General features: G+C 39.4%; 53 protein-coding genes and 1 riboswitch (1 of these 54 running past the window's edge). Of the genes, 42 read left to right on the top strand and 11 right to left on the bottom strand.

Annotation, left to right across the window (positions count from 1 at the left end; genetic code table 11):
- The 6 genes from IW492_RS13265 to IW492_RS13240 form a co-directional block, all read left to right on the top strand.
- Positions 1 to 268, top strand: partial view of an ABC transporter substrate-binding protein gene (locus IW492_RS13265; RefSeq protein WP_202068118.1) — the final stretch only. Its footprint begins 1076 nt before the window's first position; only the last 268 of its 1344 coding nucleotides appear in the window; the start codon falls outside the window, past its left edge; the stop codon is at positions 266 to 268.
- A gap of 112 nt (positions 269 to 380) precedes the next feature.
- Positions 381 to 551, top strand: coding sequence for a hypothetical protein (locus IW492_RS13260; protein ID WP_202068117.1), 171 nt, complete (start codon positions 381 to 383; stop codon positions 549 to 551).
- 172 nt (positions 552 to 723) lie between these two features.
- Positions 724 to 1605, top strand: coding sequence for a carbohydrate ABC transporter permease (locus tag IW492_RS13255; RefSeq protein WP_202068116.1), 882 nt, complete (start codon positions 724 to 726; stop codon positions 1603 to 1605).
- A 15-nt stretch (positions 1606 to 1620) separates the two neighbouring features.
- On the top strand, positions 1621 to 2478 hold the full coding sequence (locus tag IW492_RS13250; RefSeq protein ID WP_202068115.1) for a carbohydrate ABC transporter permease: 858 nt from the start codon (positions 1621 to 1623) through the stop codon (positions 2476 to 2478).
- Between the two features lie 23 nt (positions 2479 to 2501).
- Positions 2502 to 2936, top strand: coding sequence for an RDD family protein (locus tag IW492_RS13245; protein ID WP_202068114.1), 435 nt, complete (start codon positions 2502 to 2504; stop codon positions 2934 to 2936).
- Positions 2937 to 2955: 19 nt separating this feature from the next.
- Positions 2956 to 4116, top strand: a complete 1161-nt coding sequence (locus IW492_RS13240) for a glycoside hydrolase family 88/105 protein (RefSeq protein ID WP_202068113.1) — start codon at positions 2956 to 2958, stop codon at positions 4114 to 4116.
- 178 nt (positions 4117 to 4294) lie between these two features.
- Here the strand turns inward: IW492_RS13240 and IW492_RS13235 are convergent, their stop codons facing one another.
- The 3 genes from IW492_RS13235 to IW492_RS13225 form a co-directional block, all read right to left on the bottom strand.
- A complete protein-coding gene (locus IW492_RS13235; protein ID WP_202068112.1) occupies positions 4295 to 4606 on the bottom strand; it encodes a hypothetical protein in 312 nt (103 codons plus the stop codon).
- Between the two features lie 121 nt (positions 4607 to 4727).
- Complete coding sequence (locus IW492_RS13230; protein WP_202068111.1) at positions 4728 to 5219, bottom strand: hypothetical protein; 492 nt, start codon at positions 5217 to 5219, stop codon at positions 4728 to 4730.
- Complete coding sequence (locus IW492_RS13225; RefSeq protein WP_202068110.1) at positions 5219 to 5581, bottom strand: hypothetical protein; 363 nt, start codon at positions 5579 to 5581, stop codon at positions 5219 to 5221. Before IW492_RS13225 ends, IW492_RS13230 begins: the two co-directional genes overlap by 1 nt.
- A gap of 300 nt (positions 5582 to 5881) precedes the next feature.
- Here IW492_RS13225 and IW492_RS13220 point away from each other — a divergent pair, with 300 nt between their 5' ends.
- From IW492_RS13220 to IW492_RS13210, 3 genes are all read left to right on the top strand, one after another.
- Positions 5882 to 6886 (top strand): amidase domain-containing protein, encoded by a 1005-nt coding sequence (locus IW492_RS13220; protein ID WP_202068109.1) that lies wholly within the window; start codon positions 5882 to 5884, stop codon positions 6884 to 6886.
- 46 nt (positions 6887 to 6932) lie between these two features.
- A complete protein-coding gene (locus IW492_RS13215) occupies positions 6933 to 7244 on the top strand; it encodes a hypothetical protein (RefSeq protein ID WP_202068108.1) in 312 nt (103 codons plus the stop codon).
- A gap of 623 nt (positions 7245 to 7867) precedes the next feature.
- On the top strand, positions 7868 to 8746 hold the full coding sequence (locus IW492_RS13210) for an AraC family transcriptional regulator (RefSeq protein WP_202068107.1): 879 nt from the start codon (positions 7868 to 7870) through the stop codon (positions 8744 to 8746).
- A 474-nt stretch (positions 8747 to 9220) separates the two neighbouring features.
- Here the strand turns inward: IW492_RS13210 and IW492_RS13205 are convergent, their stop codons facing one another.
- The gene (locus IW492_RS13205; RefSeq protein WP_202068106.1) at positions 9221 to 9712 is read right to left on the bottom strand and encodes a cysteine hydrolase family protein; all 492 of its coding nucleotides are present in this window, start codon (positions 9710 to 9712) and stop codon (positions 9221 to 9223) included.
- 167 nt (positions 9713 to 9879) lie between these two features.
- Here IW492_RS13205 and IW492_RS13200 point away from each other — a divergent pair, with 167 nt between their 5' ends.
- The 6 genes from IW492_RS13200 to IW492_RS13175 all read left to right on the top strand — a co-directional run bounded on the left by IW492_RS13200 (position 9880) and on the right by IW492_RS13175 (position 16074).
- Complete coding sequence (locus IW492_RS13200; RefSeq protein ID WP_202068105.1) at positions 9880 to 10812, top strand: helix-turn-helix transcriptional regulator; 933 nt, start codon at positions 9880 to 9882, stop codon at positions 10810 to 10812.
- A 445-nt stretch (positions 10813 to 11257) separates the two neighbouring features.
- The gene (locus IW492_RS13195; RefSeq protein ID WP_202068104.1) at positions 11258 to 12190 is read left to right on the top strand and encodes a PLP-dependent cysteine synthase family protein; all 933 of its coding nucleotides are present in this window, start codon (positions 11258 to 11260) and stop codon (positions 12188 to 12190) included.
- A gap of 1 nt (position 12191) precedes the next feature.
- On the top strand, positions 12192 to 13337 hold the full coding sequence (locus tag IW492_RS13190) for a cystathionine gamma-synthase (protein WP_202068103.1): 1146 nt from the start codon (positions 12192 to 12194) through the stop codon (positions 13335 to 13337).
- 113 nt (positions 13338 to 13450) lie between these two features.
- Positions 13451 to 13897 (top strand): class I SAM-dependent methyltransferase, encoded by a 447-nt coding sequence (locus IW492_RS13185; protein WP_236671916.1) that lies wholly within the window; start codon positions 13451 to 13453, stop codon positions 13895 to 13897.
- Positions 13898 to 13996: 99 nt separating this feature from the next.
- Complete coding sequence (locus tag IW492_RS13180; protein WP_202068102.1) at positions 13997 to 14455, top strand: S-ribosylhomocysteine lyase; 459 nt, start codon at positions 13997 to 13999, stop codon at positions 14453 to 14455.
- 434 nt (positions 14456 to 14889) lie between these two features.
- Positions 14890 to 16074, top strand: coding sequence for an IS110 family transposase (locus IW492_RS13175; protein ID WP_202068101.1), 1185 nt, complete (start codon positions 14890 to 14892; stop codon positions 16072 to 16074).
- A 376-nt stretch (positions 16075 to 16450) separates the two neighbouring features.
- On the opposite strand, the gene IW492_RS13170 is transcribed toward IW492_RS13175, so the two are convergent.
- From IW492_RS13170 to IW492_RS13160, 3 genes are all read right to left on the bottom strand, one after another.
- Positions 16451 to 19081: an HAD-IC family P-type ATPase gene (locus tag IW492_RS13170; protein WP_202068100.1), complete on the bottom strand. Its 2631-nt coding sequence runs from the start codon at positions 19079 to 19081 to the stop codon at positions 16451 to 16453.
- A 729-nt stretch (positions 19082 to 19810) separates the two neighbouring features.
- Entirely contained in the window at positions 19811 to 20479 is a 669-nt protein-coding gene (locus IW492_RS13165; RefSeq protein ID WP_202068099.1) for a response regulator, read from the bottom strand.
- Entirely contained in the window at positions 20476 to 22005 is a 1530-nt protein-coding gene (locus IW492_RS13160) for a Spo0B domain-containing protein (RefSeq protein ID WP_202068098.1), read from the bottom strand. Before IW492_RS13160 ends, IW492_RS13165 begins: the two co-directional genes overlap by 4 nt.
- Before the next feature lie 248 nt (positions 22006 to 22253).
- Between IW492_RS13160 and IW492_RS13155 the strand changes: the two genes are divergently transcribed.
- The 8 genes from IW492_RS13155 to ribH all read left to right on the top strand — a co-directional run bounded on the left by IW492_RS13155 (position 22254) and on the right by ribH (position 31977).
- Complete coding sequence (locus IW492_RS13155; RefSeq protein WP_202068134.1) at positions 22254 to 23522, top strand: 2-hydroxycarboxylate transporter family protein; 1269 nt, start codon at positions 22254 to 22256, stop codon at positions 23520 to 23522.
- A gap of 49 nt (positions 23523 to 23571) precedes the next feature.
- Positions 23572 to 24732, top strand: a complete 1161-nt coding sequence (locus IW492_RS13150; RefSeq protein ID WP_202068097.1) for an NAD(P)-dependent malic enzyme — start codon at positions 23572 to 23574, stop codon at positions 24730 to 24732.
- A gap of 899 nt (positions 24733 to 25631) precedes the next feature.
- On the top strand, positions 25632 to 27164 hold the full coding sequence (cls, locus tag IW492_RS13145) for a cardiolipin synthase (RefSeq protein WP_202068096.1): 1533 nt from the start codon (positions 25632 to 25634) through the stop codon (positions 27162 to 27164).
- A gap of 72 nt (positions 27165 to 27236) precedes the next feature.
- Complete coding sequence (locus IW492_RS13140) at positions 27237 to 28184, top strand: L-lactate dehydrogenase (RefSeq protein WP_202068095.1); 948 nt, start codon at positions 27237 to 27239, stop codon at positions 28182 to 28184.
- Between the two features lie 195 nt (positions 28185 to 28379).
- Positions 28380 to 28514, top strand: a riboswitch (FMN riboswitch).
- A 117-nt stretch (positions 28515 to 28631) separates the two neighbouring features.
- Complete coding sequence (gene ribD, locus IW492_RS13135; RefSeq protein WP_420705960.1) at positions 28632 to 29690, top strand: bifunctional diaminohydroxyphosphoribosylaminopyrimidine deaminase/5-amino-6-(5-phosphoribosylamino)uracil reductase RibD; 1059 nt, start codon at positions 28632 to 28634, stop codon at positions 29688 to 29690.
- 1 nt (position 29691) lies between these two features.
- Positions 29692 to 30312 (top strand): riboflavin synthase, encoded by a 621-nt coding sequence (locus tag IW492_RS13130; RefSeq protein ID WP_202068094.1) that lies wholly within the window; start codon positions 29692 to 29694, stop codon positions 30310 to 30312.
- Positions 30313 to 31494, top strand: a complete 1182-nt coding sequence (ribA, locus tag IW492_RS13125; protein WP_202068093.1) for a GTP cyclohydrolase II — start codon at positions 30313 to 30315, stop codon at positions 31492 to 31494.
- A 15-nt stretch (positions 31495 to 31509) separates the two neighbouring features.
- Positions 31510 to 31977, top strand: coding sequence for a 6,7-dimethyl-8-ribityllumazine synthase (ribH, locus tag IW492_RS13120; protein ID WP_202068092.1), 468 nt, complete (start codon positions 31510 to 31512; stop codon positions 31975 to 31977).
- 345 nt (positions 31978 to 32322) lie between these two features.
- On the opposite strand, the gene IW492_RS13115 is transcribed toward ribH, so the two are convergent.
- Genes IW492_RS13115 through IW492_RS13105 form a run of 3 tightly spaced genes read right to left on the bottom strand, consistent with a single transcriptional unit; the run spans position 32323 to position 36156 of the window.
- Positions 32323 to 33777: a response regulator transcription factor gene (locus IW492_RS13115; protein ID WP_202068091.1), complete on the bottom strand. Its 1455-nt coding sequence runs from the start codon at positions 33775 to 33777 to the stop codon at positions 32323 to 32325.
- Positions 33749 to 35533, bottom strand: coding sequence for a sensor histidine kinase (locus tag IW492_RS13110; protein ID WP_202068090.1), 1785 nt, complete (start codon positions 35531 to 35533; stop codon positions 33749 to 33751). The genes IW492_RS13115 and IW492_RS13110 overlap by 29 nt, the downstream gene beginning before the upstream one ends.
- On the bottom strand, positions 35518 to 36156 hold the full coding sequence (locus tag IW492_RS13105; RefSeq protein ID WP_202068089.1) for a DUF624 domain-containing protein: 639 nt from the start codon (positions 36154 to 36156) through the stop codon (positions 35518 to 35520). The genes IW492_RS13110 and IW492_RS13105 overlap by 16 nt, the downstream gene beginning before the upstream one ends.
- Positions 36157 to 36883: 727 nt before the next feature.
- On the opposite strand from IW492_RS13105, the gene IW492_RS13100 reads away from it, so the two are divergent.
- The 9 genes from IW492_RS13100 to IW492_RS13060 all read left to right on the top strand — a co-directional run bounded on the left by IW492_RS13100 (position 36884) and on the right by IW492_RS13060 (position 47106).
- On the top strand, positions 36884 to 38200 hold the full coding sequence (locus IW492_RS13100; RefSeq protein ID WP_202068088.1) for an ABC transporter substrate-binding protein: 1317 nt from the start codon (positions 36884 to 36886) through the stop codon (positions 38198 to 38200).
- 70 nt (positions 38201 to 38270) lie between these two features.
- Positions 38271 to 39128, top strand: coding sequence for a carbohydrate ABC transporter permease (locus IW492_RS13095; protein WP_236671915.1), 858 nt, complete (start codon positions 38271 to 38273; stop codon positions 39126 to 39128).
- Positions 39129 to 39134: 6 nt separating this feature from the next.
- Positions 39135 to 39971 (top strand): carbohydrate ABC transporter permease, encoded by an 837-nt coding sequence (locus tag IW492_RS13090; protein WP_202068086.1) that lies wholly within the window; start codon positions 39135 to 39137, stop codon positions 39969 to 39971.
- A 14-nt stretch (positions 39972 to 39985) separates the two neighbouring features.
- Complete coding sequence (gene bglB / locus IW492_RS13085) at positions 39986 to 41098, top strand: beta-galactosidase BglB (RefSeq protein ID WP_202068085.1); 1113 nt, start codon at positions 39986 to 39988, stop codon at positions 41096 to 41098.
- Positions 41099 to 41368: 270 nt separating this feature from the next.
- Positions 41369 to 44017 carry a beta-galactosidase gene (locus tag IW492_RS13080; protein WP_202068084.1) on the top strand — a complete coding sequence of 883 codons (2649 nt, stop codon included), beginning with the start codon at positions 41369 to 41371 and terminating at the stop codon, positions 44015 to 44017.
- Between the two features lie 11 nt (positions 44018 to 44028).
- Positions 44029 to 44871: a sugar phosphate isomerase/epimerase family protein gene (locus IW492_RS13075; RefSeq protein ID WP_202068083.1), complete on the top strand. Its 843-nt coding sequence runs from the start codon at positions 44029 to 44031 to the stop codon at positions 44869 to 44871.
- A 94-nt stretch (positions 44872 to 44965) separates the two neighbouring features.
- Entirely contained in the window at positions 44966 to 45274 is a 309-nt protein-coding gene (gene rhaM / locus IW492_RS13070; RefSeq protein ID WP_330928067.1) for an L-rhamnose mutarotase, read from the top strand.
- A 354-nt stretch (positions 45275 to 45628) separates the two neighbouring features.
- Positions 45629 to 45811: a hypothetical protein gene (locus tag IW492_RS18725; protein ID WP_324254794.1), complete on the top strand. Its 183-nt coding sequence runs from the start codon at positions 45629 to 45631 to the stop codon at positions 45809 to 45811.
- A 413-nt stretch (positions 45812 to 46224) separates the two neighbouring features.
- The gene (locus IW492_RS13060; RefSeq protein WP_202068082.1) at positions 46225 to 47106 is read left to right on the top strand and encodes an alpha/beta fold hydrolase; all 882 of its coding nucleotides are present in this window, start codon (positions 46225 to 46227) and stop codon (positions 47104 to 47106) included.
- A gap of 312 nt (positions 47107 to 47418) precedes the next feature.
- On the opposite strand, the gene IW492_RS13055 is transcribed toward IW492_RS13060, so the two are convergent.
- A complete protein-coding gene (locus IW492_RS13055; RefSeq protein ID WP_202068081.1) occupies positions 47419 to 48225 on the bottom strand; it encodes a hypothetical protein in 807 nt (268 codons plus the stop codon).
- A gap of 511 nt (positions 48226 to 48736) precedes the next feature.
- Between IW492_RS13055 and IW492_RS13050 the strand changes: the two genes are divergently transcribed.
- The 10 genes from IW492_RS13050 to IW492_RS13010 all read left to right on the top strand — a co-directional run bounded on the left by IW492_RS13050 (position 48737) and on the right by IW492_RS13010 (position 57351).
- The gene (locus IW492_RS13050; RefSeq protein WP_202068080.1) at positions 48737 to 49861 is read left to right on the top strand and encodes a M20/M25/M40 family metallo-hydrolase; all 1125 of its coding nucleotides are present in this window, start codon (positions 48737 to 48739) and stop codon (positions 49859 to 49861) included.
- Positions 49862 to 49863: 2 nt separating this feature from the next.
- Positions 49864 to 50703, top strand: coding sequence for a YitT family protein (locus IW492_RS13045; protein WP_202068131.1), 840 nt, complete (start codon positions 49864 to 49866; stop codon positions 50701 to 50703).
- Positions 50704 to 50724: 21 nt separating this feature from the next.
- Positions 50725 to 51930 (top strand): hypothetical protein, encoded by a 1206-nt coding sequence (locus tag IW492_RS13040; protein WP_202068079.1) that lies wholly within the window; start codon positions 50725 to 50727, stop codon positions 51928 to 51930.
- Between the two features lie 101 nt (positions 51931 to 52031).
- Positions 52032 to 52670, top strand: coding sequence for a GTP pyrophosphokinase (locus IW492_RS13035; protein WP_202068078.1), 639 nt, complete (start codon positions 52032 to 52034; stop codon positions 52668 to 52670).
- A 10-nt stretch (positions 52671 to 52680) separates the two neighbouring features.
- Positions 52681 to 53679 carry a S16 family serine protease gene (locus IW492_RS13030; RefSeq protein ID WP_202068077.1) on the top strand — a complete coding sequence of 333 codons (999 nt, stop codon included), beginning with the start codon at positions 52681 to 52683 and terminating at the stop codon, positions 53677 to 53679.
- Positions 53680 to 53982: 303 nt separating this feature from the next.
- Positions 53983 to 54114, top strand: a complete 132-nt coding sequence (locus tag IW492_RS18120; protein WP_229442317.1) for a hypothetical protein — start codon at positions 53983 to 53985, stop codon at positions 54112 to 54114.
- Between the two features lie 880 nt (positions 54115 to 54994).
- Entirely contained in the window at positions 54995 to 55687 is a 693-nt protein-coding gene (locus tag IW492_RS13020; protein ID WP_202068075.1) for an ABC transporter ATP-binding protein, read from the top strand.
- Between the two features lies 1 nt (position 55688).
- A complete protein-coding gene (locus IW492_RS13015) occupies positions 55689 to 56789 on the top strand; it encodes an ABC transporter permease (protein ID WP_202068074.1) in 1101 nt (366 codons plus the stop codon).
- Between the two features lie 256 nt (positions 56790 to 57045).
- The gene (locus IW492_RS18425) at positions 57046 to 57180 is read left to right on the top strand and encodes a hypothetical protein (RefSeq protein ID WP_269160940.1); all 135 of its coding nucleotides are present in this window, start codon (positions 57046 to 57048) and stop codon (positions 57178 to 57180) included.
- Positions 57181 to 57201: 21 nt separating this feature from the next.
- Positions 57202 to 57351, top strand: a complete 150-nt coding sequence (locus tag IW492_RS13010) for a hypothetical protein (protein WP_202068073.1) — start codon at positions 57202 to 57204, stop codon at positions 57349 to 57351.
- Positions 57352 to 57671: the final 320 nt, after the last annotated feature.

Genomic DNA, 57671 nt, shown 5'->3' with positions numbered 1-57671 from the left:
CGATACGTTGGGCATCTCCAGTAATAAGATTACGAATGAGCTTCAAGTGAAGAACAATTTGTTGGAAGGTGTTGTAAAGGACGGTTATGAAAAACTGGATCAATACGAACAAACAGTAATGGATCCATATTTTGAAGATGAAAATGTACGTAATGAACGCTACACAGTAATCGAAGCATTCCGTACAGGTAAGCTGACCGCTGGTGAAGCAGCGAAACAGTATATCAGCAAACAACAAGATGCATTAGATAAGCATTACCAGAAATAATTTGCTGGAAAGAAGAGGTTGTGACAGCCCTCATGAGTGTTTGTCACAGTCCCTTCTTTCTGCTTAAAAGAACATGGGGGCGTGTAGATACTTTAGTTTATTGAGAGGATTTATGAACGATTTTTTTCAACTGATGCATTTCGGTAATTTTCAGCTGGTATTTGCTGCAAAACTTGAAGAGGTTTTACATAATCGTTTAAAAAAAGAAAACCTAAAGGCGAGCAGTCATTCTTTTAAAGTTCCCCGACAGCTGCATCTATCCTATGTGAATCCAAAGGTTTGAGGCTATCCGAATCCCGCTGGTTCATGTGCGTGGTTGACAGGTTTTCTGTTCCACTGAAACAGAAACTATTTCATTATACACATAAGCCTGCTTAATCAATCCGAGTTGTCTGCAGGAGATATAATTATAAAAAATACGATTACGTGATATTGATAAGGAGTTGACACAAAATATGAAAACAAAGAAAAATTATCTGATGTATGTGATGCTTCTTCCATGGCTGATTGGGTTTGTCATTTTTAAAGTTTATCCAATCTGTGCATCTTTCGTATACAGTTTGCAGGAATACCCTATCCTGGGAGATCCGGAGTTTGTCGGACTGCAAAATTATATTGAAATTTTTACTAAAGATGAAACCTTCATGGCGGCGTTGGGTGCTACTTTAAAGTATGTATTGATCGGGACACCTGCTGTGGTGATTGTTTCCTTCATTGTTGCTGCAATTTTGAATTTTAAGTTAAAAGGAGTAAATTTCTTCCGTACAGCATACTACATCCCCTCTATTCTTGGCGGGAACGTAGCAGTTTCCATTTTATGGACAATGCTGTTTGACGTAAACGGGCCGGTCAACACGGTCCTAAGTATTTTTAATTTGGGTGGAGACGTGGCAATCAACTGGACGAAAGATCCAACCTTTGCTATTTTCACTCTAGTTATTTTGAAGACCTGGCAGTTTGGTTCAACGATGCTGATTTTCCTGTCAGCACTTCAAGGCGTTCCACAATCCGTCTATGAAGCAGCTTCCATTGATGGGGCAAGTCGTATCCGCCAGTTATTCAGTATTACGATTCCGATTATTACTCCGGTGATTTTGTTCAATGCAGTCAATGTACTGGTCAAAGCTTTCCAGGAATTTAACTCAGCTTATTTGATCACTAAGGGCGGACCGAATAAATCAACCTATTTTTTAAACTTATATATTTATGACCAGGCTTTTCAAAATGGAAACTACGGCTATGCCAGTGCGTTGACATGGATATTACTGGCAATTATTGGTGTCTTCACGATTGTCATTTTCCGCAGTTCCAATCACTGGGTTTACTACAACGATTAAGGAGGAAACAATAAGATGGAAATGAGCAAGTCAAGAAGACGCATTAATGAAGCTATCCGTTATGTATTGCTGATTATTGTCGGGATTATTCTGATTTATCCGCTGTTGTGGATGATCGGCTCTGCCTTCAAGGAAAACCGAGACATCTTCGGTACGTTAACCCTTTTTCCTCCTGCAGGAAAAGCTGTTATGACAAACTTTCAGGAGGCATGGCAGATTACAAAGGAGAATAATATTTGGTTTTATTTTACCAATACATTGAAATTTTTGATTCCTAAAACAATTTTCACTGTTATCTCTTGTACACTGACTGCCTATGTTATTGCACGTAAGTCATTTAAAGGGAAAAAATTTGTTTTTGGCGCAGTTATTGTTACGTTGCTGATGCCGGAATTGGCATTTCGGATTCCATTATATCTATTGTATCGACAAGTAGGTTTGCTGGATAGTTTTGCTAGTTTGTATGTCAGTGATATTTTCGCCTCCTCTTCCTTCTTCATCTTTATGATTGTTCAGTTTATGCGGACGATTCCAAAAGAATTGGATGAAGCAGCTGTTATGGATGGCTGTAATGATTTTCAGATTTTATGGAGAGTGATTGTTCCGGTAATTAAACCAATTTTGATCACTGTTGCATTGCTTAGCTTTATGTGGGGAATGAATGATTTCCAGGGTCCATTGATTTATTTAAACAGTGCAGATAAGACAGTCCTGTCTGTTGTGCTGAAACAGCAGTTGGATGGAGAAGCGATGGTCAATTACGGTCGAGTCTTTGCGGCTTCTTGTTTGGGACTGCTGCCGATGATTGCACTGTTCTTTGCAGGTTCGCGATATTTTGTTGATGGCGTTGCAAGTACAGGTGGTAAAGAATAATAGGTCAGGAAAGGAATAGAAAGATGACATTCTTAATAAAACGAATAATGGCACAGGCCATTGATTTCTTTTTAGGTATTCTGCTGCTTTTTGTATGTTTCGGTCTGTTGCTGCCTCAAGTAAAGCTGATTATTTCAAATGATGTGGTTCGATCAATTTTAGGGATGCTTCTTTTCGTCCTTGCCTATTTTTTGATTCAATATCCATTTATGATAAATGGACAGACAGTTGGCAAAGGCTTTTATCGCCTGCAAATTATTTCCACAGATGAAGAACGGACGGATGTTCCTGCAGCTGTCGTATTTCAACGGGAAATCCTGTGTAAGCTGATGAGCTGCTTCTTTATCTGCGTACCGATGCTGACTGGCAAATTAGGCGGGCATGAGGAAGCAACGCATACGAAACTTATTGAACTGAAAAAAGTTCGGGTAAAGAGAGAAATAGAAGAAGTGCAATGAAAGAATAAGGAGCAATGTGATGGAAATGATTAAGCAGTATTTTGATGAACTTCTCGCTGATTCTTCTCCGGAGAAATCCGTTTGGAATCAGGAAGCGATTTTGGAAAAGAAAAAGCCTCACTGGAGTTACATCGATGGCTGTGTATTAATTGCTGTTCAACGAATGTACAATGTAACAGGAGAGAAACAATATATTGACTTTCTAAAGAAGTTCATTGATTATTTCATTAATGAAGAGGGTGAAATTCTAGGTTATTCGCTGGAGAGTATGAATTCAGATTCCATCAATGAAGGGAAGGTTCTCTTCGACTTATACGATCAGACGGGGGAAGAGAAGTATCGGAAAGCACTTGACCGATTATACGGTCAGTTGGAAAAACAGCCGCGTACTGAGAGCGGCAGCTTTTGGCATAAACTGATTTATCCCAACCAAATATGGTTGGATGGGTTGAACATGGTTCAGCCCTTCTATCTGGCCTATGGTCTGCGGTGGCTGGCTGGAAACAATCTGTCAGACGTATTAATTCAATTTAGAAATGTACAGAAATACATGAAAGACCAGCAAACCGGATTACTTTATCATGGCTATGATGAAAGTAAAAAGATGTTTTGGTCTGATCAGAAAACGGGCTGCAGCAAGAGCTTCTGGAGCCGTTCAATCGGTTGGTACGCAATGGGATTGATTGACACAATTGAACTCCTTCAGACCACCTGTTCGGAAGCTGCCGAAGAGCTGTCTGTTTACCTGGTTGAATTAATCAATTCTATAATGGTGTATCAGGATCAGGAAAGCAAGCTCTTTTATCAGGTGACGGATCAGGCAGATCGACTAGGAAATTATCTTGAGACCAGCGCCTCGTGTGCAATTGCGTATATTTTGATAAAGGGTGTAAGACTTGGAATTATTGATCAATCATATGTGGAAAAGGGTGGGGAAATTCTTAGAGAGGTTATGAATCAAAAGATGGTTCAAGAGAATGGACGGATCAAACTAAAGGACATTTGTCTGGTTGCCGGCTTAGGCGGAATGCCTGGAAAGGGAGAGTATCATGAACGGGACGGCACTTATGAATACTATATTTCTGAGCCTGTAGTAAGTGATGACGGCAAAGGAATTGGTCCCTTAATCTATGCTTATTCTGAATATATGGAGGCAACGGTTGATTCGCTGTTTGAATGACTGGATAAGTGATACATGCTGACTATCTAATTCCAGTATAACAGGAATGGATAGCCTCTTCCGGTATTGGAATATTTTTTTGAAAAAGTATAGGGAACCAAGTCAAATAATCCAGTTTTCCCTAAAGTTTGCTTGGAGAATATCTTAGTAAATGATCGAGCTGTTCCCCCTGTCTTCATTAGTTTGGCAGGAAAGAGGGAATAGATCGATCATTTTCACCGTGTTTGGATAGGAGCAGGAGTGTTTTTTCTGCTGTACATTTCTCGTCATTAATGAGAACATATTTCCCCTCTGTTAGGGAATAATACACTTGGTCTCTTGATTCATCTGAATAAATGATTACTATTGAATTTGATATTTTATCAGTAATTGCTTGTATACATAATGTTGTGCAGCTCTCAAATGCTAATTTTATTTCCTTAATACTAGAAAATTTTACATTTTCAAAATAAGAAAACAATTTTCTTATTTTTTCTTTATTTATCTTCATAAGATTTCCTCTTACTGATCATTTTTGAAAAGCCGAACTATTTTCAGATTTAGGAATTTTGACTGTTCGCCTTTTGGAAAATTGACCCGGACGATCTGCAGCTGCTGCCGAAAAATTTTCTCTAAGAATCCGAACGATCCTTTTTGCAAATATCGTCTAAATCAAAATATTTAAATGTTTCTTCAAATGAATTATAGGTTCTGAATCTAAAATATCTCTCATTTAAGTCTTCTGTAGACAATTGCTTTTTATAAACAGCTGCACAATCAAATATTACTGATATAACAAAAGGAATTTGCATATCTGCTATATTATCTGCAATCGAGAACTGAGGCCTATTTAGATTAAGCAGGTGTGAATGGATTATACAAACCAGTGAAGCATACGTCTCATTTACTAATAGTTTATCCTCTAGTAAGAATTGTACATCTTCCAAGTTTCCTTTTTGTTCTGGTTCTGCCCAATGAAATTTATAATCCTGATCCTGATAAATCGCAATAAGCAGTTCCTTGTCTTCATGTTCAGCTACTTGCTTCAGTCTATTCGTAATTTCAAGAAATTTTTTACTAGGAATTTTTTCATAATGTAACAGTTGCTCCGCTGTAATTTCCATTACTTAACACCTTTCTGATCCTTTTTAAGGAATTGCATCCTAGCATCTGGTAAATCTCTATAGAAACTGACAGAACTGTCTTCGTTTACAAGTACACAGTCTTCTTCATTATATACATGATCATAAAAATACTTTCTCATGTAATCTTTATTTTCAATAGTTTCACTATTGATTCCTTTTCTGAAATACCTAACCAGGTTGTATACAAGCTTAAAGAATGAATGGACCATATCTCTTCTGCTTCTTCTAAGGACACATTGCTTGCCAATTTTTTCAATACTATCTTTTATAAATTTCACTTCTACTTCAGTTTCTGAAAGATCAGGAAATTCTTGAATATAATCATATAGACATTTTTCCATTATGGTTTACACTTTTCTTATTGATGATTTTGAATCAAGCCAAAGTGATCCTTAGTTGGAATTGTATGAAACGGATCAACAAGAGATTGACCCGTATCGTTTCCATAATGTTTTATTAGAAAGGCTACATGTTATGAGAAAAAGACTCATTAATTTTACTTCGTAGCAAAGAAAACGCTTTCTTCTTTCGGTATTAAATGTTACAATTAAAACGAATTAAACACCACAGAAAGGAGAATATATATAAATTAGTTACACTAATTATATTTCAAAGTAAAAAAAGAATAAGGAGAGTACTTTATGAAAATTAGTAAATTGAAAGTCGCGCTAGTTATGATTACCATCCCGTTTGTATTGTCTGTTAAAGCAAGTGCTGAAGAAAGCACTATAGCTGGAAATGAAGGTAGCAGTCTAGGACAAGTCATTATGCAAAATGAGCGAAAAAGATCAGTTTCTGATTTCGACTTAAGTTCTAAATTGATAGATTCCGAAACAAAATTACTAGTTGCCGCTAAAGAACAATTAGGGAAAACATTCGAAGACAAATTTAGTTCTGAATACTTCAATTTCCTAAATGAAGTTGCCAATACTGACAAAATTAAAATTGGATCATCCGAAAGTGAAAACATTGAATTTAATGAGTTTGCTTCCATTTATACAAACCGAATTGGTTCGATTACGCCTATTACCGAAATTGAAACATCTACATTAGATATGTTTAACGCGCGCACGTCACTTTTGAACAAAACTTACAATGAGATAAAAGAAGAAAATAGAGCTTCAATTTTAGCAGCTGAAAATGCCGGTAGTAGCCGAATACAATCTAGAACGGGATTTGGTGTTTATAGCGCAACAACATATGCTAAAAAGCATGCTAAAAGCTACAACACTAATTATCGTGCGTTCCCTTCAGACTGTACTAATTTTGTTTCACAAATTGCTAACGCTGGTGGAAAAAGCCAAAGTTACTATCAAAATGCTAGTGGAATGACTTGGTATTATGTAAACGCTTTGTCCTACTCACCAACATGGACTTTAGCACACCAGTTTTTTGTATATTGGACAGCCAGTGGAGCATCGACTTCTCAGTACACAACTAAAACCTCTGCTCAACAAGGAATGACTGAAGGTACTTTCGTAGCTTATTGGAAGAAAAACACCTATGAAATTACTCACGCTTCATATGTTAGCCAAAAATCTGGCACTAAAGCATATATCACACAGCACACAACTGATCGCTTAAATGAAGCATGGGACGGTCTTGACGTTTCTGCTTACAGTTCATTTATTCTATTAAAATTCTAAATTTGATATAATTACAGATAAATGATAGCGTTTATGGAGGAAAATCATGAAGAAAGCAAGCCTAAATACAAAACTTAAAATAATATTTTTCACAGTTATTGCTCTATTTTGTTTCACACATTTAACGCCTGAAATCGCTCTTAGATCCAATATTTTTTTCTCTGGTCATTTTAAAGAAGCTTTTTCAAGCAAAGTAGAGAAGTCAGAATCTACAGAAAAAGAAAAGTTTAGGTATTCAATTTTTTTCAAAGTTTCTCCTCCTCCTTTGGATGATAATACACATTCCTATTTAGAAACATATGAAGTAAAATCAGTATTTGGAATTTTTTATTGGGCCAAATATTTTGGTGAAGCATAAATACTGACTACATCAGCTCTGGTCAACTTCTAATGATCGGAGTCTTTTTTTCTTTATTTCTACATAATCTCCAAATTGTTGCACGTACTCTCGGCTATAATGATCACAAGTAAAATAATACTTGCCATATACCTTTTTTGCCAACTCTCCGCAGTCACATTGCACATATACTATCATAGAATCATTACATGGTGTTTTCGGTATCTTCCATTGATCAAATATTTGTCTTCCCATTAAACACTCCTCTAGTCATTTCTTTTTACTGATCATTGATTCAACACAGGTATTTTCCTGTGAAGCCCGATCAGCAGTATTTGATTTTTATTTTAATGATCTGGTTGCGTTTTAATCATCTTTTTTTGTATTATTTAGTTACAGACATCGCTTTAAGCGCAGTTTCTGATTTACTGGATAATTGAACATTTCTTTTAGAGAGGAGAACCGCAGTATCTTAGTGATTTTATTCATTTAGAAATAGTGCTCCTACGGTTCTCTCTCCGTTGAGATCCTCGTCGCAAACGCATCAACTTAGAATAGCGTTGGCTATCGGACCTCTGGGATGCAAGCAATTGATTCTTTAAGAACAGAAATCAATTGGTATCAAAGTAAGAAAGGAGAACCGTATGAGACATATTATTTATAGTGGTATGATGGATGGCTTGGTAATAGAACGCTGCACGCGGCATGAAGAATATAAAATGGTAAAGCATTGGCATCCAGAAGTTGAATTTCAATATTTTCTTTCGGGAAAACGTCTGTTTTTTATTGAAAACAAGGATTATGTGTGTAAGCCCGGCAGCTTAGTGATCGTTGATTCCAATCAGGTTCATAATACTGCTTCTGATAAAGAATTGTTTCATGACCGGGTACTTCTCTCTTTTGAAAAGGAAAAGTTTCAAAAGATTTTAGCAGACACGGATTTTGATATGGATGAATTTTTCAGCTTATATAACGGATTGATTCAGATTCCTGAAACAGATCGTTCCTATTTAGAATGGCTATTGATGGATCTGGCTAATGAAGTGAAAAAGAAGCAGTCTATGTATCAACTGTCAGTACAAGTACGCTTAACGGAGTTGTTTGTCTATCTGACGAGATTAAAGACCAGCGGGCCGCGTGAAAAGAAAGTGGCGAATACAAATGAAGTAGATGAATTGGTTAATCGAGTTGCCCTATATATTCGGGACTCGTATAAAACAGCCGGTTCTTTACAAAATATAGCAAAATATTTCTATTTAGATAAGAGCTATTTATCCAGAATATTTAAACGTTCGACGGGCTATACCGTTTCTGAATTTACGAATATTCGAAGAATCCAACAATCACAGAAGCTGTTGGAAGACACAGATTGGACAATTGCTAAAGTAGCAGAAGAAGTAGGCTATCAAAATATGACCTATTATAATCGGGTCTTCAAAAAATACATTGAAACTTCTCCGCTCCAATACCGTAAAAAGAAAATTGCTTACAGGAAGAGTCTGCGTGAAAAAAATAATAATTAATTGGACTTGGAGGATATACTTTCACTTTGATCTAATCCTTGCAGCACAGTAGATTAAACGTGACGAGTTGCCAATTAGACATGTTTGTGCCGAGACTCGAACAAAGTCCTTCAATTCTTAATAGCTTTGCCATTTAGAAATTGATGAGATCGAAACGAAGTCCTTCAATTCTTAATGGCTCTGCCGTTTAGAAATTGATGAGATCGAAACGAAGTGTAGTGTAGTGAGACTTGTAGATACAAGAATTTTCTTTAGTATAAAAACTTTTAGTGATGGTATGTGCAGCTCTAATAGAAATGAACTTGTCGACAGTTATTACTGCAGTAAGAGATAGGGGGATGCGAAGCCATTCTGATAAATGTGTAAGTAGTCAAACGTTAATAGGGACTGTACATAAAGACCTTTGAACACCATTTAAGAGGATGTGACAGAAGTATGTTACATCCTCTTAAATGTGTTAGGCAGGAAATTTTCTTAAATGAATAAGCTATCCAAGCAGCTAATCTTGCTTCCTTTACTTTCATAGTAACGCAGCATGTCATCAATTTTTCGCTTATCATAACTGGTAATGCAATCTGATAACACCGTAACGTCATAATCTGCCTTACGCAAGTTATAGCAGGTTGATTTCACACAAGCAACAGCGTCTGCTCCTGTGATATAGAAATCGCTTATTTCATTAGCTGTAATAAACGCTGTAAATTCTTCACTGGTTAATGCGTTGCCCTTATACTTTGTGAAGATATTTTTTGAGACTATTTTTAAATCAGGAGCTAATTCAGCGCCGGAAGTACCAGTTTTAAATGTCCGCGTGCCGGCTGATAAATTTTCATGTCGAATATAAGCAACATGAATCTCCTGTTTGACTGCCCAATCAATAGCGGTATTGATATTTCCGATAATTTCCTTGTAATTTTTTGTGATGTCGTTTTGAATGTCGATGATGACTAAAGCTTTTTGCTTCATGGCTTTTCCTCCTGATTAAGATCTATCTGAAAAATTTGTTTCTGTAATAATTGTCAGACAGATATTAGTAATTGATTTGTTTAATCTTTATTATACCTGGCAATTGTTGACATCAGTATGGCAACAATCTATAATGGAAAAAATAAATTTTGAAAGGCGGCTGTTAGATGAAGGTGGAAAGACTTGTCAGTATTATTATGATTCTTCTTGATAAAGAACGTGTGGGTGCACAGGAGCTGGCTGAAAAATTTGAAGTTTCACCCCGAACAATCTATCGGGATATAGATTCTATCAATCTGGCAGGAATTCCTGTTCGTTCAGTATCAGGAGTGGGCGGCGGCTTTGAAATCATGCAGAATTACAAGGTAGACAGAAAAGTATTTTCGCCAACTGATCTTTCCACGATACTGATGGGGCTTTCCAGTCTTTCCGATATGGTGCATGGGGATGAACTGGTTAATGCTCTTGCGAAAGTCAGGAGCTTTATCCCTGCTGACAGAGCGAAAGACATTGAATTAAAAACAAATCAATTACTTATAGATTTGAGTCCTTGGATGAGCAACAGGAATATACAACCCTATCTGGAAAGAATCAAAACAGCTTTACAGGAAAACAGACAGCTTTCGTTTGACTATACAGACCGTCACGGAAATAAAACCGCACGAACAGTTGAACCCTGTCAGCTTGTGTTGAAAAGCAATCACTGGTATATGTATGGGTATTGCTGTGAAAGAAATGATTTTCGCTTATTCAAACTATCTCGCCTGTCAAACCTGCAAATTCAAGAAGTGGTTTTTTCACCGCGCGACTATCAAAAACCGCAGCTGGATGTTAGTGATGTTTTAGCAGAAATGGGAACACATATTACCCTTCGTTTTCATCAATCTGCTATAGAAAGGGTGCTTGATTATTGTACAGTTGAAGACTTGTTGGACGATGGTGATGAGCATTATATCGTTCGCTTTCCCTTTATAGAAAATGACTATTATTACAATATTCTTTTCAGCTTTGGCGATAAATGTGAATGTTTAGAGCCAGCACATGTCCGCATAGAAATAAAGCGCAGAATACAGGATATAGCAGCCATATATAAAAGTTAATACAGGAAATACGATGGAAAAGCAGCCTTAAAAATAGAGCAATATTCCACAAAGTTCGGATGGATTTCTTGCATCAATTACTGAATAATGCATAAGGCAGGATGGATTTTCCCGTCAAGAAGGAGCATATATCCAGCAGAGTTTTTCTGTTGACAGAAATTTTTTCCTATGCTAACCTTTACAACATCGTAAGAACCAAAAAAATTGGAGGAACCGGACATGACATTCAGCAAAACTGTTGCAGTTAAATCTTGCTGTTGTTGTATGGTGCTAAAAAGCAGCATACCATTTTGTCATGCCTGTTAACTGCCCAATTTTTCGATTATTTTTGATACCATGAATAGGAGCTTTTCTATTCTTTAGTGACGACCTAATGGAAATTCAAGGTGCTGATTAATAGTCAGTACCTTTTTTGTTGTTTAAAAAAATGTTAAAGGAGTTTACTATGATTATTGATTCTATCCAAGCAGCTGTCGGTCATACCCCGCTGCTGCGTTTCACCCATCGTGAGTTTGCTGAAATTCCTAAAGGCTCCTCAGTTTATGCCAAGCTGGAATACTTGAATCCCGGTGGTAGCATCAAAGATCGTTTAGGTGTCTATCTGATTGAGGTCGGGTTGGCAAGCGGCAAGATAACCAGAGAGACGACGATTATTGAATCTACTGCCGGTAATACGGGTATCGGTATTGCTATTGCAGCACTTGCTTTCGGTTTGCGGACGATCTTTGTGGTTCCGGAAAAGTTTAGTTTGGAAAAGCAGGCATTGATGCGGGCTCTAGGGGCGGAAATTGTTCATACACCTACCGAAGAAGGAATTATCGGGGCGATTGCCAAAGCTGAAAAGCTTCAAGAAGAATTTGCAGACAGCTATCTGCCTTCGCAATTTGAAAATCCTGCCAATCCCCAAGCCTATTATCAATCGCTTGCTCCTGAACTGGTCGCCGATCTTGGTGAGTCAATCACCAGCTTTGTGGCGGGGGTTGGCAGCGGCGGAACATTTAGCGGAGTTGCACGTTACCTGTTGGAAAGAAATACGGCGATTCGTTTAATCGGTGTAGAACCGGAGGGTTCAATTTTAAACGGCGGAGCAAGTCACAGTCATGAAATCGAAGGAATTGGGGTCGAGTTCATGCCGACCTTTCTGGAGGGGCTGCCTATCACTGGTTATGCCGCTATCACTGATTCGGATGGATTCGCCATGACCAGAAAGCTGGCTCGGGAACATGGGCTTTTAGTGGGCAGTTCGTCAGGAGCTGTAATGGTCGCAGCATTGGCAGAAGCGGCACAATTACCTGCCGGCAGTCAGGTGGTCACGATTTTCCCTGATGCCGGAGATCGTTATTTATCCAAAAATATTTATTCGCGGGAGGACTATTAATATGCATATCAATACGAAACTAATTCACGGCGGGATTTCAGAAGATAAAACGACTGGAGCAGTTAGTGTACCAATCTATCAAACCTCTACGTACAAACAAAATGGAGTTGGGCAGCCAAAGGAATACGAGTATTCCCGTTCAGGTAACCCAACGCGTCATGCATTGGAGGAATTAATCGCAGACTTGGAAGGCGGTGTACAGGGATTTGCATTTGGCTCAGGATTAGCGGGTATTCATGCGATCTTGTCCTTATTTGTACCGGGAGATCATCTGCTTATGGGTGACGATGTTTATGGCGGAACTTTTCGTATATTTGAGCAGGTTTTTGTTAAAAATGGTTTGGAGTATACGATTGTTGATACAAGTGATCTGGCAGATATTGAGAAAAATATACAGCCAAATACCAAGGGGCTTTATCTGGAATCTCCCAGCAATCCATTATTGAAGATTACAGATATCAAGTCTGCAGCTGATATTGCTAAAAAGCATAATTTAGTTGTGATGGTGGATAACACTTTTGCTACTCCTTATTTCCAGCAGCCGTTAGCCTTGGGGGCAGATATTGTGATTCACAGTGGAACAAAATACCTCGGCGGACACAGCGATGTGGTCTCTGGCTTAGTGACGACGAATGATCCTAAGCTTGCTCAAGAGCTGTCCTTTTTACAAAATGCGATAGGGGCTGTATTAGGTCCGCAAGACAGTTGGCTGATGCAGCGGGGGATTAAAACATTAGGCGTAAGAATGGAGGAACATCAGCGAAATGCATTAGCGGCAGCAGAATTTTTAACAAGCCATCCGGCAGTCGCCAACGTTTATTATCCTGGGCTGTCCAGCCATAACGGTTATGAGGTGGCGAAAAAACAAATGAGCGGCTTCAGTGGTATGATTTCTTTCGAATTAAAGAATGAAGCTGCTGCAACTGCTTTTGTTGAAGCACTGCAGCTGTTCACTTTAGCAGAGAGCCTGGGCGGGGTGGAAAGTTTGGTGGAAGTTCCGGCAGTCATGACGCATGCATCAATCCCGAAAGAGAAAAGAGAAGCTGCAGGAATTAGAGATGGGCTGATTCGTTTGTCGGTGGGACTTGAATATGCAGGGGATCTCTTAGCGGATCTTGAACAGGCATTTGAAAAGGCTGGTGCCTAACTATAGGTCTGGAATTTATGCTGATTTTTAAAGAATGGACAGCAGATTACGATGAGGAGGTCAATGGTGGTAATCCGGAGTATTAGAAAGTATTTGCCAGCTATTGAAAAATATTGGATGAGATCATCAAGGCTTCCAGTGAAATAGTGCTGGAGTTTGAGAGTGATATCGGCAACTTGATAGAAAAACCGATCACTGCGGGAAAGACTGTTTATCTGGTAGAGCCTTCTCCGGAAATGCGAAAGATTGCCAAAGGAAAAACAAGCCTTCAAAATCCAACTTTTTATGCTGGTGGTATGGAAAACTTCCCTGAATTACCGGCAGTGGTTGATGTGATCGTTTCAAACAGGGTGTTTCATCAGTTGAGAGCGGCTGAAAAAAAGAGGGCCGTTGAGAATTGTGGTCAATTGTTGTCAGAGGGCGGAAAAATCATATTTGGTGATACAATGTTTCTATCTCAGGCGACTTATGCTAAAATCGTAACAGAGAAAAAGCTTTGGGAGAATTCAATCTTGCAGCAGATTTGGAGCGGGTGTATTATCCGCTCATGGTCGACCTGAAGGAAGGTTTTACCAAGAACGGTTTTCAGACCATCTACCGCCAAATGAATTGTTTTGTCTGGCTGGTTATCGAAAAAAAATGAATGGAGGAAAAAGCAGATGAAAATGAATGTTGAAAGTTTTAATTTGGATCATACGAAGGTTAAAGCGCCTTATATCCGGGTAGCAGATAAAAAAACGGGTGCGAACGGGGATTTAATCGTGAAATACGATGTTCGTTTGAAACAGCCGAATCAGGATCACATGGCAATGGCAGCATTACATTCTTTGGAGCATTTGACAGCAGAATTGATTCGTAATCATGCGGATTATATTGTTGATTGGTCACCAATGGGCTGTCAGACAGGGTTCTATTTAACTGTCTTGAATCACGACAACATTGATGAGGTTATGGAGGTTTTAGAATTAACCATGAAGGATGTGCTGGTGGCGACTGAAGTTCCGGCCAGCAATCCAGTTCAGTGCGGCTGGGCAGCCAGCCATACACTGGAAGGGGCTCAAGCATTAGCTAAAGAGTTTTTGGATCAGCGTGAGGAATGGGGCAATGTCTTTGCTTAAGCTCGATACTTTGGAGCGGCGAAGATTCTGAGGTAAGAGGATAAATCTGCTTTTAAAGGTTCTTTTATGTATTTTTTCATCGCTGGAAGAGCTGAATTTGAAAATGAAAATATAGAGAAAGAGGTTGTGACAAACACTCATGAGGGCTATCGCCCACACCAAACAGAATGAAAAGAAAAAATGATCGACCTACACGCTATTTCCTGTCATACTAAAGAGGACAGAAGGGCTTGTAGGTCGATCACTTATTGAGGTTCTTTTCCAAGTTGACCTTGAGGGACAAACTAGATCGTTCTACTTATCTGCTCCTGCGGTTACTCGTCGCACAAAAAGATATGCACCAATCATTAGGTCATAGAACCTGCGTATAAAAATAAATTGTTTCTATAAGTAGAATAGCTCCTTCTGTACATTTTTTCAAGGGGGAATTGGACATGGAAGATGTACTTCGTTCTTGTTGTGCTGGATTAGACATCCATCAAAAGGTCATTGTTGCCTGTGTGATTCGTTCTGCTGAAGGAAAAAAACGCCCGGAAAAATTCTTTGGCAGTTTCGAAACAACAACTCGCGGCTTATTGGATTTATCTGATTGGTTATCTTCTTACGAAGTCACACATATCAGTATGGAAAGTACAGGGGTCTATTGGAAATGTGTGTGGCGAATTCTACAGAATCATTTTGACCTGCAATTGGCGAATCCCCGTCACATCAAGAATATTCCAGGGAAAAAAACGGATATGAAAGATGCCGAATGGATTGCTCGATTAACTCGGTTGGGTGTCGTACCCACAAGCTTTGTTCCACCCGAGCCTATTCAAGAATTGCGAGATATCACTCGTTATCGGAAGCATTTAGTTGAAGACTTGAATCGAGAAAAAAATCGTGGACATATGGTGTTACAAAGTGCCGGAATAAAGCTGACTTCTGTCATTAAAGATGTCTATGGCAAATCCGGTCGAGCGCTTCTGTATGCCTTAATTGAAAATAAAGAGATCACAGAAACACTTATTCTCGAGTGTGTCTATACTACTTTACGCAGAAAAGTACCGCAGTTGATGGATTCTTTAGAAGGGTTCATGACCGTTCATTATCGAAAAATGCTCGCTCTTCATCTCAAACAAATTGAGTGTTTAGAAAAACAAATTCAAGAAGTCGAAGAAACAATCAACGACTATCTCACTCCCTATGAAGATTATGTGGAACGGTTAGAAGAACTCCCGGGAATCAATCGGCGAACAGCCGCAATTGTGCTCGCAGAAATCGGGATAGATCTGTCTGTGTTTCCAACAGCCGGACATTTGGCTTCGTGGGCAGGAGTGAGTCCGGGGAATAATCAGAGTGCTGGAAAAACCTACAGCAGACGTGTAGGGAAAGGCAATTCTTATCTAAAAAAAGTGTTAGCACAAGGAGCATTGGCCGTTTCCCAAGGGAAACCCAATCGAATACAGGCATTTTTCTTTCGGATAAGAAGGAATACCGGACACAAAAAAGCGGTTGTAGCGACCGTACATTTGATGGTACGAATCATTTATCGGATGTTTTCCGATGCGTCCCGTTATCAAGAACTTGGAGAGAATTATCTACAAAATAGAAAGAACACCTTAACAAACAACTGCTAAAGTGTTCTAGACCAAATTTGACTAACCACACATTAAGCAGCAGGTAGTCTTTTTTTGCATTTTTTGAGTTTTAGTTTTCGTATAAGAAGTGTTCTGTCTCAAGAAATAAGTCGGACTATACGAAAATAGCTACTCATATTTTCAGTATAGTTCGACTTATTTCCGAAGAGACAGCTTCTGCGTCTACGGTTCTCACTTCGTTCCGATCCTCGAAGCATGGAGGGGCTTTGGAACACCGTTTATTCGGTTTTAGGGATCTCAGACATACTTTTGTCATAGTCCCTTAATTCTATACCAGACTGTCTATGGCAACGGTTGGTTTTCCTTTAATTACCAGTGTTAATTTTATAGTGTTTCAGCTCAGAACTATCTATTATCAGAGGCTTCTTGTTATTGTTTTTTCCAGTTCAACAAAAACAAATAGAATGATTCCTGCTGTCAGGGAAAGACCGATATGATTCAAATCAATAGCGGCAGTTCCTAAGATTGTATGCATGAACGGCGCATAAATAAGCAGGCTTTGCAAAATGAACAGGACAAGCAAGGAGAGCCAAAGAACTTTGTTGGTTAGTATTTGAGCATTAATGGAAAAATCAGTGATTTCCCGACAGTTGATCATGTAGAAAACCTGACCGAATACGATTGTCATAATCAGAGTAGTCTGCATAACAGCAGCTGAAGCTTCACGAGTTGCCAGGAAATCATTGACAAAAAATCCAAGAGCAGCCAGTAAGATGGAAACATAGATAATTCGAAAAACAGCATACCTGTCTAAAATGTTTTTTTCTGGATCTCTGGGAGGGGCTGCCATTCTGCCTCTTCCCAAGGGTTCAAAGCCTAGTGCAAAGGAAAGGGTGATTGTCGTAACCATATTTAGCCATAAGATTTGTACAGAAGTCAGCGGCAGCGGTCGATCCAATAAAATCGAAAGAACCACCAGCAGCCCTTGTGCAAAAGCTGTGGGCAGAGAAAAATAAATAGTTTTCTTTAAATTGTCATACACTCTGCGACCTTCTTTTACAGCACTTGTAATCGTTGCAAAATTGTCATCAGCCAGTACCATATCTGCAGCATCTTTTGTGACCTGCGTGCCTTTTATTCCCATTGCAATACCAATATCTGCCTGCTTTAATGCAGGTGCATCATTGACGCCGTCACCGGTCATTCCGACAATGTATCCATTCTTTTGTATCGCATGTACAAGACGTAATTTATGCTCCGGCGTTGTTCGAGCATAGACATCGTTTTTCAAAACAATCTCTGCGAGTTCATCATCAGACAATTGTTCAATATCTTTTCCTTCCAATGCATGGTCATACTGTTCCAGACCAATCTGCTTTGCAATCGCAATGGCAGTGTCCTTGTGGTCTCCTGTAATCATTTTGACAGAGATACCTGCTTTTTTACTAACTGCGACTGCTTCGATTGCTTCCGGTTTCGGTGGATCTATGATGCCATACAGCCCAATCAAAATCATTTCATCTTTTAGATCCTGATGTGAGAGCGACTCTTTTTCCTGAGGGACCTCTTTAAAAGCAGCAGCTAGAACGCGCTGTCCTTTTTGCGCCTGTGCCTGAATTTTTTCCTGCCAGTAGGTCTCATTAAATGGCTGTCTTCCATCTTTATGGAGTTGAAACTCTACCATGCGCAATAGAATATCAGGGGCTCCTTTCAAATAAATGAAGCGGCGGTGATCCACCTCTACTAAGGTTGCCATATATTTATATGAAGAATCAAAAGGGATCTTGCTGATGTCATGTTCTTCCTCTATGATCGACAAATGATTTGCCCATTCAAGCAGGGCGCCTTCTGTTGGATTCCCAATCACTTCCCGCTGTCCATTTTTATAAGTAATTTTTGTATCATTACAATATCGGGCAACCTCGATCAGCTTTCTTAGTACATCATCCTCTTCTGCCTGAGTTAATTCTTTTTGGTACATTTCAGGCTCTATCTGACTGCTTTTTTCAGTTCCATCTACCGTTACAATTGAAACAACCTGCATTTCATTTTTTGTTAATGTACCGGTTTTGTCAGAGCAAATGATTCCCATACTTCCCAGAGTTTCTACAGCGGGCATTTTTTTGATGATCGCTTTTTTTTGCGCCATTCTGGCAACTCCTACAGATAAAATAATCGACAGTACTGCAGGCAGACCTTCCGGAACCGCTGAAACGGCTAGTGCAATCATGGAAGACAATAATTTGCTTCCTGTAAAATCACGAAAAAAGATACTGAAAACTGTCAAGCCGGTGATTAGAGCAGCTAATGTATAAAAAATTTGTTTATTCAGTATTTTCATTTTCTTAATCAAAGGCGTTTCACTGTTATCAATACTTTTTAAGTGTTGACTGATTTTCCCAATTTCGGTATCATCGGCAACACTGACGACTACGCCTTTACCGGAGCCGCTGGTGACTAAGGTTACTGAGAATACCATGTTCGTACAATCACCAAGCTCCACATTTTCCGTAATCATCTCACTGTGTTTTTCTACGGGTGTTGATTCTCCAGTTAAGATTGCCTCTTCAACGACTAGGTTATAAGCTGCAAAGACACGCAGATCTGCAGGAATGATATCTCCCGGATTTAAGCAAACCACGTCGCCCTTCACCAATGTTTCAGCATCTGTTACCTGTTTTTCTCCATCACTCAGAATCACGGCGGAGGTACTCATCATGTCATTCAGACTTTTAAGAGAATCTGTCGCTTTTGCTTCCTGAACATAACCAATAATTGAATTAATAAGTACAACGAAAAGGATAATGGTCATATCAATAAAATCGCCGGACAGACCTTTTAATACGGCGGAAGCAATCAATACATAAATCAGCAAATCATGAAAGTGAGCGAAAAATTTTTTTAATTTTCCATCTTCCTTTTCTCCGGTCAGTATATTTTTCCCGTCTTGCTCCAGCCTTTTTTTTCTAACTTCCTGACTCAATCCTATTTCAGATGTGTCCAGCACTTTAGACAGTGCGGTCATATCCATTTGATACCATTTCATAAAGATCTCCTCCTTGGAAAAGTGTAGATATCTTCTCTATTTTACTATAGAGTCAGCCAAACGAATAAAGATATGATTCTTTTTGATTGTAGGAATGCATCTATAGGAATAGTAAACAACAGTGGGCAAATATTTATATTCATTACTAAGGGATAGCTAGTATGCGAAGCGCTGATGGGGATAAATTTGTCAGAATTTATTTCACATACAAAGAGATAGCTGTATGCAGATGACAATCTTTGTATGTGAAATATTCATCTCAAGAAATGATAGGATTTATGTTTTAGTCAGTGAGAAACGAAAAGATCGGACGGTCAAGAATTTCCGCAGCATCAAAGGAAATTCGGGAATTAGCAGATGCTTTACAAGGATAGTTGCAGCTGATTTGACTCGATTTAGTAATGGAATCGGGCAGCAGCTTTTCACAGCCGAGTTGCTTGTGGTCCGCTGACCGAATGCTTGATCCTAATGATTCTTGCAGTTGTGTTTTACAGGAGATAAACCTTTGTTACTATTCGAATTATAGGGGATTAATCTCCGGACAGAACAAAATACTAGGGTGTGTCTGAAAACTCAAGCGGCAAATATTTTGATGATTTTTATCGAACTCCTTGTCATAAATACTCGCTTATGAACCACATAAGCTGCGTTTTCTTCCTTGATTTCAACAAAAATCACTGAAAAATTTGAATACCACTAACTTTTCAGACACGCCCTAGTAGTTTAGGTTTATTTAAAGTAATAAATTTTGTACGGGCGACCAATTTTAGTATAGATAGTTTCAGGCTTCAATCGATTTATTGTTTCTAAATAGCGCAAATATTTACGAATAGATACATGAGAAAGGTCTGTTTTTTTGACTAATTCTTCTAATTTAAATGGTTGATTCAGGCTATTGATTGTATCAATAATTAGTTCTAAGGTTTCATTAGACAATCCTTTTTCTAGAACTACTTCAGAAACAGTTGTATTAGCAGAATTTCCTCTTAAATTGTCAATGACAGTTTGATCGATTGTTTCTCTCTTTAAACTTTTTTCTTTTTCAAGAAACAATTGAATACTTTGTTCGAAGCGTTCAAAAGTAAAAGGCTTAATTAAGTAGTCCAATGCTCCAAAATGCAGCCCCTCTTGTACACTTAAGGCCTCATTCGCAGCCGTAATCAGGATGACCTCTACATTGATTTGCTGATTTCGCAACATGCGTAAAAATTCCAAGCCATTGTCATCTTTCAAGTGAATATCCAATAGAATTAAATTGATTTTTTTATTGGTAATCAACGCCATGGCGTCTTTAACAATACTTGATGAATAGATATTTACAAAACTATTCATTCTTTCCAGATAATTTCTATGAATAAATTCTACCATAGGGTCATCTTCAACAATTAAGACATTCATATTGCTCCTCCTTCATAGCTGGTTTTTAAAATCAAAATCGTTCCCGATGATTGGGTTTCAATCGTAAATGTTCCTTCAGCATCTTTGAGTAGCTCTTTAAAATAATTTTCTTGGAAAAAGACAGATAATTTATCAGTGTTTATAGTACTATCGGTTAAAATGTAGCTTGAAGTCAATAAATTACTTGTACAGTCAATGGTTACTGGCAGTTTTTCAGGTAATTCCTGCTGCAATAAAACATGATGGATATAGCGGTATAAGCTAATGATTGTAATTGTCTTTTTTTGATCCAGATAATCAGGTAATTCAGAGAAAAGTTCAATTGCTAAATCTATCCCATATTTTGAAAACTTCTCTTGTTCACCAACTAAAAAAACAGCGATCATAGGATTTTTTACCAAAATGGAAAGACTGTTTGTAAACGTTTCTTCTGGATTTAAAATGTCATTAAGATAAATTTTTAATTCATTGTAAGCTGCTAAATCTACTAAACCATAAATAACATGAAGCTTATTCATAAACTCATGGGATTGATTTTGTAACGCTGATACATAGGAAGTGGTACTTGCCAGCTGATCCATAACGAAAAGAGATTCGGTTGCATCTCTAAGAAAGATAATGGAACCTACTGCTTGTTTTCTCACTAATATTGGTGCTATATAAAAAAGATAATCTTGGCCATTTTGCCGATATAATTGCTCGGCATTACGCGTAAAGTTCAGCTGAGCTTTATCCTGTATTAAGGCATCCACTAATTGTCCTTCTAAAGAATCGCTGTTTCCGCCCAATTGAAGATAGAACTCTTTTGCGGCTGTGTTTGCCAAAGTGATTTTACCTAATCTATCGATTACAACAACTACATCTTTCGTTTCATTAAGCATCGCATTTCTCTCTTCTAAAAGTTTTGTGATTTCCTTAGGTTCTAAGTTTAATAATTGGCGTTTCAAATAATAAGCAACTAAGGTAGATGTGAACAAAGCAATTCCAACACTGATGATAAGAGAAAAAGCATAGCGTTCTCTGGAAGCTTTAATTAAGGTATCTAAAGAAGTCAGTTTAATTCCTAAAGCCACAACGCCAATTTGCTTGGAATCCTCAAAGATTGGTACAAATCCTCTTAATGAGTCACCTAATGTTCCCTTGCTGATAGAGATATGTTCTTTCCCTGACATTGCTGTTGTTTCATCCCCACCTTCAAAGGGCTGCCCGATTTTACTTATACTGGGATGGGTTAAACGAATCCCCTCCATATTCATAATGACAACAAAATCAAAATTATAGATTTCAGCTATATCTAATGTATATTGTTCAAGTGCATCCGAGGATTCATTTATTAGTAAAGCGCTTTTAATTTCTGGTTCTAAAGCAACTTGCTTACCTACAGAAAGCAACAATTGCTCTTCTTCTTTTTGTACCCGATCAGTATTTTCCTTTAATATTAATCCGTAAAGAATGGTGTTTGTTGTTAATAAGGTAACAATAAAGATAATCGATAGTAGCAGCCATAAGCTAATGCTCTTTTTCATGATGATCCCTCCATGGAAATTATACCATAGTCTTTTTCCCGACCATTTCCTTAAATTAGTTGAACTACTTAAATTAGTTAAATAAGCTTCATTACCTGAAATATCATGACTATACTAAAGATACAAATAAATCAGGAGGGAAATTTATGGAAAAGCGTGAATGGTCAAAAACAAATCAGCAAACAGAAAAAAAAGCTACTGTAACAAATCAGCCAGCAGAAAAAGGAAATGCTATTTTAGAGAGGTGGATGAAAATCCGAGTTGGTTCTACTCCTCTGCCAGTCTATATAGTGTTGGCTGCAGTTATTATGATTACAGGTTACTTGCAGCAATTACCAGTAAACATGCTTGGCGGCTTTGCTGTTATATTAACCATGGGGTGGCTATTAGGGACAATTGGAGCAAATCTTCCTGTTTTAAAACATTTTGGCGGGCCGGCAATTTTATCTTTACTAGTTCCTTCTATTTTAGTTTTCTTTAATCTAATTAATCAAAATGTGCTGGATTCAGCAGATATACTTATGAAGCAAGCCAACTTTTTATATTTTTATATAGCTTGTCTCGTTTGTGGAAGTATCTTAGGAATGAATCGAAAAATCTTAGTTCAAGGACTTATGAAAATGATTATTCCAATGATGGTTGGTATGATTTGTGCAATGGGAGTGGGAACTGCTGTAGGTTTGCTGCTGGGAATGGATTGGAAACATACACTCTTCTTTATCGTAACTCCAGTTTTGGCAGGAGGAATTGGTGAAGGGATTTTACCACTTTCCTTAGGATACAGTGCAATTACAGGCACAGGCAGCGAGCAATTAGTTGCGCAACTGATTCCTGCAACAATTATCGGTAATTTTTTTGCTATCGTATGTTCAGCATTACTTTCTCGGTTTGGTGAAAAATATCCTAAATATTCTGGTAAGGGTCAACTGGTAAAAATATCCGACAATGATGACATGGCAGATGCATTGAAAGAAGATAAAAGCCCATTTGATATAAAATTAATGGGTGCTGGGGTCCTAGTTGCATGTGCATTATTCATTACAGGGAACTTGCTGCAGCATTTAACTGGATTTCCTGGACCTGTTTTGATGATACTTGTTGCAGCTTTCTTAAAATATGTAAACATCGTTCCTAAGGAAACACAGACAGGTTCAAAACAATTATACAAATTTATTTCCGGCAACTTTACCTTTCCGCTGATGGCAGGCTTAGGTTTACTGTATATTCCTTTAAAAGATGTAGTTGGAACACTAACATGGCAGTATTTTATTGTTGTTATCAGCGTTGTTTTTACTGTAATTGCAACTGGTTTCTTCATCTCTCGTTTTATGAATATGAATCCTGTCGAAGCAGGGATTGTATCAGCCTGCCAAAGTGGTATGGGAGGAACTGGCGACGTTGCAATTTTAAGTGCTACTGATCGTATGAACTTGATGCCCTTTGCTCAAGTAGCCACACGTTTAGGCGGTGCTATCACGGTGATAACCATGACGGCTATTTTAAGAATGATTTTCTAAAATCTAAAGTATTCAGACAAACCCTAATTTAGTTATGGAGGAAATAACAATGAAGAAAGATGTAAAAGAATTAGCATTAGAACAAGCAAGGAAATACGGCGGGAAATTATCTGTTGTTTCTAAAGTTGAGATTAACAATCGCCACGATTTGAGTGTTGCGTATACTCCAGGTGTTGCAGCTGTTTCTTCAGCGATTGCAGATAACAAGGCATTGGCACATGAGCTAACAATTAAGAAAAATATGGTTGCTGTAGTTAGTGACGGCTCTGCTGTTTTAGGCTTAGGAAATATTGGCGCAGAAGCAGCAATGCCTGTTATGGAAGGGAAAGCAGCTCTGTTTAAACAATTTGCAGATGTCGATGCTATACCCATTGTATTGGATACGCAAGATACAGAAGAAATTATTCAAATTGTAAAAGCTATTTCACCGACCTTTGGAGGAATCAACTTAGAAGATATTAGTGCACCCAGATGTTTTGAAATCGAAAAACGATTAATTGAAGAATGTGATATCCCTGTTTTCCATGATGATCAACATGGAACAGCAATTGTGGTTTTAGCAGCAGTTTATAACAGCTTGAAGTTAATCAATAAAACATTAGATAAAGTTAAAATTGTGATCAATGGCGGCGGCTCTGCCGGACTTTCTGTTGCAAAGAAATTTCTGGCAGCCGGTGCAAAAAATATTATAATTGTTGATAAAATTGGCATTATCAATGAAGATGATTGTGCAAGTTTGCCGCCGCATCACGCTGAAATTGCAAAAGTGACAAATAGAGATAAAGTTTCTGGTACATTGGAAGATGCTTTGGTTGATGCAGACATCTTTGTCGGTGTCTCTGCGCCGGGGGCTCTAAAGCCAGAATGGATTCAGAAGATGGCGGATAAGCCTGTTATCTTTGCAATGGCAAACCCAGTACCAGAAATTTTTCCTGATGAAGCTTTAGCAGCGGGTGCCTATATTGTTGGTACAGGTCGTAGTGATTTCCCGAATCAAATCAATAATGTTTTGGCTTTCCCAGGGATTTTCAGAGGTGCGCTGGATGCACAGGCAACTAGAATTACCGAAGAAATGCAGATTGCTGCTGCCTTAGGTATTGCTAGTTTAATTCCTGAAAATGAACTGACTACTACCAATATTATACCAGATGCTTTTGAAGCTGGTGTAGCAAAAATTGTTGCTAAATCAGTTGTTGAGGCTATAAAATGATGATTCAATAAAGTAAATCTTTGTTCAATAACCGCCAGATCAAACTGGTTCCCCTGGTATTATCAGGAAAATATTCTCTTTATAATTATGTTCTCTGTGTTTGAATATCAGTAAGCGTTCTATCTCTATATATAAAGAGACTTTTTAGCTAAAGCTGACTTCTGTACTTAGTAAGCATATTTTTAAATTTCCTTATGGGCTGGGGTAACCAAAGAAAAAAATCTTTCCGAAAATAAAAATCGGAAAGATTTTTTTTCAATGTTAAAGGAGCTATAAAAGTTTTGGTTAAGCAAACCCGGTGATGCCAAAGAATATAGAAGAAATTATTCGGTAAAAAGAGGCGCTATAATTTTGGGGACTGATAGAGAAAATTCTATCGGTTCCAATTTTTTATAAAAAAACAAAGAAGATACACAACTTTTCCGCTAGAATAGAATCACCACAACACTAACTAGTAAAGGAACTATTTAATTAAGTATATACAAAAAAATCAAATTTTTTGACTGCATTTTTACGACAGACTATACTCAACTCAGTGACAGCTGGGTGCAGTTTTTGTTGTTATCTTAGAAAAACAGCTAAAAGAGCAGACAGTTTTCTTCAGTCCTTTATGAAAAGATTGCTCTCAAAATAGATGCTTTGTTTGTTATAGTTTATTTCGAAGCAGGGAATAAGAACGGTATGACAGGTAGGATTATCATGAGTAATTCCAAAGAAATAAATATAGAACCAAAGCTGAACTCATACCATAAAGCTGTCAGGGGAAGGTGCAATTCTCGACAAAAAGACAGACTATGCGAGTTCATTAATGCGGTACTCAGTCGGACGGAAACGATAAGAAGAGTACTACTGCAAAAAAACTATTCCACTAAATCAAATCATAAACGGGGAGAGAGACCATGAAAAGCAAACTACAACAATATAAAATTCTTCTGATCCTGCTGATTCTTGCAGTAGTTCTGCTGGCTGTTTTTTTTAGCAGTTTCAGTTTTATTCTTGGTATAGTTGAGCTTTTCGCAATTCTGGTTTGTGGTCAGCTGGTGTTCTTCGATCAGAGGAATGCTGCTTCCAAATTCGCCTGGATACTGACACTCCTCTTCCTGCCTCTGATTGGCATCATTTTATATTTTCTGTTGGGAAAGGAACCGCATCAGCGCAGGCTGCCAAAGAAACAGATAGAGGATGAGCAAAAGCTGCAGGACTTTGTGTCGGAGCATTTGCAAAAATATCCCGAGATTATTCAAAATGAACATCCTCTGTCGGAGGATATTTTTCATCTTTCCTCTAAATATCCAACAAATGGGAATTATGTGAACATCTTGAGTGAAGGAAAAGAAGCATTTGCCTCTTTATTGAAAGATATCGGGCAGGCCCAAGACCATATCCACGTTTTTTATTTCATTATTAAAGGGGATGAGACGGGGACAGAATTGGTTCATGCGCTGATAGAAAAGGCAAAAGAGGGAGTCAAGATTCGTTTTATGTATGACAGTCTGGGTTCCATTGCTTTTCCGAATCAGCTGTTGGAGGAGCTGCGCAGTCAGGGGATTGAAGTGCGAACCTATGACCTGTTGAATTCTCCCTGGTTGAGTAACAAAGCCAACTGGCGTAATCATAGAAAAATGGTTATTATTGATGGAGAAATCGCTCATGTCGGTGGAATGAATATAGGAAATGAATACAGCGGGCGAGGGGAAAAATTTGTCTACTGGAGAGATACCAATATTCGTTTACAAGGACCCTCAGTCATTGAGGTACAGGAATGCTTTATTTATGACTGGCTGTTTTTGGATAAAGGGCAGTATACTCTATCTCATTTTCTGGTTAATGATAAACGCTATTTTCCATTAGTGGAGAATGAAACTGCAGCAATAGATTCTGAAATTGTTCAGGTTATTTACGGCGGACCGTATGACAAGGAGCGGGTCATTAAAGATTCATTTGTCGATCTGATCAGTAAGGCTGCTGTTTCCATCAAAATTGCCATGCCTTATTTTGTTCCGGATGAAGAAACATTGGGCGCTTTAAGACGGGCAGCGCGCTGCGGTGTAAAGGTCCAGCTGATCATTCCCGGAAAAGGGGATCGTGGGATTTCGTATCATGGAACAAATTCGTTTATTGACGAGCTGCTTTCAGCAGGGATAGAAGTGTATGCCTATGACCGCTCTTCTTTTATTCACTGTAAATATATGATTATTGATGATCATGCAGCAACAGTTGGCTCGACGAATTTTGACATCCGCAGTTTTTATCTTAATCATGAACTGTCACTCTTTATTTATGGTCCTTCACCGGCGATTGAGGAGTTGACTGACCAGTTTGCTGCTGATCTGAGCAATTCCGGTCAAGTGAATGAAGCCATGCAGGCAAAGAGAACGCTGCTTGAAAAATGTAAGGAAAAAATCAGTGCGTTGTTTGTGCCGATTCTTTGAGGCAGCAAACAGATAAGCCTAGTGTATAATTGCTGAAATCAACATATTTATTAGACAGGAAGGTGAACGAGTATGAATAAAATTATTGTAATCGGTAATGGAGATGTCGGTTCAAGCTACAGCTTTGCTTTGATGGCCCAAGGGGTAGGAAGTGATGTGGGGATTATTGATTTGGATGCGAACAAAGTCGCCGGTGATGTACAGGATCTTACTCACGGACTGGCTTATGTCGGACCAAAAAATATCTATTCTGCGACTTACGCAGATTGTTCTGATGCGGATATGATCGTGATCACAGCCGGAGCTGCTCAAAAAGAAAATGAAACCAGACTAGATCTGGTGAAACGGAATGCCGCTATTATGAAGTCCATTGTCGAAGCTGTTATTCGGGAGGGGTTTAATGGAATATTTCTGATTGCCAGCAACCCGGTGGATGTTTTGACGCATTATGTAAAAGAGCTGACTGGATTTCCTCCAAAAAAAGTAATTGGTTCTGGCACGTCTTTGGACAGTGCAAGACTCAGAAGTGCGGTAGGCGAAAAATTTCAGATAGATCCAAGAGATGTGAATATTTACATTTTGGGAGAGCATGGAGACACACAATTTCCTGTCTGGTCGCATGGCAATATCGGAGGGTTGAAAATTACAGAATGGCTGGATCAGCATCCAGAGTTTTCACAGGAGGATCTTTTGAAGCTGTCAGAAAATGTCAAAAACGCTGCCTATGAAATTATCAATTATAAAGGCTCTACGCATTATGGAATAGCAATTGCTCTGGCACGAATTACTCAGGCGATTCTGCAGGATGAAAATTCGGTGCTGCCGGTTTCTGTTCATTTGGAAGGACAATACAACAGTGAAGATGTTTGTATTGGCTCCAATGCGGTTATAAACAGAGAAGGCATTCGGGAAATTATTGAGACGCCTCTTGATGAGGACGAGAAGAAGAGCATGCAGCATTCCATCCAAACCTTAAAAAACATGCAGGACAGTATACTGGAAGATCCGGCATTGAGGTAAAGCCGACTGGTATAAAAGGATGGGTGCTTTCAGCAGCTAAATCGTATAAGATGTTTGGGAAAGAAATCTCATCTTGTAATTGACTTACTTTCCTAAGATTGGAAGGCACCTATTTGCTGTAAATAATTTATCAGCTGTATGGAAAGAGATTGACATTCTGTTTTTGCAACTGTATTCTTAAACTGTTAATTGAATAGATTTCTTCGGGGCAGGGTGTAATTCCCGACCGACGGTGACAAGCAATACTTGAAGTCCGTGACCCGCATATTTGCGGTTGATCCAGTGAAATTCTGGAACCGACAGTTAAAGTCTGGATGGGAGAAGAAAAACTTAGTAGAACTTGACGGGAGAAGTGTATCTTTTTTTGTCATTGTTTCTTTGAGTTTGATTTGTAACAGCCCTGTGTATTTGTGCGGGGCTGTTTTGTTTTGGAAAGGAGGAATTATTTTGCATGAAATGTTTATGAAGCTGGCAATTGAGGAAGCAAAAAAGGGGCAGGGGAAGACCTATACAAACCCTTTAGTTGGCTCAGTCATCGTTAGTGGAAATGAAGTGATTTCGCAAGGCGCACATCTCGAATTTGGACAAGCGCATGCTGAAAAAAATGCAATTGATTTATGTAAAACTCCCGAAAAATTATTCAATTCAACACTCTATGTTACCTTGGAGCCCTGTGATCATTATGGAAAGCAGCCGCCATGTACAGCGATAATCAGCAACTCAGGAATCAAATGCGTAGTCATTGGGCAGCTGGACCCTAATCCGCTGGTTTCAGGAAAAGGTGTGGAAAAGTTAAGAGAACAGGGAATCCAGGTGATTACAGGTATTCTGGAAAAAGAGGTTCGTTCATTAAACGAACACTACAATTATTTTTTTGAAAGGCAGATGCCGTTCGTTACCTTAAAGCAGGCAATGTCAGCGGATGGGAAAATTTCTTTTGCCCGAAGACGAACACAGCTAACGCAGGAAGCGGCTTCAAAAAGGGTTCATGAAGAAAGAGGAAGCTATCAGTCAATTTTAGTGGGAAGTGAAACGATTTTAACGGATAATCCCAATTTATTATCAACAAACAAGTCTCCATTTCCTCCCGTTCGCATTGTGCTGGATCGAAGAGGACGAGTTTTAGTGCATCCCCAATTTAATATTTTTAAAGATAAAACAGCACCCGTACTGATTTTTACTGAAGCAGTTGTAAACACCGAACAATTGCCAGGGCATGTAGAAGTAGTCTCGTTATCAAAAGTCACGATTCCAGCAGTACTCCATGCGCTGCAGGAAAGAACCATTCAGTCTGTTTATGTAGAAGGTGGAGCAATAATCCATGATGCTTTTTTAGCAAGCGATTGTTGGGAAGAAATAATTTGTTATATGACACCGACTCTCTTGGGTGGAAATAGTCTTCCGGCGATGTCAAGTAATCGAGAGACTAGCCATTTAGCTTCAATGAAGTTCACAGAGATAGAAAAAATCGGTGAAGATTTTCGAATTGTCGGAAGGAGAGAGTGACATGTTTACAGGGTTGATTCAGGAAAAAGGAAAAATTATTCGAATGAGCTATATGGGGCAGACTGTAAAGCTTACCTGCCAAGCTTCGGCAGAATTGCTCAGGGACTATCAAATTGGAGACAGTATGGCCATAAACGGGGTTTGTCTAACTGCAATTTCAATCGCTCAACAACAATTTACCGTAGATATTATGCCGGAAACCTATCAGCGGACAAATTTTTCCCGCTTGAAAGTGAATGATGAAGTAAATCTGGAACGGGCACTCCTATATGAAGGGCGTTTGGAAGGACATTTGATTACCGGACATATAGACGGCATGACTCGCCTTAAAGAAAAAAGAGTACAGGAGAATGCGCTTGTTCTTACATTTGACTTTCCAGATTCATTTCATGGAGAAATTATTGCTCAGGGTTCTATCGCTGTTAACGGTGTCAGTTTAACTGTTACACAGATTACGAGTTCGAGTTTTTCCGTCAGCTTGATTCCTCATTCAAAGGATCAGACCAATTTAGGGAAATTAAATTGCGGCGATTATGTAAATATTGAAACTGATGTGTTGGGAAAATATGTGAAAGCACAGCTGGGTGTATACCAGCCGACAAACTGGAAAGGACTGGTTTAATTGAGTAGAGAGAAGATTCAGGAAGCCATAGCGTTTCTAAAAAAGGGCAAGCTGATTGTGGTGGCAGACGATGATGATCGGGAAGCAGAAGGCGATTTAGTTGGTATTGCAAATCTGGTGTCGGCTGAAAATGTCAACTTTATGGTTACCTTCGCGAGAGGCTTGATTTGTGCTCCTGTCTCTAAAAAAATTGCGAATCGTTTAAATCTTGCAGAAATGGTGGGGAATAATACGGACAGCTTTGGTACAGCCTTTACTGTCAGTGTTGATCATGTAGAAACAGCAACAGGTATTTCAGCTTATGACCGTGCCAAAACGATTGAAGCGTTGGCGAACAAGGAGAGCCTGTCGGAAATGTTTAATCGGCCGGGGCATATTTTTCCACTGATTGGTAAAGAAGGGGGTGTACTGGAAAGGCGTGGTCATACTGAAGCAGCCATTGATTTAGCCAAGCTGGTTAACCGGAGTGAAGCGGCTTATATATGTGAAATTCTAAACGAGGATGGAACCATGGCAAGACGGCCTCAGCTTGAAGTATTTGCAAAGAAGCATAACCTTCCGTTTATTACAGTTGAAGAACTGGTGACTTATCTTCATGCTGAAAAAACATCAGCTGTTAAATTGCCTACAGTTTTTGGCGAGTTTGACTTAATGCTTTTTGAAGATCAGCAGCATAAAGAACATTTAGTATTGTCCAAAGGGGACATTCGCCATACAGAGGAGCCGTTAATGGTTCGGCTTCATTCTGAGTGTTTAACGGGGGATATTTTTGGCTCTTATCGCTGTGACTGCGGGGAGCAGCTGCATGAGTCAATGCGAATGATTGAAGAGAAAGGAACGGGGGCTGTTTTATATCTGCGTCAGGAAGGTCGGGGAATTGGGCTGAAAAATAAATTACGCACCTATCAATTGCAAGAGCAGGGAATGGATACGGTTGATGCAAATCTGGCTCTGGGTTTTCAGCCGGATGAGAGAAATTATCAATTTGCGGCAGATATACTGGCTGCTTTAGGCGTTGAAGAGATTGATTTGATTACCAATAATCCTGAAAAAATCGAACAACTGGAAGCATATGGCATTAAGGTGAAGCATCGTATTCCAATTGAAATCCCAGCGGTAGAAGAAAATAAAAAGTATTTGCAAACGAAAAAAGAAAAATTTCATCATTTATTATCTAATTAAGAGAGGAAGAAGAATATGACTACGTTTGAGGGACAGCTTATTGGAAAAGGAATGAAAGTTGGTATTGTCATTGCCCGATTTAATGAATTTATTAATGCCAAACTGCTCAGCGGAGCTATGGATATTTTAATCCGTCATGGCGTACTGGAAGAAAATATTGATGTTTACTGGGTACCAGGGGCATTTGAGATCCCTTTTGTTACAAAGAAATTAGTCAGTGCCAAAAAGTACGATGGATTAATTACTTTGGGGACCGTTATTCGAGGTGCGACAACTCATTATGAACTGGTCAGTAATGAAGTAGCAAAAGGTGTAGCACATATTGGACTGGAAGCGGATATTCCCGTGATGTTTGGTGTGCTGACTACTGAATCCATTGAACAGGCGATTGAGCGGGCAGGAACAAAAGCTGGGAACAAGGGTAGCGAAGCAGCGCAGGGATTGATTGAGATGATCTCACTAAATAAACAGTTGATTGGATAAAAATATAATCAACTGTGAGAGGAAGGGCTGCTCGTTCTTTTTATTGAAGTACACAGATTAACATTTTCTATCATTTTCTTGGACAAAAGTACCAAATCATTTGTGTAAAACACTAGTGACTATAGCATAATAATGGGATATCTTTGTGCATAAAAATATTTTGATAGAATTTTAATGGTTAAGTAGTAATAGTTGCAGAGTAAAGATTTTTGTATAGTGAATTGAGAAGATGTATGTATATCAGTCAATAAAAATAGATTCCCCAACATAAAAAGACGCTCTTTTCCACCTTTCAGATGGGAAAAGCGTCTTTTTATGTTGGAGGAAGGAATCTATCCTTGTGATTTATTTAGCTGTTTCTGCTTGTTTGACAAATTGCTTAGGGGTTTTTCCAGTATACTTTTTAAAGGTCTGAACAAAGTATTCCGGGGCATTGCTGTAGCCGGTCAGATTGGCAGCTTCATAAACTCGATAGCCCTTTTTCAACAGATCAATGGCTTTTTCCATGCGATAGGCAGCCAGCTTGCTGTTAAAGCGTTCACCTGTTTCTTTGAAGTAGATCTTCCCGATATATTCGGGATTCAAAAACAGCAGATTGTTGGAAATCCATTTGAGGGAAAGGTGTTCCTGACTATAGTAGCTTTCAATAATGATATTGACGTTTTGAGCAATACTTGTATTTTCACTCAGACAGGTCTGCTTTTCAAACAGCTCGATCCCGTGAATCAGCAGATACTGCAGCTCACGGCAGTCACTTAGCAGAATCACCTTTAAGGAATAGTCATCGAAAACAGAATCTTTTTTCAGGGAGTACTTCTCAAAGAGAAGATTCAGCAGATCGTTCACCTGCAGCTGCAACAGCTGCACAGGATAAAAAGTTAACTGACACTGCTCGAAAAACCCCTTCACTGTAATCTTGCACTTAGTCAGCTCACCTTGAGCCAACAGGTGAAGGAATTGGTCTTTGAATCCGGAGAACTGTTCATTGCTGTACACGACATCTTTGATTTTCAAGTGAGTTCCGTTAAAAAACTGCGGTGAATCAAAGTAGTAGGACTTGTCAAAATTTCCACGGCTGAGTTCAAAGCAGGTCTGAAGCTCCTGCTGACTATTAATTGTTTGGTAGAAAAAAAGCCCCTTATTTAGTTGGTTATTTTGCTTCAGCTGTTCAAAAAGTTCCTCAAAATTCTGATTTTTCGGTGTAGTAATCAAGTATCCGGTATCTTTGACATACCCTGTGATCAGATGGCTGGACAGCTTGTTTTCCTTAACTGTCTGAGAAATCAGTTGATAGCTGTCACTGTGAAAGGTAATGATTTTGAGTGGAAAGGAGATTACATTGGGCCAAGGATCAATGTCTTCCCGAAGGCTGACGCTGCGTTCAATGCAGCGCTTGATCCAAAGACGGTTTTCAATATCCCGCTGATCCAGCAGCTCGATGGATTCGCTTAAAGCCTGCTCCAGCTTCACACGTTCTACAGGCTTTTCAAGGAAGAAACGCAGACCCAAAGACATGGCTTCTTTGGCATAATCAAAGCTGCCGAAGCCGGTTAGAATAATCATTTGACTGTCAGGCTGACAGCTTTTGATTTTTTTAATAAGTTCGATTCCGTTGAGTCCAGGCATGTTAATATCTGTTACGACAATATCGATTTTCTCAGATTGACAGATGGTTAGGGCCTGTTCGCTGGAAAAAACAGTATGAACAATATCCAGCGGCAGCTCCAACTGTCTGATCAAACCACTGACCCCGTTGGCAATCAGCGGCTCGTCATCTACGATCAGTATGCGTTTTATCATGCTCATCTTCCTTTCGTTCAGTTAAAGGGATCCATATACTGACAGTTGTTTCTTTATAAGCTTGTGAATGAATGGTTAATTTTGCGTCGTCTCCATAATACAATGCCAGACGTTCCTTGATATTCTTCAGTCCAATTCCGTATTGGCTTTTTTGATTGAGATTGGCTTCAAAGCCGGGACCGTTGTCTGTCACTGAGATAACCAGCAGTTCTGCCTGTTTTTCAATTTTTAAGATAATCTGGCAGGAGCCGGTCATTTTTTCAACAGCATATTTGAATGCGTTTTCAATCAGCGGCTGTATGGTCAGCTTGGGTATCTGATGGCTCAGATCTTCCACTAAAATTAGTGAAAGGAATTCGACGCGCTCTCTGAATCTGATTTTTTGGATAGTTACATAGGCTTCGATTAATTCCAGCTCTTCCTGCAGTGTGGTGTTTGGAGACGAGGTATCAATTTTCTTTCGAAACAGCAGAGCGAGTGCGGTAACCATTTCGGAAATCTCCTGTTGATTGTTAGCCAGTGCCAGCCAGTTAATTGAATCCAGTGTGTTATACAAAAAGTGCGGATTCAGCTGTGCCTGCAATGCCACAAATTCAATTTCCTGAGACAGAATTTTCATCTTGTAATTATCGGTAATCAGCTGGTTGATCTCATTGACCATCGCATTGTGGCTGTTATACAAGATAACGATCTCATCATTCTGCTGATCAGGAACACTGATGGGGGTTAAGTCTTCCAGACGTTTGGTGTGAGGGATAGTTGCCATTTTTCCAGCCAGTTCAGTAATCGGACGAGTCAGCTGGTTGGTAAAGCGGTCAATCAGCTGAAGCAGTATTAGGAGAACAAGCCCCAATGCAGCCAGCAGAATTGTTTGGATGCGTACCAAATCCTTCAAAATATTTTTATCCGAAATCAGGTAGATGAAATTGAACGCTTCATGATTGGCAATCGTCACATAGTAGGAAGTCCCCTGATAGTTGAAATGAGTAAAGGTATTGCTTCCCATTGGCAGCTGCTCCCTGAGCTCTGGCAGCAGAGCATCCTTATCCTCTTTTTGCTGCAGCGTATGATGAAAATTATCACTGTAATTTATAAAGAAAAAGAAATCTTCCGAATAATTAGGGTTACTGTTCAGCTCTTCAGTGATAAAGCTGGTATCTACAACAAAGATAATCGTGCCGAGAAAATTCAGTGTTGGTCCGCTTGTTTCAAAAATTTTACGAGCATACACAGCCTGAGACAGGGAATCTGAAAAGAACCAAACCCCTTTGGCCGGCGAATCCGAAAGCTTGTTACTGATGTCGTTAACGGACAGGTCAAGAAGGACATTGCGGCTGTTATTCATAAAGTTGGCAAAATTATCATCCTTAGTATTAAGAAGATAGCTGTTGTTGATATTGCTGCTGTTTCTGGTTAACTGACTGACTCTGGAATACAGGGAGCGCTTCAGCTGATTTCGTTCTTCTTCTGAGAGATCCTCTGCATTGGCGCTCTTCAGCTCCCGCTGCAGATCATCATCATCGATAGCCCGATATGTCAGCTGCTCTACCTCGGCAAAATGGCTGTAGAGGCTTTGGGAGTTCATAATTGTCTGATTATAGGCACTTTCATAGGTTTGCTGCGCCAGAACTCTGCGCCAGACCAGAATGATAATGAGAGAAAAAATAGCAAATACGATGATAATTCCGCCGATCAGCACACGGAATTTATCGCGAAAGCTCAGCTGTTTAAATGTCCTTTTTATGGTTGTGAGCATGGCGTATCCCACTGCTTTTTCAGTTGTTTTGTTTTTTCGATCATACGACTGTGGAAAAACTCTGTAAAGTAACAGAGCACAGTTGCTCCGCACAAGAGAAGTAAGCTGCTCTTCTGGCTAATCAGCAGCCACAGGGCATAGACTGAAAGTACATTGGTCAGATTTAAATGAGGGAAGCGTGTCAGCATAAACAAGCTCAGTGAAAAATTCTCTTTGGTAGTCAGCTCTGGATTTTTGGCAATATTGAAAAACAAATTCCAGATAATAAAGAAGCCGAACACCCCTGCTGCCAGATACAAGATATTCAGCAGCTGGTTTCCCCCGAGAAATACGTTTGTGATCCGAAAATTCAATAATAATAGACAAAAAAAGAAGGTACTTAAAAGGAAATAGGTGTTTGTCTTAAAGAAGCAGGATTTGTATAAATCCCAGAATTTCCTGATACCGTGATAGTTCTTTTCTTCTCTTAATTCAGAGGTAAGCGTTATCAAAGAAGCCGTTGCCGGAGCGATTCCAAATAATCCCAATCCTAGTGCCGAAAAAAGAAGCCACAACAGATTAAGATAGACAAAATACGCTGTGTAACTAAAAATATCCATTAATGAAGAAGTGAATTTGAACATGAAAGCATCCTCCCTATAAGCCATGTGATTTAGGACCTGCATAAAAACCCTAGTGTATCGACCGATTTAAACCTAAGTTATGCTTCTAATCGAAGAAACATGGAACATATCCAGTAGTATTATATATGAGGCTGATGGATATACTCTAATATAAATGAACAGCAGCTCCTATTCCGGGATGACTATTTACTATTCAAAGCTTGTCGTCTGCATACAGCTACCTCTTTGTATATGGAATAAATTTTAACAAATTTATCCCCATCAGCGCTTCGCATACTAGTAATCTCTTAGTGAGAAAAATAAATGTTTGCCCATTTATTTCAATCAGAGCATTGCATACCATCCCACTAGCTGTTACTGCAACAGTGGGAAATCCTTGTATCTACGAGTCTCACTACATTACACTACACTTCGTTTCGATCTCATCAATTTCTAAATGGCAAAGCCACTAAGAATTGAAGGACTTCGTTTCGATCTCATCAATTTCTAAACGGCAGAGCCATTAAGAATTGACGGACCTTGTTCGATTCTTGATAGTTTTCCGACCGGCCCTAGTATATTTTGAGTATAGCACATCTGGTGTCTATCTTTTTCAGGTAAAAAAAGGGAGGTCGGTTTTTTTACATTTTTCCTCTGATTTTTTCCTTTTTATTCTACAGGAAATGCCATAAAATCAAAGTTGTAAGCGGACACGGAGAGAAAGTATGACTTATAGGAGGAACAAAAAATGAAAAGAAAAATCTTAGCTTTTTTAGGAATCAGTGCACTTGCTTTAGGACTGGCAGCCTGTGGTTCAGGGAGTGAGGAAAAAGAGAAGACAGCTTCCGGCGATGATAAGACAAAGGTCAGTTTTACATGGTGGGGAGCCGAAGTCAGACATGAAAAGTACATTGCCGCAATTGAAGTTTTTGAGGAACAGAACCCGGATATCGATATTGAGTATGAGTATGGTGCCTGGGATGATTACTGGAAAAAGCTGGCGACCAAATCAGCTGCCGGTGAACTGCCTGATGTGATGCAGATGGATGCGTCCTATCTGGCACAGTATGGAGAGAAAAATCAGCTTGCAGACCTGACAGATTTTGTGGTAGACGGCGGAGGTATCGATATTTCCAACATCAATGAATCTCTGATCGAAACTGCAGCAATGAATGATAAGCTGTATGCTATTGCACCGTCAATGAATGCCATGTCCATGCTGGTAAACAAAGGAATTACTGATGAAGCGGGAACAACGGTGGATTTCAGTAAGTATACATTTGATGATTTTGTCAAATCTGTTTCAGATACCCAAAAAGCAACCGGCAAATACGGTTGGATGGATGTTTCTGACAACTCTGTTTTACTGCAGTATTATCTGCGTACTCAAGGAGAAGAGCTGTATAAATATGATTCAAACGGCAAACCCAAACTGGCTTTTTCTGAGAAGAGCTTCGTAACCTTTATGACAGCTATTCAAGAACTTGCCGAATCTGGAGCTCTGCCGACAGCAGAAGTTGTAAACAATCTTAAGAGCTTCGATGAATACCCATTCTCTTTGGGCGAAGCTGCGTATTTACAAACATGGACGAATCAGTACGTAACGTATCAGGAGTCTGCCAGTGACGGAGTGGAGTTCTCACTTGAGCTGCCATTTGATGCAGAAAAAACAGGAGCAATGTACTACCGTCCAACCTTCTATTATTCTATTTCAGAAACGTCAAAGGAGAAGGACGCCGCAGCGAAATTTGTTGATTTTATTGTAAATGATGAAGAAGCCAATAAGATCATTGGAACCGAACGTGGAATTCCAGCGAATGCAGCAGCTAAAGAAGCGATTTATGAAGAAATGACAGAGACAGAAAAAGCAACTTCTGATTATTTGGATAAAATCGAATCAATGGTTGGCGCTGCTTCACCTGTACCGCCGGTAGGGTATTCTGAGTTGAACAGTCACTTTAAAGACCTGTACGCAGAAATCACTTATGCGACCATGACGCCGAAGGAAGCGTATGATGATTTTGCAGCGAAGGCTGAGGAGATATTCGATGAAAACTATGAGTAATTCGATCAAAGGGTTAGGTGGGCGCTTCCGGCGCCTCTCCACCCAAAAACAGGACACAGTATCGGGGTATATGTTTATATCCCCTTTTATTATCGGCTTTTTGACCTTTATCGTGGTACCAATGGGGATTTCCCTGTTTATGGCTTTCCACAATTATGATCTCCTGACTGAAGCCACATTTAGCGGGCTGGATAATTTCAAGAAAATTATTTTTGATGACCCTAAATTTCGTCAGTCACTGGGTGTCACTCTTAAATATGTAATTACCGCAGTTCCGCTGCGTCTGGTCATCGCCTTGGCGGTCGCAATGCTGATTAACCGTCCCTCTAAACTTTCCGGCTTATACCGGGTGCTGTTTTACATACCATCAATCATTGGAGGAAGTGTGGCGGTTTCCATCATGTGGCGCAACATCTTTGGCGATTCAGGTCTGATTAACGGAATACTGACATCAATCGGGATTGATCCGGTTTATTTCTTTAAGAATCCCGGAACAGCTCTTCTGACTTTGGTATTGCTGGCCGGCTGGCAGTTCGGCTCTTCGATGCTGATCTTTCTTTCAGGGTTGAAGAACATTCCGATTGATTATTATGAAGCGGCCCAGATTGATGGTGCCGGTAAGATTCGTCAGTTTTTTGGTATTACACTGCCTTGCCTGACCCCGATCATTTTCTTTAATCTGGTGATGCAGACAATTCAATCATTTCTGACCTTTACACCGGCCTTTATTATTTCGAATGGGACCGGAGCTCCGCGAAACGGTACCCTGGTTTACTCATTGTATGTCTATCAAAAGGCTTTCAATGATTTCAAGATGGGGTACGCATCGGCATTGGCCTGGATTTTACTGATTATCATTGGGCTTGTGACCTTGGCGTTGTTTGCGTCATCAAAATTCTGGGTATTCTCAGAATCAGAGGAGGTATAGGAGATTATGCAACAAGTGAAAAAACAAAGCATTATTTTTGATGTCTGTATTTTGATTATCGCCCTACTGATGCTTTATCCGATTTTTTGGCTGATTTTCAGCTCACTGAAACCAAATACGGATATCTTTAAAACCGCCACGGAGCTGTTCCCGCGAGAATGGACCCTGGCGAATTTCACCAAGGGCTTTCAGGGTATTGCAGGAACGCCTTTCCTGACCTATATAGGCAATTCACTGAGAATCTCATTGATTGCTACGGTTGGGGCTGTTTGTTCCTCTGCGGTTATCTCCTATGGATTTGCCCGTATTCCTTTCAAAGGGAAGGGCTTCTGGTTTGCCTGTGTACTGGTTACCATGATGCTTCCTCAGGAAATTATTATGGTACCGCAATATCTGTGGTTCAATAGGCTGAACTGGGTCAATTCGATTTTACCAGTAACCGTTCCTTCTTATTTTGGACAGGCCTTCTTTATTTTCCTGATGGTGCAGTTCATTAAGGGAATTCCAACGGACCTGGATGAAGCAGCAAAAATTGACGGTTGCGGCCGGATCGGAACTTTTTTTCGGATTATCCTTCCTCTGATTAAGCCTGCTTTGGCAACTTCAGCAATTTTCTCTTTTTACTGGAAGTGGGAAGAGCTGATTGGTCCGATGCTGTATTTGACGAAACCGGAAAGCTACACTGTTTCTATTGCATTGAAGCAGTTTCTTGATTCCTCAAGCAGCTCCAACTGGGGCGCAATGTTTGCCATGTCAGTTGTTTCTCTGATTCCAGTGCTGGTTATCTTTTTCATGTTTCAAAAATATATTGTTGAAGGGATCAGTACTACAGGGCTGAAGTAAAGAAAGGTGATAGAATGAAAAAAGATCACAACGTAGTCGAACATATTGTTTCAAAACAGATAATTCAGGAAAAAATAGCACTGGTTATCGAAAATCTTACAACGATTCAGGATAATGGAGATTTCTTTATACATTTTGAGGATGTAGTCGTTGATGACAAGAGCTGGGATGTCTGGAACTGGCCTCAAGGTGTTGGGTTATACGGCTTGTATAAGTATTATGAGCTGACAGAGGACGAGCAGGCATATCAGGTGGTTCTTGAATGGTTTGAGAAACAGCTGCAGACGGGCGCCCCTCCCAAAAATGTCAATACGATGGCTCCTCTTCTGACAATGGCTTTCCTGTATGAAAAGACAGGAGATCAACGTTATCTGCCTTATTTAGAAGTATGGGCTGAATGGGTGATGAAAAAGCTTCCGCGCACCCGCGAGCACGGGTTCGAGCATCTCACCTATGGACCTGAACGCTTCCAGCAATTGTGGGATGATACCCTGATGATGACAGTGCTGCCGTTGGCCAAGATCGGTCGACTGTTGCAGCGTGATGATTATCTTGAAGAGGTTAAGCGGCAGTTTATGCTGCATATTAAATACCTGACGGATCGAAAGAGCGGGTTATGGTACCATGGCTGGACGTTTGAGGGAAATCATAATTTTTCTGAAGCATTGTGGGGTCGGGGCAACTGTTGGATTACAATAGCGATTCCCGAGGTAATTGATATTCTGGATTTGAAGCCGGGAGATGGTTTCCGTGCCTTTCTTATTGATACTCTGGAGCGGCAGGCAGCAGCCTTGGCTGAATATCAGCATGCATCCGGACTGTGGTCCACATTGATCAATGAACCGCAAAGCTATGAGGAAAGTTCGGCGACTGCCGGCTTTGCATACGGAATTCTAAAAGCTGTGCGCAAAGGATACATTGATGAGAAATATCAGATGAACGGCGAACGTGCCATTCAGGCGCTGGTTGATCAGGTAGCAGCTTCCGGCGAGGTGCAGCAGGTTTCTGTGGGTACTGCTATTGGTGAGAATCTGGATTACTACCGGACGATTCCGTTGACTTCCATGGCTTATGGTCAATCGCTGGTTGTTTTAGCATTTTCGGAATATCTGTATGACTTTATTTGATGGCTGCCAGAGGAGTTTCAAGAAAAAAGCTCCTAACTTTGAGCTGTTTTGGAACTTTCCGGGAAATGATGGTACAAACGGGTTGTCCATTCGATCGGCTTTGATCTCATGCAGAAGGAATGGTTGGCATTCATTGCAGATAGTTGTCTTGAGTCATTTCAGACTTATGGGATCAGCCTGTAAGCAAAACAAACGATCATGATAAAAGACTGGGACGGGACTGAAACCGAAGTCCCGGTCTTTATTATTTGTTAAAGAAGGGAAGGTCTTATGAAAATTTTGTTAGCCGGAGATTCAACCGTTGCGCACTATGGTTCCAAAAATCATCCCATGAGCAGCTGGGGGGATGGACTCAGCAAAAAATTGAAAGAAGAGCATCCGGAGATTCAAGTGGAAAATTTTGCCAAGTCAGGTGCTACTACTCGCTCCTTCGTAGAGGAAGGTTGGTGGGAGCAGCTGATTGAAGCAATCGAAAACAATGATATTGTAGTCATTCAATTTGGGCACAACGACCAAAAATTCATGAGTGGAGTTTCTCCTAATGATTATTATCGCAATCTGCAGCAAATGGTGCTGACTACCCGGAAGGCAGGTGGACAACCGGTACTTTGTACACCGCCGGAACGGTACGAAATTCAGGAAGGAATGCTTCAGCATACCCTGGAGCGGGAGTGTTTGTTAATTAAAAGGTTGGCCAAGGAGCAGGAGATTCCCTTAATCGATTTGAATGAGTATTCTTATTTTTATTATTCTTATTCACCGAATATTGAAGAGACCCATTCTTATTTCACCTGGCTGGCTCCCGGAGAAGCAGCAAATTATCCCGGAGGCAGTTACGATGATACGCACTTTTCTGTTAAAGGCGGAGATATTTTGGGACGTTATGTGTATTTACGTTTGCAGCCTTTATTAAGAGAAGCCGGGTCAGAGACATTATTTGATGATCTCTACTACGGTGCGTGTATGTATCCTGAATTGTGGGAGGAGGAGATTGTCAAAGAAGATATTCAGCATATGAAGTGCTTGGGCATGAATTTTGCTCGTATTGGAGAGTTTATCTGGAGTAGTCTGGAACCCGAAGAAGGGGTGTATGATTTTTCAACACTGAGGCATTATCTGAAATGGTATCACGAAGCAGAGATTCAGGTGCTTCTTTGTATTCCAACACCTACACCGCCGCGCTGGCTGACCGCGGACCATCCAGAGCGCTGTATTCACAATCAGGATCAAACTATTATGGTGCATGGCTCCCGTCAGCATGTTTGCACTAATCATGCGTACTTCCGTCATCGTGCTTATTTATTAACCAGAAAAATTGCTCGACTGACAAAAGAGTTTGACAATATTATAGGGATTCAGCTGGACAATGAATTTAAGTGTCATGTGGACCTTTGCTTCTGTTGTTCCTGTCAGGAAAAGTGGCACAAAGCACTTCAATCAGAATATGGAAGAATTGCCTATCTGAACCAGCAGTGGGGAACTAAAATCTGGAGTGAGGAATACACCTCTTTCGCTGAGATTCCGCTTCCGCTAAGAACACCCTTTGTTCATAACTCCTCCCTGATGAATGCGTTTCGGCTCTTTACTGCTGAATCTCTCAATGAATTTGCTCATGGGCTGTGTCATATGATTCGTATGGAAACGGATATACCGATTACTCATAATACAGCATTGGGCTTTCACCTGATGAATCAGGAGCTGTTCAGTGAGTTGGATTTTGTATCCTTTGATACCTATGCACCGGCAGCAAATTATCCCGGGTTTACATTAAATCTGGATCTTTGGAAAAATGTGAAAACAGATGTATCGGAAGTAATGCTGCTGGAGACGAGTACGTCGCATGCTGGACATATCGAAAACTACATTGCTCCGCATCCTAATGGTTATCTGACTGCTGAGGCATTTGCCGGTTTTGCAGGCGGACTGAGAAGCTTTTGTTACTGGCATTTCCGTGGTCATCGCTTCGGTGTTGAGCAGCCGCACAGTACTGTCGTGACTCCTTGGGGCAAACCGGGGAAAGGTTATCAGGAAGTGGCGGAGATTGGAAAGATGCTGCAGCGGCTTAAGCCTCAACTGTTATGCAGTATCCATCAGCCGGCGACAATCGGGCTGATTTATTCCGATTGTGCCAAACGATTTTTTACAATTGAATCTGGAGGTATCTATGATTATCGCAGCTTGATCACAGAGTACTACGGCTCTCTGATTCATCAGGGGGTGTCGGCGGAGATTATACAGGAAAGCAGCGATTTCGGTTCCTTTGAAATATTGCTGGTTCCGTTTATCCGCTATATCAGTCAGACGCTGCTGGAAAAGCTGAAAGCTTTTGCTGAAGACGGTGGGCGCATTGTTTTTGGTCCGCTGACTGGCGATCGTACGGAGATGCTGACCTGGCCGGAACATAATGGTCTGGATCGGCTTGGTAACTGGCTTGAGGTTGAGAATATACTGCAGTTTGCGACTTCTAAAGAGCAGCCCTGTTTGTTGGAAAATTCAGAGGAAGTATTGGCAGGCTTGGTCTCTGTTCTGACTCTGACTGATAAATGGCAAGTTCTGCGGCGAACTGCTGAAGGAAATGCGATGTGGGCGAAACGTCCTGTGGGTACTGGCGAAGTTTTTTATTTAGGTGGTTTGCCTGAAAACCTGAACAGTTCCACCTCTTGGCAGCAGTTTGTGATGAAGGAAATCAGGTGTCATGATCGGGATATTGCGTATGTGCAGATATCTGATGGTCTGGTCAAATATCAGCGAATTGAACAGGAAACAGGTGTACGGCAATTCTATCTGGTCAATTTAAGCGGAGTGTCTGCAGAGTATCAACTGATTAAGGAAATGGAAATGGAGAGCGGAGTATTGCTTTCCATGGGAGCGCATCAGCTGCAGGCGTATGAAACCTTGCTGCTGAAATGCTCAGACTAGGAGGGAAAGACATGTTAAATTATGCGATTCGCGGACATGATCTGACAACATGCAACACGATTGAAGAAATGGCAGAACAAGCAGCAGCTCAGGGCATTTATTCTCTACAGCTGGCACTGGGAATCTCTTTTCCGGAATGGTCTGGAGCAGATAAATTGAATCCCGGAATGGGTAGGTTCATAAAACGCAAGCTGGCCGAGAAGGGAGTTGAGGTGGGACTTCTAAGTTGTTACATCAACATGATTCATCCTGATCCTGTTCAAAGAGAGAGCCTGCTGCAGCGCTTTGAAGCATATCTGAAGTATGCACACTATTTTGGTGCTTCAATGGTTGCATCTGAAACCGGCTGTGTCCTGCCGGAGATATACTATACTGAAAAAAACTTTACTGAAGAAGCCTTTGAAGATCTGGTTTCCGTCATTAAACGTCTGGTTGAGACTGGTGAGAAGTATCAGATGATGGTTGGGATTGAACCTGGGCTAAATCATCCGCTGTATTCCGTTGAGCGGGTGAAACAGCTTTTGACGGCTGTTAAATCTGATTATCTGGGTATTATTTTAGATCCTACCAATTTGATTCACAGCGGCAACGATCAGGAGCAAGTTGGGATTGTTAAGGAAGCCTTTGAAAGCTTTGGCGAAAAAATTGTTGCTGTCCACTTGAAGGATTTTGAAATTCAAAAGGATCGAATTGTCCCTGTAAATCTTGGAGAAGGCCGGATCAACTATCTGGCAATTCTTGAAATCATTGAAAAGTACCGCCCACTTTCCTATGTTGTTCTGGAGGAGACTAAAGATGATGGAGCAGCCAGAGGACTAAAGCTGATTAACGAAAGGAGACAGGGCATCTTATAAAATGGTAAGTTTGTTTTATAGAGTATTGGGAAGTGGAGAAGAAATAACCAGTCTCATAGATAAAGAGATAATACAGGAGAGGAGCAGTTGAAAGGTGAAAAAAGCGTTTGTTATGCAGGTCTACCCTGATAAACACCAGGAATATGAACAACGGCACGCCCAACTCTGGCCGGAGATGCGCCGGATGCTTAATGAACACGGGGCAACCAGCTACTCCATTTTTTTAGAAAAGGAAACCAGCCAGTTGTTTGCTTATCTGGAAATAGAAGATGAACAACGTTGGCGGGAAACAGCTGCTGCAGAGATTAATCAAAAATGGTGGGAATATATGGCGGATATTATGGAAACGAATGAAGATCATTCGCCAGTTGCTGCTGATTTGATAAAGGTATTTGAGCTGTAGACACTAGTGTATACTGCGGCAGAAAAGAAAGATATCAACTCAGGGAGTAAAGCAGCCAACCATGATCGGGGTATATAGAAAAAGTTTAAACGTGCATAATGTATATTGGAAGATCAGCCGTATCCGAATGAATGGATACGGCTGTTTTGACGGTGAAAAGCCTGCTTGGGTTATAAATCTGAATCAGTATCTCGCTTAATCTCTGTTTTGATAAATAGATTGTTGTATAATTAAGAACAGTAATGACTTGAAAAAGATAGGATGAAGTCCGAATCGCTCACAAGATTATTTGGATGATGTTCTTGTTCGAATGGCATATGCATCCCAGTGTGCTAGAAGGGAAATACGATTTCTTTGCCTCAGACAATTTCTGTCATTTTAGAAGGACTCCTTCATGGTAAAAGCAAAAGTATTCGTGAATTTTACGAGATTGAAAATCATAAACAACTATTTGAGTACTTGGAAAAACTGCTGAGAGAAGAACATCCGCTGATTGTTCAGAAAATTAAGAGAATTCATATTTTGTTAACTGATTGACTTCTGTTACGAAGAGATGGCTGTATGCGTATGACAATCTTTGAATGTGAAGAATTCATCTCCTAATAGGAGCAGCTGTTCATTTATATTGGCGCATAACTTAGATTTTGATCGGTCAACACATTAGGCTGCTTATTAAAAACGATATAACAGCATCCAACAACTTCATATCAGAGCCTTAAAATTAATGATTAAATAGATAATTATGGTAATGAGGCATCTAATTACTAAATGGTTTAGATAGTTAAATCGCCAGTGAAGAATGTTAAAGAGCTTTGTTCAAAAGAATACAAAAACTATCAAAGAAAAGTAAGGTGATCAAGATGAATAAAAAGAGAAAAAAAATAATACAGAACAATGAAATATCAGAAATAGCGATATATTCCTTGGCAGGGCACAGACAGAAGATATTGATGGAGGGAAAGAAGGCGACAAATCCAGTTGTGATTTTTTTACATGGCGGGCCTGGAGTACCTTTTCCTTTTTGTGCGGGAAGCCGGGGGATGTTTCCAGAATTTACAGATAAATTTATAATGGTATATTGGGATCAGTTGGGATGCGGGATTAACAATTGCAGGTTAGACAAAAATTTTAAGATTAACAATTTTGTAAATATGACTATAGATTTAGTTACAAAGGTCAAAAAGAAATTCCCTGAAAATCAGATTACTCTTTTTGGTATATCCTGGGGGTCTATTCTGGCAGCTAAAGCAGCTGAAAAAGCCCCGCATTTAGTGGATAAAGTACTTATATACGGGCAGGTGCTAAAGGAACTGGCATTTAATGAGGAAACATTTGGTACGTTACTGAATGCTAAAATGTCTGAGAAGAAAAAGCGACAATTAAAGTCAATGTGGGAAAAAGAACCAAAAACAATAGAAGATTTAGAGAAAGTTATGGGGTGGATTCGAAAATATACAGACGGATATCTTTCAAAAGAAGGGGAAAAGATGTCATTAAGTAAATTATTATTAGGAATTTTAAACAGTCCGGATTATACATTGAAAGATGCAAGAGCTGCAATTATAAACAGAAGTATGAGAAATAGAGGGTTATTGACAGATTTAATGAATGTAAATTTAACTGAAGAGTTAAAGAATATGCAGGTACCATACCGTATTTTACAAGGAGATACTGATAGTGTAACTTCAACGATGATGGTTAAATCCTTCGTGAATAATAGTAAAAACTCTAATTTAAGTGCAAAAATAATTGAAAGGAGTGGACACATTCCAAGTATGGAAGGAATGCAGCAGATTTTAAAAGAGGCAGATTTATTTTTGGAAATCAAATAAAAATATGAATGAATATACAAACCGGAAAATTGGATAGTAGCCGCCATGTTTAATTAGTGGAAGCAGGTAATTTGGGTTTAGTTACCTATTCATGGATGGTAATGGAAAAATGGTTTTGCTATATCTTAGTATGTGTTATCTACAAGCTTCAATTGTTATGTGAAAAGAATGGCGTGGACAATTAAATTATAAACGGATGACCAAATTTCAATAGTTGAAAAGAACTGCCTCCCAGCATATTTTGGGGGCAGTTCTTTTGTTTCAAGCTGCATTTTCTGTTCACGTAACGTTTTGCTTTTCTTTGGCTTACTTTTACTCATCATTTGCCAGCTTAGTATAGTGTTCCATCGTCATTGCAGAAATATTCTGCATATGTCGGTAAATATCTGCCAGTAAGGTTTGAGAAATTTGTGCCAGTTTTTCGTATTCTTCCGAAGTCAGCTCTTTCATCTTTTGTTTTTCTATAAGCTCTTGTTTAGTTTGGAGAAGATAGGCGTTGTCGCTGAATAAAATACTGACCTCAACGGATTTATAGATACCGTGAAGCTCTTTAAAAATATCCAAAGGAATAAATTTTAAGTAAATCGCATAAAAATCAGTAATCTCCTTTCGCATATAGTTGCCGATTTCTGTTGAAAGCTCCAGAGCGGAAAGATGAGAGAGATTCTTTCCGAGGAGTTCCAAATTGTATGATTTCATTGAAGGAGTTAAATGCTCGGCCAACAGTGTGCTCTCCCAGAATTGAGCGGAAAGTGCGGTTTTCCGATGGGCATATAAGTTGTAAAATGCTGCATCAACATCTTCATAAGTGTTTGTTGAAAAGTTTTCCAGCAAGCAATATTTAATTGTCCAGATGAGCTGTACCTGTTCTTCTTTAGCGATGGAAAAATAGTCTGTATCTTCCCGTAACTCTTCTATCTTTTCCTCCCGCTTTCGTAAAAAGCCTTCCAGAAAAAAAACAGTGGCATAAACCTCTACTGGTGTAAAGGCTAGACCGGAAATCAGATTAAGCAAAATGCCTCGAGGGGATTCACCAAAGAACAATAATAAAAGATTGGTTAACGCAAATAAAACAAACAGTAACAAGATAAAAAAAAGCTGTTGCCGGTCTCTTTTCAATATCCTTCATCTCCCATCGTTTTTCTGAATACAAACAAAACGGTTATTCCGGTTCCTAACTTTATAAGTGTACCACGGCTGGTAAAAAAGGTCTGGTCCGAATAACTTTGGATGAAGTTTTGGAGTTTTCACGAAAAATTATTTTACAACAGCTTTGTTTTTCTTACTTAAAAAAATATCAGGAAAATCAATAGCTGATAAGGGAATAGTCAGATGGGGAACAAGATGGAAAAAAGTTTTTACTGTAAAAACAGGATATTTTTTTTAAATAACAAAATCTGAATCTTTGACCAGATTTTTACATAAGGATATACTCAACTTAACAACAGAGAATTACGGAATTCTCTGTCATTTTTCATCAGACTCAAAAAGGAAAAGAAAATTTACTTTTTTTCAGTCCTGTATGAAAAAGTTGATCTCAGGATGAATCATTTGTTTGTTATAGTTTATCTTGAAGAAAGGGTTGGCTAATATCCCTTTTAAAAAACACAAAATAATGGGAGTGATTAAAATGAGTACATCAAGATTGGTAAGGACGTTTGAAGAGTTGGTAACAATTGATTCGGTTTCAGGAAATGAAGCAAAGGTTCATGAATTTTTGAAGGAAAAATTTGTCTCCTTTGGAATGACAGTTACAGAGGATGAGAGTATGGAATCAACAGGCTTAGGTGCAAATAATATGATTGCCACACTTAAAGGAGCTGTCGGGAAAGAACCGCTGATGTTTTCTTCACACACGGATACAGTGACACCGGGAAATGGTATCGAGATGATCGAGAAAGACGGCGTTCTCTATTCTAAAGGAGAGACAATTCTTGGAGCAGATGACAAGGCTGGAATTGCGATTATGCTGGAAGCAATTCAGCGGATTAAAGAAGAAGGAATTAAAACTGGTGATTTGGAATTTGTCCTGTCTCCGGGTGAAGAAATCGGCTTGATCGGCTCTTCTGCGCTGAATATGGATTTAATAAAATCCCAAATCGGCTATGTACTTGACAGCGGAGGTTCTGTAGGACGAGTAACAGTTGCCAGTCCGACACTTTATATGTATGACGCTGTAATAACCGGAAAGGCCGCACATGCGGGACTTGAGCCTGAAAAGGGTGTTTCAGCTGTGGCAATTTTGTCAGATGCATTAAAGAAAATAAAAATGGGCAGAATTGACGAGCGGACAACTGCCAACATAGGAGTTATCCAGGGGGGCGAAGCCACGAATATTGTGATGGACTCGCTTCTGGTAAAAGGAGAAGTTCGTGCAATCGATCCTGAAAAAGCAGAGGAGCTGATTGCTGAAATGACTGCAGCGTTTGAACAGGCAGCCTCCCTTCATGGTGGAACAGTGGAGATCACCATAAAGAAAATGGCGACAGGATTTGATGTTGATAATGACGAAAAGGTTATGCAGCTGCTTTTGTCAGCAGGTGAAGCGCTTGGTTATGAAGTGATCAGAGAAACAAGCGGAGGAGGAAGTGACGCCAATGTTTTCAATGAGAAAGGAAAGCGTGTGGTCAACCTTTCGATAGGTTATGAAAAAATCCATACAACGGATGAATATATTCCGGTAGCAGAAATGGAAAAGGCAGTTTTGCTGGTCATGGAGCTGGCTAAGCAGTCACCGGAGAGAACAGGGGTGTGACAATGAAAAAGCAGGGAACACAAATTTTAAAGATTGCTGCAGCAGTTTTGCTGCTGGCAATCAGCATCAACATGTTTCTGGGGCCGCATCATATTGCGGCCGGCGGGGTGAGCGGTATTGGGATTTTGCTTGAATACATGCTTGGAATCAATAGAGCATGGGTGGTTCTGTCATTTAATGTGGTATTGCTGATACTTGCTGCAATTTTTCTTGGAAAAAAAGTTTTTTGGAATACGTTGTTCGGCAGTATATTATTTCCGCTATTTTTACGTGTTGTTCCTGAGATTATGCTGACAACGGACCGTTTATTATCAGTGATATTTGGAAGCATCATTTTTGCAGTAGGTGTAGCTCTTTTATACAAAATACAGGCATCCAGCGGAGGAACGACAATCCCGCCACTGATTTTTGAAAAATATTTCGGTTTAAATACATCTATGGGTCTATTCTTAACGGATGTGGTAATTGTCTTTATGAGTCTTTATGTTTTTGGATTTGAGGAGTTTCTTTTTGCCATTCTGTCTATAGGAATTACATCAGTTGTTATGACCTATATTGAAACTGGCTTAAAACGAAGAAAAGCTATCATGATTATCAGTCAGTCTCATGCAGGAGATATGAGAACACAACTTCAGCATGAGATGAACCGTGGGTTGACGATTTTTGATATTCGAGGCGGAAAAGATGATGAAGGCAGAGAAATGATTTTGATGGTTGTTGCAGATCAGGAATATCCTCGAGTAAAAAGAGTGATTGATCAAATTGATCCGGACAGCTTTGTGATTACTTACAATGTTGCTGAAGTACATGGATTGGGCTTTACGTATCATCCAATCCAGTAGGAGAAAAAGGAGGAAATAAAAATGGAACCAATATTGGCTTTTACAATTGTTATGTTAATTTGGACAGTGGGGGAACTGGTTTCGTCGAAAACAAAAGCATTGATTTCAATGATGCTTGTAGCATCCATGATTTTTCTAATCGGATTTGCTGCAGACTTGCTGCCTCATGATCTGATCCAACAATCCGGACTGCTGGGGTTGGGGAGTGCGGTAGTGGGCGTAATTATTGTTCACCTTGGAACAATGATGAGCTTTGAAGATTTGAAGGCGCAGTGGCGAACTTTTGTGATCGGTTCAATTACTGTAGTGGTTATGTCTCTGGTGTTGATTTTTATTGGAGAATTAATCTTTGACCGGAATATTGCAGTTGCCGGAACAGCAGCGATTACCGGCGGAACGTTGTCCATTCTGATGGTTCAGGAAAAAGTTACAGAGATTATGAGCGCTGGAGGAGATTTAGGTCTGCTGTCGGGATACCTTTTAGCGGTTTTCCCTCTGCTGATTCTCAATCTAAAGAATCTGGTCGGATTTTTAGTAACTGCAAATATTTTAAAGAAAGAAGCTACACGGGTGCAGGGAGAGTATCGTAAAGGAAACCTGACGTTCTATGAAAATGAAGTGAAGGAAAATACAAAAGAACAAAGCACAAGTATTCTTCCGGAATTTCTTCAGACTGCCTATGGTACGTTATTCATTTTAGGAGCTACCGTTTATGTAGCCAGGCTTTTAAGCGATTTGACGAATGGAAATATTAATACCTTCGTGATTGCTTTGCTCCTAGGTATTATCTTGAGACACTTTAAAATACTGAAGCCCAATGCATTGTCATCAACAGATGCTTTTGGTTTGATGATGGTTTCAATAATGGTTATTGCCTTTGGACCTTTGGCGGATATTGTTCCAGCTGATCTTCTTAATCTGGTTGGACCTATTGCTTTCTATCTGGCAGCAGGAGTCCTGGTAATTTTCCTAATCTCTTATTTCCTTGGAAAAGCGGTCGGCTATTCAGGACCATTGTCTATCGCTGTTGGGATGACGACACTCTTTGGTTTTCCGGGAACAATGGTCTTAACGAAAGAAGCTGCAGCAGCAGTAGGTGAATCAGAAGAGGAGATTGCTGTAATTGAGCAAAATTTACTTCCGATCATGGTAACGGCAGGATTCTCAACGATTACAGTCACCTCTGTACTTACAGGAGGATTGATTGTCGGACTGATGCTTGGTTAACTGAATAACCGAAAAATAGTATGCGGTGAGAGCTGATAGTTGCAGCTCTCCCTGCCTTTCCGGCAAAAAGTATGAGTTGTTAGGTAGAAGGGATGGAAACGATGAATCAGTCACTTTCACATTGTCAAATGGAAATTCGCAATGCTCAATTTTTTTTTGAGTGCGCGATGAAGGAATGCGAAACGAAGTTTAATATATTACTTGCCGAGTTGTCTTTGAAGAATGAACATACGGCGATACAGCGAATAAGCTCCAGAGTAAAAAGCAGCAGTTCGATTTTTGAAAAATGCCGAAAAAAGAAGCTGCCTGTGACAACTGACAGTATTTTAAACGGAATTTTTGATGGAGCTGGTGTTCGAATTATTTGTTCCTACATTGATGATGTTTACAGAATTAGAGAGATGTTTTTAGGACAGGATGATGTAGTTCTTGTGAAGGAAAAAAACTATATTCAATGTCCCAAAGAAAATGGCTACAGAAGTCTTCATTTGATTGTGCAGATCCCTGTATTTTTATCTACAATGAAAAAAAAGGTGAATGTGGAGGTTCAAATTCGTACTGCAGCAATGGATTTCTGGGCAAATCTTGAGCATGAATTAAAATATAAAAATGAATACAAAGACATGACGCTGATTCAAGAGCTGAAGCATTGTTCAGAGACGGCACACTTGCTGGATAAAGAGATGCTGCATTTAAGAGATAGAATCACATTGTTTAATCATTCGTCTTTATCAGGATAAGAGGTGTAACATGAAAATAAATAAAAAATACATAATCATCACTATTATCGGCTTGGCTGCTGTTTATTTTATCTTCTTTTTTAAATTGCCCAACCGATATATACTGAAACCTGGACCTTTGGGAGATGCCGTTCAGATGGTTTCTGTAGCAAATACACCGGAAACGACAGAAGGGAAGGCCTTTGTCACTACAGTCAGACGACGTCAAGCGACGTTAGCCAGCTATCTGGCAGCTCTGGTCTCTTATTATTCGGATGTGAAAACAGATTACACGAATCAGGGGATCATGGGGAGAGATAACCAGGATATCCAACGAGCCTTTATGGCGAACTCTCAGCAAAAAGCGATCGTTGAAGCTTATCGGGCAGCTCAGATTGAAAATGAACTGAAAGCTGTAGGCATAAGGATTATGGCAGTCAATCGGGAGGCTTCAAGCTTAGATGATTTACGAGTCAATGATATTTTGACAGCGGTGAATGATGAACCGTTTTCGCAGGAAATACTCTCTGCTCTACCAGAACTGCTTCGCGCGGGAGAGACCAAGCTAACTGTTATCAGAAATGGAGAAACAGTAGATTTAACTGTGGAAAAAACAGAGCTGGAAGGGTATTTGTTAAGTGCTGTGCTGGCTATCGAGGAAAAAACACCATCAGTTATGATTGATTCAAAAGGCTTTGGCGGACCTTCGGCAGGAGCAATGCTTACATTGAGTATCTATCAGCAGCTTACCGGTCAGGACTTGCTGCAAGGCCGAACGATTGCCGGAACTGGCACGATTGAAGAATCAGGACTAATAGGTCAGGTTGGCGGGATTTCACAAAAAGTAGCGGCTTCTCACTCCGCAAGGGCTGAAATCTTCTTTGTTCCTGACTGGGCAGACCTTGATGTGACCTCGGAGTCAAATTATGCTGAAGCAGTGAGAACAAGAGATTTTTTGCAGTCGGATATGGAAATCGTTCCGGTAAATAATCTGCAGGATATCATCAGTTATTTAAAAGAAACTCAGTAAGCCCAATACGCAAACGAGTCTATACAATAAGTCCATAGAAAAACACCAATGAAATACCTGAATAGGGTTCATTGGTGTTTTTAGGTAAAATAAAAGAGTACAGATTGTCCCTGTACTCTACCTAGAAAGGACTAAAACAAATGCATACTGATTCTAACATGCAATCAACTTACTTTGGAACTATTCACTTTTTATGTTCCATCAAAAAATAATACCGCAGGGTTCATTAACGACCTCGTTGAAGCTCTCCAAATTTCTGAACCTTATCTGTTTGGCAGACCCAGAGAGTATGACCTGAACGCTATGTTGAAATTACTTTTATTCGCTTACACCCGCAGTGTCTTCAGTAGTCGGAAAATCCAGCAGTTAGCCAAAGAAAATCTTTCTGCCTGTTGGTTGACTCAGGAACTGGTTCCCTCCTATATATCGGTCTAGTATGTTGACCACCTTAAAATTAAATGATGCTTCTAACCCAAGAAATGTGCAGACAGCACGGGAGCAACTCGGCAAAAAACGCCGATTTCATCCCTAACTGGAGTCAAACTAGCTGTAAAAATTATAGAAACAGCTGGTAATTCCCCAGTTGCTTTTGAGGCTGCTCGTTCTTGTTGTTAAAGCATACAAGTTAAAATTTTCTATCATTGAATATCATTTATGAACGATCTCTTAATATAATTTGGTCAGAGCACTAGGATAAGTCATCCGAGATTCATTATAAAGGATTTTTTTTGTTTTTGGATAGTGAATAGTTTAACGCAACATCAAGGATAAAACCAGTGAATAAAATTTCTAGTAAAAATTTCGTTCACTGGTTTTATGAATTTATAAGATGATTTTAATAGGTTTGATACGTAAATGCCCAGTGGTATCTTCTATGGTTAGGAAATACATAGGAGGAAGCCTTTCTTTCATAAAATGACCTGGTATAGCCATTTCTAAAGCTTAAAGATCGCCATTGAATGTTTAGTAATGAAGACCAATCTCTCCCATTGTACAAGATCTGATCAGCAATGTTAGGTACGGATTCTACGTAGGCTCGTGTTTTTGGCTCAAAATTACCAAGTATTTCTGTTAGTGCGTCATTTCCCTCTAAATGGTTTGATATTGCTGTCTCATTCGTTTCTGCAGCTGAAGCAGAATATAGACCTAGACTAAAACAAGAAAAGCTGATAACGAATAAACAAAATGATGTGATAACTTTTTCATAAAAAATTCTTTCTAAACATTTTTTTGAACTCTTTTATAGTACAATAACAAAAAAATGTCTAATTGTTAATAATTTTTTTAATGAAATAGTACAAAATGGAGGTATTTTATGGAGTTGATTATTGAGAATCTTACGGTGAAAATTGGAAAAGAGAAAATTATTGAACATTTATGTCTTCAAGTGACTTCTGGTGAAGTACTGGGTGTCGTTGCACCTAATGGTACTGGTAAAACCACCTTATTTAAAACCATCGGTACATTATTGCCAATTGAACAAGGGCGAATCGTACTCTCCCATTTTGATTTGGAAACAAACCGAAAAATGTATCTGGGCAATATATTCTTTATTGAAGGTGTAGACAATTTATATGAAAATTTAACAGCAAGAGAACATTTAAATTATGTAAACCATATCTGGAAAGGGAAAGATGAGGTTGACAAAATTTTGACCTTGTTACAAATGACAGACTATGCAGATAAACCCGTTAAAAAGCTGTCACTAGGTATGAAGCAGCATCTATTGATTGGCATGTATCTAGCTAGTAATGCAACTGTTTTGCTATTTGATGAACCGCTTAATGGTTTAGACCCAACTAGTGTGGAAATCGTCAATAACTGCTTAAAAAGACTGAGTGAAGAAAATAAAATTATTCTTCTTTCCTCACACGATTTATTTAACTTGGAAAGAACCTGTTCGAGAGTTGTTTTTATGAAAAATAAAAAGATTGCTCGTGTAGTGAAACAACTAACTCATCTCGAAGAAGAATACAAGCTTATTTTTCAAGGAAAGGGGCGCTTGTAGCATGTTCATTTTTGAAATTAGAAAAATATTAAAAGAAAAGAGTTTTTATTTTCTTCTGGCGCTCTTCTTTTTGATGTTATTATCACCAGTTTTTTCAAGAGATACTTTGAATGACCAATTTCAAGCTGTTCAGCTTAAAAGCGTGCTGAAACAAAATAAGGAGAATATCAATCAATTAGCAGATACCCCGGAAGCAAGTACTCTTGTTAAAGATTTAAAGGAAGTGAATCATCGTTTAGAATCAATGCTTGAGGCGATAGAGCAGGGGGATAAGGAAGCATTAGTAAAAACAGAATATGAATTAGAAATGAAAAATTTGGAGGATACACTTTCAGGCAAATTATACGGAAGGCCGTTAGTGGAACAAGAGAAGACAGTGAAAGAGTTACACTTTTTAATTGAAAATCAGATTACACAAGTTGACTACAATAAAACGAAAATGCCTGGTCTGAATTATCTGCATATGACGGTATCATACGGTCTCCCTTATACTTTTTTCTTTATATTTATTGGTTTGATCATTTCAGGAATAATGACTTTAGAAAAAAGGAAGTACACGATTTCATTTTATAATGTACTCCCTGTTTCTCCTTTAAAGAAGATGTTCATCAAAATAGCATCAGGATTCATATATACTTTTTTAGGGACACTGTTCCTTTTCGTTATTGTCTTCCTAATCTTTAGCGCTTTTGAAGGAACAGGTTCACTGGATTATCCAGTTGGGATTATTACTAACAATGGTGAAGCCGAACTTATCACACTTTCTGTGTATTTATTACGCATTTTCGTTTTGTTTAGCTTGTGGTTGCTCTTCTTTTCTTGCCTAAGCTTTCTGATTTCGCTGTTCACAGGGAATAGTGCTGTAAATATGTCAATGCTGTTCTTTTTGATTTTGGGCGCTGAATTTTCACCATTTAAAAATGATTTTCTGATTACTTCTCACGTTAATTTTCCCAACATTGTAGTTGGCGGCTCAGGATATACAGAGCCTATAGGAACAACGATTTCCTTTCCATTTTCAGCAGGTATTATTTTGAGCTATTGCTTAGCTATACTACTTGTTTCCTATTTTGTTTTAAAAAGAAAACGTTGGGTTTTTTAGTGAAGATTGGGACTGCAATGTCATCAAAGTAAGGAATTCAGCAGGTTATTGAGAAATAGAAAAAATCGAAAATAAGCAGGACCATTTGAAAAACTGATCATTTTTTGACAAGCTAAATAAGCCGACACTTATCTGCTTTTAGAAAGTAATGCTATTTTTTGTGGCAGAATAAACGCGGTTTTTTCCAAAGTGAGTTGACTTTCTTGCTCAAAGGCGGTGAACATAGAGTAATAAAACAGTACCGGAGAGAATGATCTTGGACGAATTGATAAAGCTATTGGACGACCATACGACTTACATCGGACATGAACTAATTGAAGATGCTTTTGCTTTTACTATTTGTGTTTCGTCAAATCGACAGATTGCTGCCTGTCCTTTGTTTAAAAGCTAAATTGACTATGGAAAAGACTACTTGAAGAAAGTCCTGAATGTTCAGATTATTATTTCCCCAACACAACGTGTTGCACATGATAAAGAAGATCAAAAAATCTCTCCAGCTAATGAAACCCGCAAAATGACTTTGGAGAAAAAATACAGAAGAATCAAAAGCTTTCTGCCGTAACGAACCGAGATGTACCGATTGTCCGCTAAGTTCCTGCTTGACAGTTGTTTGAGCCCCCTGGTATTGTTCTTGATGAATGTTTAAAATAGTTAAATTTGAGTATTTTTTTGATATCACGAGATATGGTCTGTCGTTCCCTTCTGTTTTTTTGTGTAGTGACTTAATCTTAACAGAGAACGATAGGTTATTTTACTCTGAAATCAAAACCTCCAGTGTGAACTGGAGGTTTGCTCTGCGGCTGAAAGCCTCTATTACCGGCCAGAGCCTGAAAGGCCCACTGAAGAAAGGTCTCCCGCTAGCACCACAATTACTCACGACTC

The sequence above is a fragment of the Enterococcus sp. BWB1-3 genome (assembly GCF_016745275.1).
Lineage (GTDB): Bacteria > Bacillota > Bacilli > Lactobacillales > Enterococcaceae > Enterococcus_L.
Note: the sequence above shows the minus strand (reverse complement) of the source record. Positions and strands in the feature narration are given on the sequence as shown.

What these genes read in the sequence shown, in the direction of transcription:
- IW492_RS13210 (WP_202068107.1), top strand. Translation starts at nt 7,868, where the DNA reads ATGAGACATATTATTTATAGTGGTATGATGGATGGCTTGGTAATAGAA.
- IW492_RS13020 (WP_202068075.1), top strand. Translation starts at nt 54,995, where the DNA reads ATGGAGTTGATTATTGAGAATCTTACGGTGAAAATTGGAAAAGAGAAA.
- IW492_RS13195 (WP_202068104.1), top strand. Translation starts at nt 11,258, where the DNA reads ATGATTATTGATTCTATCCAAGCAGCTGTCGGTCATACCCCGCTGCTG.
- bglB (WP_202068085.1), top strand. Translation starts at nt 39,986, where the DNA reads ATGAAAAAAGATCACAACGTAGTCGAACATATTGTTTCAAAACAGATA.
- IW492_RS13165 (WP_202068099.1), bottom strand. Translation starts at nt 20,479, where the DNA reads ATGAATGTCTTAATTGTTGAAGATGACCCTATGGTAGAATTTATTCAT.
- IW492_RS13235 (WP_202068112.1), bottom strand. Translation starts at nt 4,606, where the DNA reads ATGAAGATAAATAAAGAAAAAATAAGAAAATTGTTTTCTTATTTTGAA.
- IW492_RS13060 (WP_202068082.1), top strand. Translation starts at nt 46,225, where the DNA reads ATGGAGGGAAAGAAGGCGACAAATCCAGTTGTGATTTTTTTACATGGC.
- IW492_RS13095 (WP_236671915.1), top strand. Translation starts at nt 38,271, where the DNA reads ATGTTTATATCCCCTTTTATTATCGGCTTTTTGACCTTTATCGTGGTA.
- IW492_RS13035 (WP_202068078.1), top strand. Translation starts at nt 52,032, where the DNA reads ATGAATCAGTCACTTTCACATTGTCAAATGGAAATTCGCAATGCTCAA.
- IW492_RS13105 (WP_202068089.1), bottom strand. Translation starts at nt 36,156, where the DNA reads ATGTTCAAATTCACTTCTTCATTAATGGATATTTTTAGTTACACAGCG.
- IW492_RS13030 (WP_202068077.1), top strand. Translation starts at nt 52,681, where the DNA reads ATGAAAATAAATAAAAAATACATAATCATCACTATTATCGGCTTGGCT.
- IW492_RS13150 (WP_202068097.1), top strand. Translation starts at nt 23,572, where the DNA reads ATGAAGAAAGATGTAAAAGAATTAGCATTAGAACAAGCAAGGAAATAC.
- IW492_RS18120 (WP_229442317.1), top strand. Translation starts at nt 53,983, where the DNA reads ATGTTGAAATTACTTTTATTCGCTTACACCCGCAGTGTCTTCAGTAGT.
- IW492_RS13250 (WP_202068115.1), top strand. Translation starts at nt 1,621, where the DNA reads ATGGAAATGAGCAAGTCAAGAAGACGCATTAATGAAGCTATCCGTTAT.
- IW492_RS13200 (WP_202068105.1), top strand. Translation starts at nt 9,880, where the DNA reads ATGAAGGTGGAAAGACTTGTCAGTATTATTATGATTCTTCTTGATAAA.
- IW492_RS13160 (WP_202068098.1), bottom strand. Translation starts at nt 22,005, where the DNA reads ATGAAAAAGAGCATTAGCTTATGGCTGCTACTATCGATTATCTTTATT.
- IW492_RS13205 (WP_202068106.1), bottom strand. Translation starts at nt 9,712, where the DNA reads ATGAAGCAAAAAGCTTTAGTCATCATCGACATTCAAAACGACATCACA.
- IW492_RS13090 (WP_202068086.1), top strand. Translation starts at nt 39,135, where the DNA reads ATGCAACAAGTGAAAAAACAAAGCATTATTTTTGATGTCTGTATTTTG.
- IW492_RS13180 (WP_202068102.1), top strand. Translation starts at nt 13,997, where the DNA reads ATGAAAATGAATGTTGAAAGTTTTAATTTGGATCATACGAAGGTTAAA.
- IW492_RS13140 (WP_202068095.1), top strand. Translation starts at nt 27,237, where the DNA reads ATGAATAAAATTATTGTAATCGGTAATGGAGATGTCGGTTCAAGCTAC.
- IW492_RS13155 (WP_202068134.1), top strand. Translation starts at nt 22,254, where the DNA reads ATGAAAATCCGAGTTGGTTCTACTCCTCTGCCAGTCTATATAGTGTTG.
- IW492_RS13190 (WP_202068103.1), top strand. Translation starts at nt 12,192, where the DNA reads ATGCATATCAATACGAAACTAATTCACGGCGGGATTTCAGAAGATAAA.
- IW492_RS13240 (WP_202068113.1), top strand. Translation starts at nt 2,956, where the DNA reads ATGGAAATGATTAAGCAGTATTTTGATGAACTTCTCGCTGATTCTTCT.
- IW492_RS13255 (WP_202068116.1), top strand. Translation starts at nt 724, where the DNA reads ATGAAAACAAAGAAAAATTATCTGATGTATGTGATGCTTCTTCCATGG.
- IW492_RS13220 (WP_202068109.1), top strand. Translation starts at nt 5,882, where the DNA reads ATGAAAATTAGTAAATTGAAAGTCGCGCTAGTTATGATTACCATCCCG.
- IW492_RS13260 (WP_202068117.1), top strand. Translation starts at nt 381, where the DNA reads ATGAACGATTTTTTTCAACTGATGCATTTCGGTAATTTTCAGCTGGTA.
- IW492_RS13170 (WP_202068100.1), bottom strand. Translation starts at nt 19,081, where the DNA reads ATGAAATGGTATCAAATGGATATGACCGCACTGTCTAAAGTGCTGGAC.
- IW492_RS13050 (WP_202068080.1), top strand. Translation starts at nt 48,737, where the DNA reads ATGAGTACATCAAGATTGGTAAGGACGTTTGAAGAGTTGGTAACAATT.
- IW492_RS13215 (WP_202068108.1), top strand. Translation starts at nt 6,933, where the DNA reads ATGAAGAAAGCAAGCCTAAATACAAAACTTAAAATAATATTTTTCACA.
- IW492_RS13115 (WP_202068091.1), bottom strand. Translation starts at nt 33,777, where the DNA reads ATGATAAAACGCATACTGATCGTAGATGACGAGCCGCTGATTGCCAAC.
- IW492_RS13075 (WP_202068083.1), top strand. Translation starts at nt 44,029, where the DNA reads ATGTTAAATTATGCGATTCGCGGACATGATCTGACAACATGCAACACG.
- IW492_RS13245 (WP_202068114.1), top strand. Translation starts at nt 2,502, where the DNA reads ATGACATTCTTAATAAAACGAATAATGGCACAGGCCATTGATTTCTTT.
- IW492_RS13045 (WP_202068131.1), top strand. Translation starts at nt 49,864, where the DNA reads ATGAAAAAGCAGGGAACACAAATTTTAAAGATTGCTGCAGCAGTTTTG.
- IW492_RS13230 (WP_202068111.1), bottom strand. Translation starts at nt 5,219, where the DNA reads ATGGAAATTACAGCGGAGCAACTGTTACATTATGAAAAAATTCCTAGT.
- IW492_RS13015 (WP_202068074.1), top strand. Translation starts at nt 55,689, where the DNA reads ATGTTCATTTTTGAAATTAGAAAAATATTAAAAGAAAAGAGTTTTTAT.
- ribH (WP_202068092.1), top strand. Translation starts at nt 31,510, where the DNA reads ATGACTACGTTTGAGGGACAGCTTATTGGAAAAGGAATGAAAGTTGGT.
- IW492_RS13175 (WP_202068101.1), top strand. Translation starts at nt 14,890, where the DNA reads ATGGAAGATGTACTTCGTTCTTGTTGTGCTGGATTAGACATCCATCAA.
- IW492_RS13100 (WP_202068088.1), top strand. Translation starts at nt 36,884, where the DNA reads ATGAAAAGAAAAATCTTAGCTTTTTTAGGAATCAGTGCACTTGCTTTA.
- IW492_RS13040 (WP_202068079.1), top strand. Translation starts at nt 50,725, where the DNA reads ATGGAACCAATATTGGCTTTTACAATTGTTATGTTAATTTGGACAGTG.
- IW492_RS13080 (WP_202068084.1), top strand. Translation starts at nt 41,369, where the DNA reads ATGAAAATTTTGTTAGCCGGAGATTCAACCGTTGCGCACTATGGTTCC.
- IW492_RS13225 (WP_202068110.1), bottom strand. Translation starts at nt 5,581, where the DNA reads ATGGAAAAATGTCTATATGATTATATTCAAGAATTTCCTGATCTTTCA.
- IW492_RS13130 (WP_202068094.1), top strand. Translation starts at nt 29,692, where the DNA reads ATGTTTACAGGGTTGATTCAGGAAAAAGGAAAAATTATTCGAATGAGC.
- cls (WP_202068096.1), top strand. Translation starts at nt 25,632, where the DNA reads ATGAAAAGCAAACTACAACAATATAAAATTCTTCTGATCCTGCTGATT.
- IW492_RS13110 (WP_202068090.1), bottom strand. Translation starts at nt 35,533, where the DNA reads ATGCTCACAACCATAAAAAGGACATTTAAACAGCTGAGCTTTCGCGAT.